This is a genomic window from Acinetobacter halobius, assembly GCF_044130335.1.
Classification (GTDB): domain Bacteria; phylum Pseudomonadota; class Gammaproteobacteria; order Pseudomonadales; family Moraxellaceae; genus Acinetobacter.
This window is the reverse complement of record NZ_JBIQOD010000004.1, coordinates 57,672-115,342: the sequence shown is the minus strand read 5'-3', so window position 1 is coordinate 115,342 and position 57,671 is coordinate 57,672. Positions and strand designations below refer to the sequence as shown.

Below are 57,671 nucleotides of genomic sequence, written 5' to 3'. Positions count from 1 at the left end.
GGATTGGCTATGAAATTGCAAAGCAATTTGGTCACCATGTTTATCCAACTCGCGCAGGTTTAGTACCTTTCACCTTTTCAGATAGTTTTAAAGAAGTGACCACACGCTTAAGTGGCAACGCAGTCGATGCCACTTTATCAAATGACTTAAACGCTTTCACCGAAGCGCTTTTATTTACTCATCGTGGGCTCAGTGGACCAAGCTCGCTACAGCTATCGAATTACTGGGATGTAGGGCAAAGTTTTAAAATTGACTTCCTACCAAGTGCAGATGTGCACGACTACTTAAAGGCCAAGAAACACAGTCAACCCAAAGCCCTACTTCGCACGTTAATGGGTGAACATTTCCCGAAAAGTGTAGTGGTTGAACTGCAAAACCTGATTTGGCCTGAGCTGGCTGAAACAGCGATTGGCCAACTGTCAGATGAAAAACTGGAGCATATTGCAACGCGCATACATGCGTTTGAAGTCAAACCATCAGGAACCGAAGGCTACCGTACCGCTGAGGTGACTTTAGGCGGTGTAGATACCACGGAAGTTTCATCGAAAACCATGGAAAGTAAAAAGCAAAAAGGCCTGTACTTTGTTGGCGAAATATTGGATGTGACAGGACATTTGGGCGGTTTTAACTTCCAATGGGCATGGTCATCTGCACATGCCGCATCAGAATATGTCTAAGCCATCTGCTTAAACGATAAATTATTCTAAATAATCAGTGCGTAAGAGTACGCACTGCTTTTGCTTCTGCTGACGAGCAAGCGCTAAGTCCATTTTTGCAATCGCAATTTGCACATGGCTAAGTTCAGTCACGGTACGGCGCAACATCAATGTCTTTTTTAATATTTTCATCATTGGTTTTTCCTTGTGTATGTACAATTTATCAAAATAAATTGTGAAATATTCATCAATTCATATTTCAAAGTATAGGCATCTAAGTATTTCTAATTTATGAAATATCCATATTTCACATGCATTAAACATACCAAATTAAATGCCATTCAACACTATATACTTTTGTATTATTTTTCATCATCCTTTTCAGTCACTTCTCGCTCAGAAGATTGCGCAGGAAACATCTCTGACGCTGTGGATTGCTTAGCTTCTGCTTTCGGCTTCGCAAAGACAAACTTATAAGCACTCACGAAAAATCCAACGGTAATGCCTGCAATAATAATGGGCGCAAAATATTTATTTGGGGCTTTTTTTGACATCGGTTTACTCCAATAAAAAAAACACCAACCGCCATCAGCGGTTGGTGTTTAGTGTAATTGACTTAGTCTGGATCTTTGGGGTGAACATCAATATCTTGCTCAGCTTCACCCGTTGAGCCAAAAGGCTTATTTAAAGGTTTATGCGCAGGATCAACTTCTGCGGTGGTCGGAATATCATCAGCATGTTGATATTCTTCTGCAACTGTTGGTGCATCCATTTGCTCTTTCAGTGAAGCATGCTCTTCTTTGCCTTGTGCGGACTGCGTGCTATCAGCTTTGGCCTGATACAGTGGATTCGGTTGCGTACCTTCTTTTTTGGCTTTATCTAACAAGTCGGTCAAAACCCGTTCCGCAGGTTGACGACCACCCAGACCAAAAGCCAATGCAAAAGCAATGGCAACTGCGCCAAGCGTTAAACCAAAGGCTAAGTTTACGATCGAATCTGCGATACCCATGGCACGCAAGCCCATTGCCAACACTAAGCCAATAATCAAGACACGAACAATGTTCGCTACCCAACGAGAGCTATTGTATTCACCACGTTCAATCACCTGTGCAACCAAGTTCGCCAGCCAGAAGCCCACGCCCAGAATGACTGCACCCAACAGGATGTTTGCACCAAACTGGATAAACATCGCAATCAAACCACTGATCTGCTCAAAGCCGAGTCGATTTGCTGCTTCAGAAACTGCAAATAACATGGTAAAGAACACGATGAAGTAACCCACAACGCAAGATGCTTTGGTGTTCCCTAAGAAACGTTGTAAGCCAACTTTGCTTGGAATGTCATCTACACCTGTTCCCGACAAGACTTCCACCACAAGGCTTGCGACAAAACGCGACACCACATAGGCCAAAATTAAAATCAATGCCGCCGCAATAATATGCGGAATAGCATTCATGATTTCATACAACATGGCGGTTGCAGGTTGAGAAATGGCATCAATCCCTAAAGCTTCAAAGGCGATAATCAGAGCCGTGATAATGACGATTGCAAAAACAAAAGATCCGAGCACTTTGACCAAATCTGAGTTTTTAAATAACCCAATTTTTTCAACCTGCTGCTGCACATCTAAACTTCGCAATAAGCCCTCAATAATGCCACGTACAATTTTTGCTAGAATATAACCCGCAAAAATAATCACACCCGCAATAAAGATATTCGGCAGATACAATACGGCTTCATTGACCATATTTTGGATAGGGAAAAGCAGCCCTGTGAGACCGAGTATCGACAGTACAATAGGCAAAAACAGCAAGAGAATTAACCAATAAACAATTTCACTGATGTTTTGACTGAGCGTGCTCACACCGACATCTTGACTGAGCTTTTCATCTAACTGGGTGCGATCCAATCCTTTTTGTAAACCCACTTTGACCAGATTGGCCACAATCCAGCCAATAAAACCGACCGCAATAGCAGCAAGCAACTGAGGGATAAACAATAGGAATTGCTGAACCATATTGCTAAATGGCCCACTCACACTGGTGAGATTAAGCACATTGAGTGCGCCAATCACCGCAATAATCAAAATCAGCCAAAACACAACACGGGAAACAATATTTTCAATATTTGAACGATGCCCTGTGGCACTCGATAGTTTTTGATTGGTGCCCAGTTTGGTTAAGACTTTTTTCACAGCACCTGCAATGAGCAAGGCAATAATCCAACCAATGATCAGAATTGCGATTGCAGACAGAATAGGATGAAACTGATCCCAATAATACATCGCATCAAATCGACCTTGATGCCCTACATAATCATTCATCTTGTTCTCCCTCTTGTTATGTCTAGATCTTCGCCAAGTACACCTTCAACATTCAATTGAGTTCTCTAGAGTAGTCTTAGCCAATGTATCAATGAGAAGTGGATTTTATTTTTTGTAATGATTCTTAAAGAAAACCCCTGTTGATGCACAAGGGTTTTCACCACCTTTAACGGTCTGTTGCTGTTGCGGTATTGCTATCTGTTGCTACCGCTTCATCACTCGTGGTCGTTGTGGCAGTATTATTTGAGCTTGCAACTGCTGTCGTTGCATTAGGATGTCCTGGTGGTGCATCAGCCTTATTCGGCTGACGATCTGCAAACATATAAAGTAATAATGCAATGAAAAAGATGCCAACCAACGCCAGCATATACACTGGCACGCGTTTTTTCTTTTGCCGCTCCTCTGGCGTTTGAACATGGGGCGGTTTACTGAAATCATGTGTCATAGCTCCCCCGCATTTCTATTATCAAGTTGTCGAATTTTTATACTAACAAGTGCTTGTGTAGCATTGTGTTTCAAAGCATAGTGAGATAGTAAACAAACAAATCTCAAACTATTAAATATTTGTTTTACAAACATTTAAAAACTATAGACGTATAACTTTTTAAGCTTTCAAAACCAAGGAAATGGCATTTCTATAAAGCATGGGCAAAAAGAGTCTGTCTAAAGGTCTTCTTGGGCTCAATTTGCGCTATAATCACGCACCTTGTTTTAGCTGTTTTGGACTTTATGGCATATCGTCAACAAAGTGTAACGCTTGATTTAGACACTGATGTTACGCACCAATGTCATGTGCATTTCACTCGCGATCAACACCTCATTGGTATAATTGAATTTTCTAAGCCAAGTTACATTCTCAAATGGGGCGATTTAGAGTTTTTCCGTCGTCGCACTGAAGAATTTTCTGTGATGCCGTTTCCTGAATGTATCAATGCCATGATCATTGATATTCGAAATGTGCAAGCCTTTTTAGACAATGAAACGCCGATTATTCCTTGGCGTTTACTCGAAGAAGAATGTCCAATACGTCTTGTTGTACCTCAAGATCGCTTAGATCATTATATCGGGTTATTTGAGCCAACATGGTTGACGACCGATATTGAAACAGCCATTTCTGAAATCCGTGAATATATGGATATGTTTGTTCACTAAAATTCTAACTTCAAACTTTAGCTCAGTGCGATTACTCAACTTAAAATCACCCCATGTAATCGCCTTAGTGACTTGTAATCGTTATCAAAATTTCATACGTGTTTCGCTCATACTGCTTGCAACTTGGTAAAAGCATCTTTTTAAAATTTAAGCTTCTTTTTTTAATTTATCTTTATAAACTCTACTTATCCCATTATATCCCCGCACACTGTGAGATGATAAAAAGCGTGTTGTGAGGCTGCTGAATTATTAGACATTCGCCTAATATGATTTAAAAAAATATTAAAATGGCATGCATTATGCTTAATTTCCTTTGTAATATCAGAGGAATATAACTATGCCCTAATTCAATGCATTATTAACAAAATATTAAAAATCCCACTTGAGCAGTAAAAGCAATCTCGATTAAGATGCAGACTAAGCTGTAAAAAAAACACCATAAAAAGAACATCTTTTGCACAGAATAAAGCTTTATCCCAATTCTGACGTTTTTAATAAAAACAATGCAATTGATGCTGCAAACAAAAGGAGTTTGTACATGACCATGCAACGTAATCTTTCTGCCCTATTTTGTGCAAGTGCACTTGCGCTGAGCCTCAGTGCATGTAGCGATAACAAAGCCCCTGCAACAGATGCCGCTAGCACTGGTGCTGATGCTTCACAGTCAGGCACTTTAGATAAGATTAAAAAATCAGGAACCATTGTTTTAGGTTACCGTGATTCTTCCATTCCATTCTCCTATATCGCAGACAACCCAAACCAACCAGTCGGCTACGCACATGATTTACAGCTCAAAGTGGTTGAAGCTGTTAAACAAAAGCTGAATATGCCTGATTTAAAAGTTCGCTATAACTTAGTCACCAGCCAAAACCGTATTCCTTTGGTTTCAAATGGTACTGTTGACCTTGAGTGTGGTTCAACCACAAACAACAAAGAACGTCAGCAACAAGTAGACTTTTCGGTAGGTTTCTTTGAAGTGGGCTCGCGCTTACTCACTGCGACAAATTCGGGAATCAAAGATTTTGCTGACCTAAAAGGCAAAAAGCTTGTGACCACAGCAGGTACAACATCTGAGCGCTATATCCGCCAACATGAAAAAGAACTCGGGATTGGTGAAGTCATTTCTGCTAAAGACCATGCTGAATCTTTCTTGATGCTTCAAAGTGGTCGTGCTGCTGCGTTTATGATGGATGATATTTTACTTGCGGGTGAAAAATCAAAAGCCAAAGATCCAAACAACTGGCACATTGTCGGTACAGCACCAATTCAAGAAGTCTATGGCTGTATGTTGCGTAAAGGCGACACAGGCTTTAAGCAAGTCGTAGATGATGCCATTAAAGCCACCTATAGTTCTGGTGAAATTAACAAGATGTACAACAAATGGTTTGAACAGCCAATTCCACCGAAAAACATTAACCTGAATTTTGCTATGTCAGACCAACTTAAAGCCTTAATTGCAAACCCACATGACCGTGATCAGTAATAGATAAACGAGAAATTAATGTTCACTCAGGCAAAGTTTCTTTGCCTGACCTATTTTAGGGGATTGTCATGAATTATAGCTGGAACTGGGGCGTCCTTTGGCAATCCACAGGCGTCGGAGATAGCACCTATCTCAGTTGGATTTTGATTGGTTTAGGCTGGCTATTTGTTATTGCTATTGTGGCTTGGAGCATTGCCATGGTGCTTGGAAGCATTCTCGGCATTATGCGAACGCTTCCGAATAAAACTGCTCGTGCCATCGGCACAGCTTATGTCACCATTTTCCGTAATGTACCACTCTTGATCCAATTGTTTATTTGGTTCTATGTAGTTCCAAACTTCCTACCAGGGCCAATCAAATCATGGTGGATCAATGATTTAAGTGCGGGTACAACTGCGCTCATTTCAGCCAGTATCGGTCTTGGACTATTTACTGCAGCACGGGTCTGCGAGCAAGTCCGCACAGGCATTGAAGCCTTACCTACAGGACAGGTCAATGCAGGTTATGCCATGGGTTTTAGTACTGCACAACTATATCGCTATGTCATTTTACCGCAGTCCTTCCGTACGATTTTGCCACCACTGAGTTCAGAGCTGACCAACTGTGTTAAAAATACTTCTGTGGCCTCTTTAGTTGGGGTCTCAGAGATTATTTCGCAGATGAAAACCATCAGCGAATATACGCAAAACACTATCGAAATCTATACCTATGTCACGCTTATTTTCATCGTTATCAACGTGTGCTTAATTACCTTAATGACGCTGCTTGAAAAACGTTTACGTGTCCCAGGTTTAATTGCAGGAGCTAAATAATGGAATGGCTCACCGCATTTACCCATGATTTGCAGTTATCTGCACCTGCCCTATGGCATGGTTTAAGCATCACTTTAAAAGTGGTCATCATCGCCACCATTGGCGGTATTTTCATTGGCACACTGTTGGCACTGATGCGTTTGTCTTCTATTCGCATCTTGAATTTAATTGCCCAAGGTTATGTCAATTTATTCCGCTCGATTCCACTCCTGTTGGTATTGATGTGGTTCTACTTTGCTGTACCGTTCATCTACACCACAGTCACGGGAAATTACCTGACCATTGATACCGCTTTGGTCTCAAGTATTGTGGCGTTCATGTTGTTTGAAGCGGCTTATTTCTCTGAAATTGTCCGTGCAGGGATTCAATCGATTCCTAAAGGACAGTCTGCCGCGGCGTATGCACTAGGTATGACCTATGGTCAGTCCATGCGTTTAATCATTTTGCCGCAAGCATTTCGTAAAATGACACCGCTGCTGTTACAGCAAACCATCATCTTGTTCCAAGACTCAACCATGGTTTACGCCATTGGCCTACTCGACTTCTTCCGTACCAACTACGTGCGGGGCGATTTGATGTCTCTATTAACGCAATATATTTTATTTGCAGGCTTGGTCTATTTCACCATCAGTATGCTAGCCACATATGCAGTAAAACGATTACAAAGGAGGTTAAGCGTATGAGCGACCAAAAAGTAATGATTGACCTCCAAAATGTCAGTAAATGGTATGGCGATTTTCAAGTTTTAACCGATTGCACCACACAAATTTGCCAAGGTGAAGTAGTGGTAGTCTGTGGCCCATCAGGCTCAGGCAAATCAACCCTGATTAAAACAGTGAATGGACTGGAAGCCTTCCAACAAGGTCAGATCACAGTTGACGGTATTCCTATTAACGACCCAAAAACAGACTTAACCAAATTACGTAGTCGCGTGGGTATGGTGTTTCAGCACTTTGAACTGTTTCCACACTTAAGCATTACGGAAAATTTGACCATTGCCCAAATTAAAGTATTGGGCCGCTCTGAAACTGAAGCGAAAAAGAAAGGTTTAGGCTATTTAGAACGTGTCGGGCTGAGTGCACATGCTCATAAATTTCCAGCACAACTTTCAGGTGGACAACAACAACGTGTCGCTATCGCCCGTGCACTTAGTATGGACCCGATTGCCATGCTGTTTGATGAGCCGACATCTGCGCTTGACCCTGAAATGATTAATGAAGTTCTTGATGTGATGGTCGAACTGGCACATGAAGGCATGACCATGATGTGTGTCACCCATGAAATGGGTTTTGCCCGCCAAGTGGCAAATCGTGTGCTGTTTATGGATCAAGGTAAAATTGTCGAAGACTGTAGTAAAGATGAATTCTTTAATACTAAACGTGGAGATCGTGCTCAACAGTTCTTAGACAAGATCTTGCACTAGCATAGAGACGTGTTATCCCACCTTAAAAAAAAGCAGGTCAAACGATCTGCTTTTTTTAAACTTAGATTCTAGTCTAAAACTAAACGTGCATTGATGGCTTGAACAGGACGGTTATTCGGATACCCTATCAGTGCAGCGAATTTTGCGATTTGCTGCGCTGATGCCTGTTGTATATCTTTTAAGACCACTCAACGTACACTCTCAGTACACGGTGGTGTCGTAAGTGAACCATTAAAACGATAGTAGCCATGTGTCGCGGGTAAAAATTCATTCGCTCTCAAACTTAACCCTTTCTTTGATTGTCTTTGTTGCCATAGCCGTTCCAGTGTTAAATTCTTTTTGCCTGCTTCATACATTACCGCAACCACGGCCAACTCACCTTTTTCAGAAACATGAACTAAATGTAATTCTATGGGAAAGCTTTTCCCTTTGATCATATTTTCTGAGGGGCTGAGATGCATTTGCAATAATTGAAATCGTTCACCCTCTAAACTTAAATAACTACCTTGATGAAAATTGATTTGTACCGTATGGGGAAGTTGCACAATATCGCTGGCAGAAGTTTTGTAGTTAAAATGAAGTGCTGCGAGTTCTGCTGAAATCACACGTTCTATATTAATAGGTGATTGATTATATCCCGCACATGCTTGATATTGGGGATTCAACTGACTCCAGTGCTTTTTCTGCTTGATAGCCCCAATCTGATGTTAACTCACTGGCTGACCAACCCACCACACAGGGAAACCCAAACAATGCTGCTATTATTTTATACTTCATATTCCTTCATCAAAAAATAGATCTCAAATGATCCAATATCCTCCATGAATTGACTAGGCTCCAGCAAAACTAAAAATGACATTTCAAACAGATTTTTTCATGTTTTGTTTCAGTGCTTTAAGGATTTAGACAAAACAAAAATACCTCTTTCGATTAAGCTTTTTATTTATTTTTTTAATCTCGAACCTAAAATTGAAATGATCATATATGACAAAAATTACAATTAATAACATTTAGTTATGTGAATTTTCCATCGTTATAAATAAGAAATGAATCTCGATGTAATTCCTAAAACTTTTGGCTTGATTTTAGCCACGCACAATCAAAATGCAGACTTTTTGTTATTTGCGTTCCAAAATAGAACAAATTCAGTTCAAATTGAACCCCATACATTTTTTCCAGACTATTTTTTTGCTCTCAGCTCAAATGCATCCAAATTTTGCAGTAAATATACAATCACATATTTAAAATAAATAAATGTAATATTTTCAGATATTTATAATTAAATCATATTTTCATAAACGCACCAGTAAGATGCGTTAACACCATCATGGTGCATATTAATGCTTTATATCGGGTCTTATTATTTTTAAGCAAAACTTAATCAATATTTCCTTTTTGCTTAGCTCTTCACGAAATGACAAGCATCAGTATACTGAGCTTCTTTTTGCAAAATTTTGCACTCAAATGGAACCTAAACATGCAAAATATTGACTTACTTTTTCTTCTTCTTGGTGCAGTTTTAGTCCTCGCCATGCATGCAGGTTTTGCTTTTTTAGAACTAGGGACAGTTCGACATAAAAACCAAGTGAATGCCTTAAGTAAAATTTTAACGGACTTTTCACTCTCTGCAATTGCCTACTTTTTTGTAGGTTATTACATTTCTTATGGACATCACTTTTTCCATATCGGGGATACTTTAGCAGCGGATCATGGCTATAACCTAATGCGCTGCTTCTTCCTGCTCACTTTTGCAGCCGCAATTCCAGCAATCATCTCAGGTGGCATTGCTGAACGTGCCAAGATGCGTTCTCAAGCCATTGCAACCGTTTTGCTAGTAGCTTTGGTTTATCCTTTTTTTGAAGGTATCGCTTGGAATGGCAACTTTGGCTTACAACAATGGTTGCAAAGCACTTTCGGTGCAAGTTTCCATGATTTCGCAGGTTCTGTGGTTGTGCATGCTATGGGAGGGTGGATTGCCCTTGCTGCAGTTATTTTACTTGGAGCACGTCACGGACGTTATAAAAAGGATGGTCGGGTCAGTGCTCATCCACCCTCTTCTATTCCTTTCCTAGCCTTAGGTTCTTGGATATTAATTGTAGGTTGGTTCGGCTTTAACGTTATGAGTGCACAACGTTTAGATGCAATTTCAGGACTCGTAGCAATTAACTCCCTCATGGCCATGGTCGGTGGAACATTAGCAGCTAACTTTGCTGGAAAAGATGACCCAGGTTTCTTACATAATGGTCCTTTGGCGGGTCTTGTTGCAATTTGTGCAGGTTCTGATGTTGTACACCCTATAGGTGCTTTAATCATTGGTGCTATTGCAGGACTTATGTTTGTTAAACTCTTCACCTATACGCAAAACAAGCTCAAAGTCGATGATGTACTCGGCGTATGGCCTTTACACGGCGTATGTGGCGCATTCGGTGGGCTTGCAGTTGGTGTATTTGGTCAAAAATGGCTTGGTGGCTTAGGTGGGGTAGCTATGATGTCGCAGTTAATTGGTACATTGTTGGCAATTGGCATAGCCATGCTTGGAGGACTTGTTGTTTATGGCACTTTAAAAGCCACGATGGGGATTCGTTTAAGTCAAGAGGATGAATTCCGAGGAGCAGACTTGTCTATTCATAAAATTTCTGCCAACTCTGATGACAGCATGTTCTAAAATCATGTTCCATTTCAACGCGACCCTTATGGGTCGCTTTTTTATTCTCTGATTTAAACGTCAGTCATTGCTGTTAAATGCTTAAAAATCTCAGACAATGCCGTAATCTGTGGGGCATTTATTGTTACCAATGGTTGATGAAAGCCTGATAACCACAGGGCTTGCATTCCTGCCTGCTGTGCACCGTGTACATCATTAATCGGATGATCCCCAACAAATAAGCACTGCTCAACTTCAACATGTAATTGTTGTGCCGTATCAATAAAAATATCTGGTTTTGGTTTAGCTTGTCCAAATAGCCCAGAAGTATTGATCACATCAAAATAATGCGCAAAGCCCAAGCCATTTAATATAGACAAGCGTGTTGCATGACCACCATTTGAAATAATCGCAAGTTTATATCCCGCTTGCTTTAAATGAGTCAGCGTTTGTTCAGCATCGGGCATTGCCACAGCACAGCGACCAAATTGTTCAAACCAAAAATTACTTAAGTCATTCAAATCAGGAGCTGAATTCCAACTAAGCTCCTGTAGCAAAGCATAAGCCACTGAAGCACCAATACTTGTGTGGGTTAAATGTTCTTTTAAGGGATAGCCCCCATTGTCTATACGATTGACGATAGTCTCTATCTGTACAACATTTACACTTTGTAATTGTACGTGATAATAATCCACAAGCTGTTGGCTAAACGCAGCAACACTGCGTCCACGGTGGGTTAAGGTATTATCTAGATCAAATAAAACTGCACGTATCACGCTGTCTTTTCCCAATATTGTTTAGACTCAACCTAACATCGAATTGCTGCACCACTTTAGCCTTAAATGAATAAGTAAATCACTGATTTTGCTAAAAGCGATGAAAGACCAAAACCGTTAAGCCTGCTTTAAGCTAACACTGTTGGAATAGCAGCTTATTTTTATTTTACGGCGTATCTTGTGTCAGATCAGCAACGTTTTTTTATACTTCAGTTTTTTATTTTGACACTTGGTTTTTCCATTTTATGGCTCCTCTTTCCAGTGGCAGGAACATTGGATTTACACCTGATTCAACCCTATATGGATCGGACAGGTCATTTCCCATTAAAACGAGATTGGGCCCTAGCCGAACTCAATCATCGCTATGTCAAAGACATACTCATTGCAGTTTACTTGATTTACTTACTGAAATGGGCTGCATCGTATAAGTGGACTGCCCTAAAACCACAGCGCTGGCAAAGTGGTTATTTCATTGGCTTAGTCCTTATCAGCACCAGTTGCATTGGCATATTAAAATCACAATCTGGTCATGCATGCCCATGGGATATGACACTCGCTACCGTACATGATTTCTTTTGGGACTTTTCAGCAACAGCAGGTCATTGTTTTCCTGGTGGACATGCTGCCACAGGATTTGCTCTATTTGTGGGATATTTTGTCTATCGACTCACTGAGCCAAAACGTGCATGGTTTTATTTGTTTGCTGCCCTGATTTTAGGTTTTGTAATGGGCTGGGCACAAATGATGCGTGGCGCACATTTCCTCAGTCATAATCTTTGGACAGCATGGGTTATCTGGTTAATTAACGTATTGGCTTATGCATTGTTTTATAAACGTTTTCTTGGAACTCAAATAAGCCCTAAACTATAAATTAAACATCACCTGAACTTGTAAGCCGCCCAGAGCTTCACTTTGCCCAAAATTCAATTTTGCCCCGACTTTCTCTGCGGCTTTATCGACAATGGACAACCCTAATCCACTGCCGACCTCTAAATGATGATGAACTCGATAGAACCGTTTTAAAATCTGATCATAAAGCTCGGGGGCAATTCCTGGTCCACTGTCTTCAATTTGGAGAATTGCTCGCTGATCTTGCTTATAAATGGAAACATTAATGACTCCCTGCTCTGGGGTATATTTAATGGCATTATCAAGCAAATTATAAACAATCGAATGCACAGCTGAACTTTGACTCTTAAGCCAAATTTGTTCTTGTTGCTCTAAACCTAAATCAATATTCTTGGCAAGTGCCAACTCCATCAATTGCTCCATACAATCTCCAACCAAATCACTTAAGCACACCTGCTGTACTGACTCTAAAGTAGGGACAGATGCATCCTGTTTGGCCAAATTAAGTAATTGAGAAACTAAATGCTGAATCCGAATTAAACCTAAACTCAGATTTTTTAAAGCCTGATGTTCTGGAAATTCATGCAATAAAATTTTCATTTGTAAATTGAGCGCTGTAATCGGTGTTCTCAGTTCATGTGCAGCATCGGCAATAAACTGTTTCTGTTCTTGCTGGAACAATGAAATCCGTTCAAACAAACGGTTCATTTCGTTGATAGTCGGTAAAATTTCAACAGGATAACCAGCTGGACGAATTGCCGTAAGCTCATGTGGTTCACGCTGTGCGAGTTCAGCTTTAAACTCATCTAAAGGCTTTAAACTACGTCCAATAATCCAATTTAACCCCCATAGCGCCAAAGGCATAAACAATAAATAAGGAATCAACATATTCGCTGCAAGTTCTAAAGCCAGTTTTTGTCGCACGCTCCGTTGTTGACTGACCTGAATCTGATATTTTTCTGTAGGTAGAACATAGGTGTTCCACAAACCTTGTGCGGTATGGTGAGTATAAAAACCTGCTTTTTTTACAGGTTGTATTAGGAGGTCAAACTTATGTTCACGCTGTTCTGGAAATTCATACGACCAGACATCTACAAATAAATCCTCTTCATGATAGTGCCGACTTACTTCAAATTCACTTTTGATCGGAGCGGGGTCATGTTCTGCCACACGTTCAGCCAAATTTCGCATTTGTGCATCAAGTATTTCATTGGTCTCTTCAAGGGCAATCCGATAAGCTGCAATCACCAATAAGCAACCCATTACAATACTGAATAAAGAGGTGTAAGTGACCAGTTGTCGCTTTAAGGAAATTGAGGTTGCTTTTGCCACTTATGATTCAACCTGCCCCAAACGATAGCCCAAACCACGAATCGTTCGAATAAAATCTTTGCCCAATTTAGCGCGTAAATGGTGAATATAAACTTCAATGGTATTGCTGTTAATTTCCGAGTCCAAATCGTATAATTTTTCTTCCAAATTTGCTTTGGAAAAAATTTTATTGGGATGGCTAACCAAAGGAATAAGTATCGCCCATTCACGATTCGATAAATCAATCGTTTGCCCTTTGTATTTAGCTAAGTGTAAATCCTCATCAAGCTCTAGCCCTGAAAAACTCAGCGTTTGTCGCTGATTTTGCTGTTTCAAAGCCCCGCTACGACGTAACAGAGCTTGTATACGGGCAAGTAACTCATCAAATTCATAAGGTTTAATTAAATAATCATCAGCACCTTGGTTTAAACCATCAACACGGTTTTGTAACTGATCTCGTGCAGAAATAATCAATACTGGTAAAGTCGGATACAGTAGTCGAATATTTTTTAAGACTTGCATACCATCCATCATCGGGAGACCCAAATCGAGTAATACCACATCAAATGCATGTTGTTGTAACTGTTTTAAACCATCAAAACCATTATTTACCCACACCACATCAAACTGCTGATAGCGCAAAAGGGTTTGCGTGGACTCAGCAATCATAAAATCATCTTCAATAATCAATATTTTTGACATGAATTAAGCTCTCGCCTTGGTCGAGGTACACTGTTCTAGCATATTATTTTTCGAATCAATCACTTCACTTTTCACCTCAAGTAAACTGAGTAAACTTGGGAATAAATGATCTTGACTCAATTCTTGGCTTTTTTGCTGAGCTAAGCAAGTCATTTGTTGTGGATTTTGCTTTTTCCATGTTTCAGAAAACCACATCAGCATCGGCACATGAGTCTGTTGGCTCGGTGCGATAGCATAAGGTGAACCATGTAAATACAGGCCGTGCTCACCAGTCGACTCACCATGATCGGATAAATACCAAAAACCCGTCTCAAAGTTTTGATTTTGCTTTAATACGCCAATCAGCTGGCTTAATATATGATCTGTATAAACAATTGAATTATCATAACTATTTTTTAGTTGTTCCGAGCTACAGCCTTGAATAGCATTGGTCTCACACATTGGTTTAAATGGTTGAAAACCCACTTGTGAACGTTTGTAATAAGCAGGCCCATGGCTACCCATTTGATGCAATACAATTAAACGTGGGGTTTTATCATCACTCGCGATACTGGCAATATAAGCTTTGAAGCTATCCACCAAAATTCCATCCGCACACTCACCATCTGCGGAACACCACTTTTTCTGTATAGGCTCAGGAATCTTAAACTGCTCCACGCGATCACACACGCCTTTGCAACCTGAATTATTATCAATCCACGTCACTTTATAGCCTGCACGTTGTGCTAAATCTAATAAGCCTTCACGATGTTTAGCCAGTTGTGCATCATAATTTTCACGTGTCATCCCAGAAAACATACAAGGTACTGACACAGCCGTTGCTGTACCACATGAACTTACTTGGCTAAAGTTAATAACGTTGAGTTTTTCAAGTTCAGGATTGGTTTTTTTTGCATACCCATTTAAAGAAAAGCTTTCTGCACGCGCAGTTTCACCGACAACCAAAACCATGAGCTTCGGCAATTTTTTCTGTCCAACTTGTTCCACTAAATGCGCATCTTCACCATACTTCACGAGTGGTAAATGCTGCTGCGGTCTATTCTTTTTATAATACGACAGTGTTGAGCTAATCGCATTTTGCGGTGAAATCATCCCTTTAAGATCGCGATGCTCACGGAAAATAGAAGCATAATCCACAAAGAAAACAAACAGCAGGCTGGCAATCACTGCAACAGAAATGGCACTACCCAATAGCTTATGTAACAAAACGGCCTTAAGCGGATCACGACGAATCTTTATCTTAAAGAGAACGACCAATGGCAAGATCACCATCGTCCCAATCCAGAATAAAAGATGCCAAGACAATAAATCACGTACTTCATTACCATCGGTTTGCATCATGTTTTGAATTTGATCAGGCGTGATTGCAACTCCTAAACTATTGACAAAATAGGCACTCATGCCACCAATCAAGATTAAAATAGCGGCAACAGATTTAGCGATTGGGCGCCACTGTATAATTTGAAACACCAGATTATATAATGCCAATATCACCAATACGGTCGCAGCAATGAATGCATAAGCTTTCAAGCCTTGGTATGGTGTGAGTAACTGAATTTGCTTATAAAACATAAAGTTTAATGCCACAGCTAACCACACAGCCAAATACGCATTAAAGCGTAAAAGCGATATTTCTTTGAAGACAGACTGCAAATTGAACATCTTAAATTATGTCTTTGTGATCGGATGTCCCAATGTAGTTTTCTAAACTTAAAACTCGCTTAAATAGAAAAGAGCGCTGTCGCTTTGTGTCAATTCATAACGGTAAATTAAACTATCGGATGAGATTTTTAAGACCCAACGTATGATTTGATATGTGGAATACCCTTGCACAACCAGAGCATGAATAGAAGTATGGCTTTTATGTGCAGGGTATGTCGAAGTGGCAACTTTAAAGTGAGCTGCCTTTCAAAAGCCCCCTTTAAATGCTGCAAGTCGAAGGATTTTATGGTGGTGTATATTGAGCCACTAGATGTTTTTGTTTTCGGCTAAACGAGAGAATAAACAAGCTCTGTACTGAATGTCAGATATTAAGATTTCATCTTTTTGGGCAAAAATTAAGGCGTTTCATAAAACGCCTTAATTAGATCGGCTTTAGTCTGTGTATGCCTGAGCCTGTTCTACAGCTTAAAATTTGTATTCGATCCCAGTGCCGACTACAGGTTGCTTGGTTTCAAAAGATGCTTGTTCAAGTGTCAAAATTCCTGCATAACCATAAGCTTTGACTTGCTTGGTAAAGGCATAATCAGCACCTGCAATAAACTGCTGCGCATCAAAGTCGTCTTTAGCCGTTTTGAAGCTGGTTGAGTTTTGACTGTATTGTGCTTTCACTGTCCAAGCTTTGGCAGTCGGTAAGTTATATTCAGCACCAATTAGCCAACCTTGTGCGTCGTCTATCGTAGCTGCGGCAGCATCATTGCCTTGTACATCCGCCACTTCAGAAGTTTGATATAAAGCTTTCAACGCCAAACCATTATTGAGATTGACTCGACCAATGGCACGTAAGGTATCTGCTGCTGCAAAAGCACTGCCTACCACCCCGCCTGTCACCTCAGGCGCTGATGCATTCAAAATACCACGTCCTGCAAAGGTTGATGGAATGGCCTTATCATAACCAATCCCGGCAACAAACTTTTTACTGTCATAAACCACTGACGCTGACCATGCATCGCCCAGACCACGTCCTGCAACTTTTGCTCCGCCTTTGGATTTTTCAATACCCCCTGCTTCACCAGTGGCTAACAGTGCAGTAGCTTTCAGTTTTCCTGTGCCAAGACCCCAAGCTGGCGTTTCATAGACCACAACATTATCTATACGGTTTTCACCAGTGAAAATCCCTGCCACATCAGCTTTGTTGGCCACATAGTTATTAAAGGTATCTACCACTGAAGACAGTTGTTTAACGGGAGTATCAATTTTGCCGACTTTCAATGTCCCTAATTTTGGGTCTTGTAAGCCAACAAGTAAATTACGTGGAACAAAAGTATCTGTGCTACCCCCATTGTCCACATAGAAGGTAAATTCTGCTTGATATAGTGCATTTAAACGATCTGTGAGTTTTTCTTCGCCTTTTAAGCCTAAAAAGGAGTTATTAGAGTTCAATTCAACGACATCACGGTCTTTATTTGGAGAGGCATTATCTTCAGGTAAATAATCGGCCGTGACATCAATTTCACCATAAAAAGTAGGTGCTGCGAATGTTACCCCTGCCACTAGGCTTAAAGCGATTGCGACTGCAATTTGTGTTTTCATTATCAAAATATCCTACGGTAAATTTGTTACAAATATTACCGTTCAGACATATATGACAGAACGATTAAAAAAATATTTAGTTATATTTTTTAATAATTTACCTCACTATTTAGCATTTTTTATGATTTGTTTATGAAAGCATTATGAAAAATCTGAATGCGTTGCAATGGCACGCCATTTAAAAATAAACCACAAACTCAACATCGCAATGACCACAATAATACATAAATAATGGAAATAGCCGAGCCAGTCGCCCAATATCCCGCTGATACTATATAATCCACCACTGACGGTGGCCATCAATGCCACTTGAAAGGTAAAATCAGTGCCTGCCATCTGTTTACGACTATATTGCATCACTAGGGTGAGCATGACCACCAACAACATAGATGAAGTCATATCTTCAAAAGCATTAATCAGATAAATTAACCACGGCTGAATGCCATACTTAATTTCATACTGAAAAGCCAACCATGCATAAGCTACCAAACTGAAGATTTTAAGCAGCGAGTACGCTACTAAAGCAGTGGAACGCCGAATAAATTTCAAACTGTAGCCCGCAAGTCCAGCACCCATTAAAGCGGCACAGGCCCCCAGCATGGTCACATATAGACCAATCTGGGAAAAACTTAAGCCTAAATCAACCATTAAAGGCTTCAATAGTGGCCCTGCTAAACCATCCGCTATTTTAAAGCTCAAAAGCACTGCTAACCATGCTGCGAGTACAGGACTCTGGATAAAATAAGCTAAATAGTTTTTGATCTGTTGAAAATTAAAAGATAGGGTTTGCGTTTCTGAAACCTTTCTATGCTGTGGCTCTGAGTAAACTAAAATCGGCACTGTATTTATAAAAACAATTGCCGCCAAAATCAAAAAAGTAGATTGCCAACTCAGCCAATCCAGTGCCCACAAGATTGCCCCGCCACCGACAATAAAACCAAGACGCGATCCAATCACCTGAAAGGTATTACCCCAGTGCTGTTGCTCCCCTTTTAAAATATTGACCGCCAACCCATCAGTTGCAATATCTTGCGTTGCCCCGAGCAAATTCATACTGAGTAGGCCCACAAAGAAAGCCCATAAATAAATAGGTTGATTTAATCCATCAATCGGGAGGAAAGACAGCCCAATCAACACCAGTACAGTCAAGAGTTGTAAAGGAATAATCCAACTACGATAGTGACCAAAACGGGTGATCCCAAAACGATCTAACAACGGCGCCCAAAACACTTTAATCGACCACGGTAACATCAGCAGTCCAAAACCTCCAATCTGTGCCAGTGAAACCCCCTGTGCTCTCAAAATCACGGGCAAAGCATGGGTCATAAACCCCACAGGTAAACCTTGTGCCCAATACAGCGAAAATAGCAAAATATATACATTTCGGGTCTGTAACATGGTCGTCCTAAATTCATCAATTGGGCAAAGTGTTCATTTTGGCTCGGTAGGCATTCACTATTTTGCCAATGAATTCAAACCGATCAATGCCTATTATTGAAATCATATTCATCTTGATCGTTTGAGTAAAATAATAATGAGTCCATCTTTTCCAGAACTACCAGATCAAGTGCCTCATCGTAATTCGTCTGCATTCACTCGCACTATGTTTAAGCAGATTTTTTTAGTGCAAGGTTGGCGCTTTGTTGGTGAGTTTCCAAATCTCCCCAAAGCCGTTGCGATTATTTCACCACACACTTCCAATATCGACGCATGGCACGGTTTCACCGCCTTGCTAGGTTTAGGCATTCAAATTACCATTTTTGGTAAGAATAGTTTGTTTCATACCCCGTTGAAACCATTGTTGGAATGGATTGGGGTGATTCCTGTGAATCGCACCCATGCCCAAGGCTTAACCCAAGACATTATCGCGATTATCAACAGCAAAGAAAAAATTTGGGTCGGTATGGCGCCTGAAGGCACCCGTAAACACGCCGAATCTATTCGTAGCGGTTTTTATCGTATTGCTCACGGTGCACAAGTTCCGATTGTGATGTTCTCTTTTGACTATACACAAAAGACCATTCACTGCTTGGGCGTGTTTCATCCTACTGGGCATTTTGAGCAAGACCTTGAGAAAATTTTAGATTTTTATGTTGGTAAATTTTCAGCCAAGAACCCAAAATGGTTGGCCAAGCCTTTACAAAAACGCTTAAAAAATAGCTAGTAAATCAAGGTCGAATCTGCTGAGATGTGCAGCATTATTTGTTTTGCGTTTTAGTACTTTTGACCATGAATTTTGCTCGTTTATCTCTGATTGGTGCACTCACACTGACTATGGCAGGATGTGATCTTGCATCAAAGAAAACACCAACAACTACTCCCGTTCAAGCCCGTGAACCTGTGGTTGCCATTGCCCTCGGCGGTGGCGGCGCCAAAGGCTTTGCACATATTGGTGTACTGAAAGTTTTGGAGTCACATGGCATCAAACCCAAAATTGTCACGGGAACCAGTGCTGGCAGTTTTGTGGGTAGTATCTATGCCAGTGGTAAAACACCTTATCAACTTCAACAAATTGCGCTGACTTTAAAAGAATCGGACATTCGAGACTTAACCCTCAATTCACAAGGTTTTGTGCAAGGACAAAAACTGCAAGACTATGTCAACAAACATGTCGGCAATAAACCGATTCAACAGTTCCCTATCCGCTTCGCTGCAGTCGCTACCCGTCTGGATACAGGACGAAAAGCCGACTTTATTAAAGGCAATGCGGGTCAAGCTGTTCGAGCATCCTGTAGTATTCCGAACGTTTTTGTCCCTGCGGTGATTGGTGGAACCAAATATGTCGATGGTGGCCTTGTTAGCCCAATTCCAGTGAAAACTGCCAAAGATATGGGCGCGGATATTGTAATTGCAGTTGATATTTCAGCCCGTCCCGTTGGAAACAAGCCACTGAATATGTGGGGTTTGCTCGATCAAACCATTAACATCATGGGGCAGCAAAGCATCAATCAAGAGCTAAGCCAAGCAACTGTAGTGATTCAACCCAAAGTTGGCCACCTAGGTACTTTAGACTTAACAGCGAGCAATCAATCTATTTTAGAAGGTGAAAAGGCAGCACAACTCAAAATTAAGTCAATTGAAAAAGCCATAGGTGACTTTAAAAAGTCACCAGCAGCCTTTAAACCTGCACCTAAAGCCAAATTCTAAAAAGTTTGATTTTTAATATTCAAAGACTTATTCATCTGCTAAATTGATATAGATGCTGCTGCATCTATATCCCTATAACGAATATATGAGTAGATGTATGGAATTTGCTTTTGAGCCTTGGCACTGGTTTGTATTGGGCGTTCTGTTAATGTTATCAGAGCTGATTCTGCCTGCTTTTGCCGCATTGTGGTTCGGTATTGCGGCCATTATGGTCGGTATTCTGTACTGGATGTTCCCAATGATGGGCGTTACCACGCAATTTGTAACGTGGATTATTTTGTCGATTTTATGCACTTTACTTTGGTTTAAGTTTATTAAACCACTTTCGACTGACAAAACCAAAGCAGGACTGTCTCGCGAAGCAACCATCGGTCAAATTGGCATGGTCATTCAAGCCAGTCCTGAAAATGAACACATACGCGTTCGCTTTCCCATTCCAGTTCTCGGTTCAGATGAATGGAACTGTCGCACTTTAGATAAAGTCCAAGTCGGTGACCGAGTGCGTGTCGTTGAAATACTGGGCAATGATTTAATGGTCAAAGCACATCTCTCAAGCAACGAAAATACTTAAAAGTGAGTTAAGACTATGTCTGGTGGATTTATTATTGTTTTAGCAATTTTGGCTTTTGCCGCTGTCACCATTTTTAAAGGTGTCCGCATTGTACCGCAAGGTTATAAATGGATTGTGCAACGTCTGGGTAAATACCATACTACATTGAGCCCAGGTCTCAACTTTGTGATTCCTTATGTCGATGAGGTGGCTTATAAAGTCACGACCAAAGACATTGTATTAGACATTCCCTCTCAAGAAGTGATTACCCGAGATAATGCGGTTTTGCTCATGAATGCCGTGGCGTATATCAACATCACCACGCCTGTAAATGCAGTCTACGGCATTGAAAACTATACATGGGCCATTCAAAACTTAGTACAAACATCACTACGTTCTATCGTGGGTGAAATGGATCTCGATGATGCACTCTCATCTCGTGACCATATTAAAGCCAAATTGAAAGCGGCTATTTCGGATGATATCTCAGACTGGGGCATTACCCTAAAAACCGTTGAAATCCAAGATATTCAACCTTCTTCAACCATGCAAGCTGCAATGGAAGCACAAGCTGCCGCAGAGCGTCAACGTCGTGCAACCGTGACCAAAGCAGACGGTGAAAAACAAGCCGCGATTTTAGAGGCAGACGGTCGTTTAGAAGCATCACGTCGTGACGCAGAAGCACAAGTCGTCTTAGCAGAGTCTTCTCAGCGTGCCATTGAAATGGTCACTTCGGCTGTAGGCGACAAGGAAATTCCTGTTGCTTACTTATTGGGTGAACAATATGTCAAAGCGATGCAAGACATGTCTAAATCAAACAATGCCAAAACAGTGGTTTTACCAGCCGATATTTTAAGTACCATCCGTGGTGTTATGGGACGTAAAGATATTTAACTGACTCCTGCGTTTAGCCAAAAAGGACAGCTTTCGAGCTGTCCTTTTTGTTCTACCTGCGAAAACAATAAAAGCCTGCTAAATTACGCATCATTTTTAATATTGTAAAATTCTTCCAGCTTTTTTGAGCATTTGAATTTTAATCTCTCTGCCATCTTAATATGGACATCGTATGAGCTCCCTCAATCCTACCCTCATTACTTTTCTTTTTTATATTGTCGCCATGGTCATTATTGGTCTGGTTGCCTACCGTGCGACCACCAATTTCTCTGACTATATTTTAGGCGGCCGTCGCTTAGGAAGCTTTGTCACCGCATTATCTGCGGGAGCATCCGACATGAGTGGTTGGTTACTCATGGGACTACCAGGCGCAATTTATCTCTCTGGTTTATCTGAAGTTTGGATTGCAATTGGCTTGATCATCGGAGCTTGGCTAAACTGGTTATTGGTCGCAGGACGCCTGCGTGTACATACCGAAGTGCAGTTCAATGCGCTCACCTTACCAGACTATTTTTCCAATCGCTTTGATGACCAAAAGAAAGTCTTGCGCATTGTCTCAGCCTTGGTCATTTTGATTTTCTTTGCAATTTACTGTGCCTCAGGCATGGTGGCAGGTGCACGCTTATTTGAAAGTATGTTTGCCATTCCCTACAGCACTGCACTTTGGATCAGTGCAATTGCAACTATTAGTTATGTCTTTATTGGTGGGTTCTTAGCAGTCAGCTGGACTGATACCATCCAAGCAGGTTTAATGATTTTTGCCCTATTGCTCACGCCTATTGTAGTTCTTCTGAGTTTCTCCGACTTAAACCATATGACTACAGTCCTTGAAGCAGCACGCCCACAAGCTTTTGATGTACTTGGTAATTTAAACCTTGTTGCCATCATTTCTCTATTGGCTTGGGGCTTAGGCTATTTTGGTCAACCTCATATTTTAGTGCGCTTCATGGCTGCCGATTCTGTTAAATCTATTCCCAATGCACGTCGTATCGGTATGACTTGGATGACACTCTGCTTAGGCGGTGCCGTAACGGCGGGCTTTTTTGGGATTGCCTATTTTGCAGAACACCCTGAGCTAGCTGCTGTGGTTAATGCCAACCCTGAAACCGTGTTTATGGAGCTTACTAAAATTCTTTTCAATCCGTGGATTGCTGGAATTGTTTTAGCTGCAATTTTAGCGGCGGTCATGAGCACTTTGAGCTGCCAACTTTTAGTATGCTCAAGTACCTTGACCGAAGATTTTTATAAATCGTTCTTACGTAAAAATGCCTCACAAACCGAACTGGTTTGGATCGGTCGTTTAATGGTGCTACTGATCGCCCTGCTTGCAATTTGGATGGCAGGTAATCCTGAATCTAAAGTTTTAGGCCTGGTAGCTTATGCATGGGCAGGTTTTGGCGCTGCATTTGGTCCACTCATCATTCTGTCTTTGTTCTGGAAACGCATGACTTTAAACGGTGCACTCTCGGGTATGATTGTCGGTGCGGTTGTGGTCATTCTTTGGAAAAACCTTTTTGCAGCTACAGGCCTTTACGAGATTATTCCCGGCTTTATCTGTTCACTCATCACGATCGTTGTTATCAGTCTTTTGGGTAAAGCACCAACGCAAGACATTACAGATCGTTTTGAAGAAGCAGATCGTGTATATAAAGCATCTCAATAAACCGCTACACATAAAAAAGAGGACATCAGCTGTCCTAAAATATTAGAAGAAGAGCCTCAACTGAGGCTCTTTCTAATTTTTCAAGGTTATTTATCAAAGAAAAAATAAGTTTTAAAGCTTCTTTTCAAATCAATTCACATGAACATTTGTTGCACATCTAATCTTCTTGTGCCAAATGTCTTGCGAAGCTCACAAGTAGATGGCAATGACTTGGCTCTTAAACAAACCGAATATCGCTTCAATCATCGCCACGCTAATTTATACGCGATTCACTGAAACTACTCCATAACAGTCCACTTTTACGTCCTAACCCCAAAAAGTTTCAATATAAATCAAACTTCGAGCACTTAAGAATAAGTTTGACCAAATAAATTATCCGTCCTGCATCGGTTTATATTGTTATTTCTAGTTTGGGCCAATCCAAAATTTGATATGGGGTAAGTTGAGGGGTAAAAGCACAGATAAAAAATAAGCCCTTGTTTTTACAAGGGCTTATTTAGATATTTGGCGGAAGCGGTGAGATTCGAACTCACGGAGGACTCACACCCTCGTCGGTTTTCAAGACCGGTGCATTAAACCGCTCTGCCACGCTTCCATGGGCGACATAATATAAACATTCGATCTACTTGGCAAATACTTTTCTTTAAAAACCACACTAAGTGGCTAAAATTAAAACAAAATCATTTAGTTCTCTAAATTTTCACTGTTTTCATAACGAATCGCATTCACATACCAAAGTTTTTTGCCCGTTGGTGTCACGACTTCAACCTCATCATCAACTTGCTTGGATAGTAAAGCTCGTGCCATAGGCGAATCGATTGAAATATGCTGTGGGTGATGATCATAAATTTCATCTACCCCCACAATCCGTAAAGTTTTTTGCTCACCTGCTTCATTTTCAATATCTACCCAAGCCCCAAAATAAATCTTGCCCGCTTGCTCTTCTGAAAAATCAATAATTCGCAACTCTTCAAGCCGTTTCCCTAAGTAACGAACACGTCGATCAATCTTTCGTAACAGCTGTTTGTTGTACTGATAATCTGCGTTCTCGCTACGGTCTCCGAGGCTTGCTGCCCAGTTTACTTTCTTGGTAATTTCAGGCCGTTCTTCATGCCAAAGGTGCTTTAATTCTGCCACTAATTTGTCGTGACCAACACGTGTAATTAAGTTTGATTTCATGATGAATGTCGTCTAAATCAGCTGGTTTATTTACAACAAAGATTTATTTTATCCCTTATTTCTTCACAACAGAAGTTTATAAAATAAATTCCCTAATTAAATTAAATCGTTATGTTACATTTCTTAAAAAAATATTGCACAAAATTTGACACTTTAGAATTTGCCCGATATTATGCGCACATCTTAAATTAGCTGCTTATTTTTTAATCTATGTAGTTTTTCTACATAATTCCTTTAATCCCATGTCATTTTGAATGACGTCATGAATGCCCAACCCCTTATTGAATTTAGCAAACTTGAACTCGTTTTAAGGCATGGTTTTGCCTTTGCGTTCTGGGGCATAAATTACTTGTAGCGGAGACAACATGCACAGTAGTTCAACTTCTGGATCGAGGCTTTGCCTTAATTCATTAACTTTCTCTCTCCCGTTGAAAGCCCTTGCTTTAAGTACTCTGTTAATTCCTTTTCATAGTATTAATGCAAGTAAGACTTACCAATATGATAATGTCGTCAATCATAATAAATTGACTGTCGTTTCAGTGGAAAATCCAACGACCGTTTTTAAAGATGGTCAACATTTGCATGGTTTTGGTTATGACCTTGCACGTAACTATGCAGATAGCTTAAATGTAAAGCTAGACTTCAAAACGGTTCCTGATAATGCCACGGCACTCAAATGGGTCGCTCAAGGCAAAGCAAATTTTGCAATGACAACCGCCAGCGTTCAAACGATTGAACAAAAGCATTTGTCTACTTTTTCTGCAACTTGTGGTGATTTGAACGTTTTGCGTAAAAATGGCCTCAATACTGAGCTGAATTGGGTGTTTAAACATGCGAATGATCCACTCACCCAAACAGCCAGCGGATTCGTATGTCAAAGTAAACAATCAGGTTCAATTGGTCAATTGGCCTCTTTTTACAACCGCAATGTCGTGAAGCCTGAAAACTGGAATACGATTCAACGTGATTTGCGTCAACGTATGCCGATCTATAAGGCCAGTTTTAAAAGCACAGCGCAAAAATACGACTTAGATTGGCACTTGTTAGCGGCCATTGGTTATCAAGAATCTTATCTTAAACCGAACTCTGTTTCTCCTACAGGTGTTCGTGGTTTGATGATGTTGACCAATAGCACGGCCAAAGCAATGGGTGTGAATAACCGTACCGACCCTGCACAAAGCATTCAAGGCGGTGCTAAGTACTACGACCAGATGCTGAGCCGCTATACCGATATTCCGTTCCCTGACCGCAACTGGTATGCACTGGTTGCCTACAATATGGGGCCAGGTGCGGTGAGCCAGATTCAAAAACGCATTCAAGCGCAAGGTAAAGACCCAAATAACTGGCTCAATCTTTATGCTTATTTAGAGCATAACCAAGCCAAAAATGGTCGCTACCGACAAGCGCTTCAGTATGTGACACGTATCCGTGCCTATCTTGAGCACATTAAAACCTCGCCACAGTTGGTCAATATCTAAACTTTGCATACCCAGAATTGATCATCATCGCAAAAAAAAGCTTACCTTTTGAGGTAAGCTTTTTTTTGTTTCAGAATACTTAAGCTGTTAGCTCAAGTACTTTCTTAAATAAATCTTTTTGCTCTTGGCTTGGCTTTGCCGTTTGCAATGCCATTAATTGTGACATATCACCCTGAACTTTTATTTTTCCTGTCATGAATGCTTGCATTGCTGCTGCCATATCAAACTCAAGGAAGACTTTACGTAAAGTTTCAGCGTCCATGTTCAAGGTTGTTTTCGCATTTGAAGACAAGCCTTTTTTAATTGCGCCACCATCTAAAGATAATTCGGTATTACCCGCATTGTCAGCAACAACTAAGTTAATTGCAAGATTTGCAAGTGCAGGTGGAAGGTTTAGATTCCCCGCTTGAGCAGTTAATGTTTCTACGGTTGAAAACCAATCATCAGTTAAAAAAGCAGGCATGATGTTTCCTCAATTCTTTGTTCGTTGTGTGCTGCCTATCCAGACGGCATCATTGTGAAGCTAAATACGCTTGCAGATTGTTATAGCATGTATATCTTATATGTGCCTAAAGTTTTTTGTACGTACCGTTCATATTTTATATTTCTTATACAAAGTTTATCAAAATCATTCACATAAAAAAAACACCAATCAATGATTGGTGTTTTGCATTGGCTGAAATGACAAAATTAATCTGCCACAAAGCCAAGATTGACCATGTTAATCCGTTTGCTTTCAGGTTCATCTTCCGTTGAACAACTTTCACCCTTAAAGTCGAACTCTCGTTCACTGTCTAAGGCTTCAAAGTCAAACAACTCACGATCGGCCAATTGTGATGGGGACACATTTTGCAAGGCACCAAAAATACTGTGTAGGCGTTTTGGATGGGCCTTATCCCACTCTCGCAGCATGTCATTCAACATAGCGCGTTGCAGATTTTCCTGAGAACCACACAAGTTGCACGGAATAATTGGAAACTGACGCATTTCGGCATATTTGATGATGTCTTTTTCTTCCACATAAGCCAGTGGACGAATCAAGATATTCTTTTTATCAGAAGACAACAACTTGGGTGGCATCGCTTTCAAACTGCCACCATGGAACAAGTTTAAGAAGAACGTCGCCAAGATATCATCACGGTGATGTCCCAATGCTACTTTGGTTGCCCCTATTTCTTGTGCAAAGCCATATAGAGAACCACGGCGTAAACGTGAACATACTGCACAATAGGTCTTGCCCTCAGGCGTCAAGCGTTTGGTAATGCTATAGGTGTCTTTTTCTAAGATATAATAAGGAATATTATTTTCTTCTAAATAGCGCGGCAATACATCTTCTGGGAAACCAGGCTGCTTCTGGTCCAAATTCACCGCCACCACATCAAAATTGATCGGTGCAATGCGTTTAAACTGCAACATAATATCGAGTAAGGTGTAACTGTCCTTACCACCTGAAATGCAGACCATCACTTTATCGCCTTCTTCGATCATTTTAAAATCACGAATGGCATGACCCACCTGACGGCGTAGCTTTTTCAACAAACGATAATACGCAGAGCTAGTGGGTAGTTCTGGTTTAAAATTAAATCCCTGATCGGACTCAACTGGCGAGAACATAGACGAGTTAAACCTTAAAAAAAATACCGCGCAATTTTATCCGATTCGTCATCATCTCGCACCTAAAGAATGTAAATTCTCATGAATTGTCATTGCTGTCATATTCATGTATTAAAATCGGTTTAACTTTGAACGATTGCGTTCATTTTCTGGCTGAACTGCTTATCTTTTGGACTTTCCCACATTTTTCCACAAAAGCTGTGGATAACTTTGTGGATTCTAGCAGGCTTGACAAGGTGTTCATCCCATACTTTAAGGCTTCTATTTAAATTGATCATTTTTTGATCAATTTATTTTTTGTTTAATTTCAATACCTTATCTTAGTCAAGCAATCCTCATTAAAAATAAATTAATTATTTTTTTTGATTACTCTCTCAGCAATTGGACTTGATTTTTACAAAGTCATAGATTTTTTGAACTTAAAAATAGTTTCAGGCTGTTATTTTTTTGCTAAACTCAATTCTAGTCACTGAAAACGATTTTTTACGATTAATAATAGATAATGAAAAATAAGCTGCTTTTGACTCATTTTTATGTTTTGGGGTGTATGACGATTTCGTTCATGGCACTGAATTGTCACGCAGGTCAAACCATCTATCAACTCAAAGATTCGAACGGCACGACTTTGTTGACCAATAAACAAAGTCGTTATAGCAATTTAAAAGTTGAAAAGAAAACCTATTATCCAGACAGCAACATCCACAGCTATAGCAATTGGGGAGCATCTGAATCCTCGGTATTACCCAGTTATAGTCGCAACAAAAATGCTTTTGACCACATTATTCGCCAAGCAGCGCAAACCCATGGTGTTTCAGAAGGCTTAATCAAAGCCGTGATGCATACAGAATCAGGCTTTAATGTGAATGCCCGCTCTCCTGTTGGTGCACAAGGCCTAATGCAACTGATGCCAGCAACTGCTCGTCGCTTCAATGTCTCAAATGCATACGATCCACAACAAAACATTAACGCTGGTGCGAAATACCTTGCGTGGTTGATGAAACGCTTTAATGGTAATACCAGCCTTGCCCTTGCAGGCTATAATGCGGGCGAAGGCAATGTGCAAAAGTATGGTGGCATTCCACCGTTTCGTGAAACACAAGACTACGTGAGACGTGTCAGCAGTCGATATAGCAATTTATATTCAGGCAGCTTAAATATCAGTTCAAATAGTCCAGCAAGCAATACTCAAGTCATTGCGCAATCTGCTAACTATAATGAAGACTCAGCCCCAAGCACACAGTTGAGCGTGAGTCGCACTGCGCCTGCACGCCAAATCATTCTAGCCTCTGATGGCAGTTATACTGATGCCCCAGGTTCCTATGCCACCACAAATGCAACCGCCTCCGCCCGTATTCATATTTCTGAATAATTTTTATAGCAGTTTTATTATTTTTTCTTGAATTTTGAAGAATTTCACCTCATATTGAGATCAATGATTTTTGATTTATAAATCAGATTATTTTTTTATTATAAGAGGATTTTCTCAATGATGCGGATTGGTTTGTTCTTGCTAACCAACCTCGCGGTACTGGTTGTAGCTGGCATTATCTTGTCACTCTTCGGTGTCGGTAGTTACCATGGCGCGGGTGGCTTAAATCTAGGTAACCTTTTGGTTATCTGTTTTGTCTTTGGTATGGTTGGCTCAATGATTTCTCTATTCATGTCAAAATGGATGGCGAAGAAAACAACTGGTACAGAGTTAATTGACCCCAATGCCCCACGTAACCAAGCTGAAGCATGGTTGCTACAAGAAGTCGCTCAATTGGCGCAACGTTCTGGTATTAAAATGCCAGAAGTCGGTATTTTCCCCTCTTACCAATCGAATGCCTTTGCTACAGGTTGGAACAAGAACGATGCATTAGTTGCCGTTTCTACTGGCTTACTTGAGCGTATGAATAAAGACGAGCTTCGCGCAGTCTTGGCTCACGAAATTGGTCACGTGGCCAATGGTGACATGGTGACTTTGGCGCTCGTTCAAGGTGTCGTGAACGCCTTCGTGATGTTCTTTGCACGTGTTGCAGGTGATTTCATTGATCGTAATGTCTTTGGACGTGAAGACGGAGAAGCACCTGGTTTAGCTTATTTTGCCATTACTATTGTGCTTGATATTGTCTTTGGTGTTTTAGCTTCTGCAATCGTGATGTGGTTCTCCCGCTACCGCGAATATCGTGCAGATGAAGCAGGTGCCCGTCTTGCAGGCAAACAAGCGATGATTTCAGCCTTGTTGCGTTTACAAGCAGAATCACAACTTCCAGATGCTATGCCTAAAGAAATGAAAGCGTTTGCGATCGCGGCAGGTCAAGAACAAGGCTTTAGTTTAGCCGCTTTGTTCCAAACCCACCCGACGATTGAACAACGTGTTGCTGCTTTACAACAGCTCGATTGTCCATAAAAAACTCGTTCACTAGATTTTAAAAAGCCTCCTCTTGGAGGCTTTTTTGTGACTCTGCATCACAGATGCATCTTCATTCAATCGTCACTTCGATACAGCGTAATAAACTACCATTTGGGTCAATGATACAAAACTGGCGGATCTCATCAAAATCCTGAATATCAGTCATACGGGCAGTTTCCCACAACGCCCAATTCACTTTAGACCAATATTCATAATAGGGGTGAATCTTCGCTACGCGAATACAGGCACTATGCCATGAACTGTTTGGATCTAAATGTGGATGATGGAAAAATTCCAGTGTCATCGCACCTAAACGCAGAATCATCCACTCTGCGGATTGATAGATCAAATCAAAGCCCAAGCTTTGGTAAAATGAAGCAGTGCATACCAAATCAATCGCTGGCAAATTCGCCGTAATCTGACCTTCAAATTTCATCAGCAGCTATCCTAGGTTTAGTCCTTGTAACCAATGCCACATCACACTGCCACCCCACCATAATAAGCCAATAAAACAGACCAAGAAGATCAGGCCAAACAAATCGGGGATGTGTAGCCAAAGCCATGCAATTACTGGATTTCGCCAAAATGCGGACTGTTGCTGTTTCTTTTCCAATTTTTCATGAAGAAAGGGATGAGTCACATGATGCTCTGAATGAATTTGGTATTCTTCCCGAATATGGTCATGAACCACATCCAGTGCTTTACGACTCGGACGGATAAAAATATCAAACAATGTCCCTAATACAGGGATAAAACCAACGACGGCATCAATCATAGCCAGCTTCAACACTGGACTTAATTTCTCTTGCGGCACGCCAATTTGTTTGGCTTTATAAATGGCATAACAAGTCAAGGCAAAACCCGCGATATCCCCAGCGATGGGAACAGTACTCAGCGCTGCATCGGCACCTACACCCTGCTTGGTGAACGGAATACGCACCACCGAATCCATCATATTGGCATATTTGGCCAAATCACGCTCTAAACGAATGACATCTTGCTGGCTCATTTTTTTTTGTTCTAAGGGTTCAGGCATGTTGGTACTGACCTCCATTATTTCAACCACATTAACATCATAAAACCACTGAATTATGCTGGTTTTTATCACTTTTTTCTGTGCTAACTTTGTGCTGAAACAAGTGCTTATAGGCTTAGGACAAGCTTAAAATTTGCGATGCAATCAGCAGATATACCACCACGCCTGATGCATCACAAATTGAAGTGACCAAAGGTGCAGATGCACTGGCTGGGTCGAGTTTCATGCGGTTTAAGATAAACGGCAGACTCATACCAATCAGACACCCCATCAACACAATACCCATCATACTTAGCGCCAAAACCACGGCGACCAAAATATCCCCACGGAAATAGCCCAAAATAGAGACTGCCGTTGCCATGGTTCCACCTAAACACAGCGCAACCAGACTTTCACGTCCGAGCAAATAAAACCAGTCTTTAAAATGTACATCACCCGTTGCTAGTGCGCGTACCATTAAAGTTGCGGACTGAGACCCTGCATTTCCGCCACTTCCCACCAGTAAAGGGAGGAAAAATACCAAAACGATATGTGCTGCAATCAAGTCTTCAAAATGCGCAATTCCCAGCCCCGAGAGTAAACTGCCAAAAACCAGAAATACCAACCAAAACACCCGCTTCTGATACAGCAAGAGGATTGGAGCCGTTTTAATACTCATTTGCGGACTGGCCGCAACCGCACTACTTTTTAGAATATCTTCTGTGGTTTCTTGTTGTACCACATCCATTGCATCGTCATAAGTCACAATCCCCAATAGACGCTGCTGCTCATCGACAATTGGCAAAGCCATAAAATCATAATGGGCCAGTTTCTGTGCAATACTTTCCTGATCCTCACTGACTAAACCCGTGATGACATGGCTCGTCATAACTTGTCCAATGGATTGCTCAGGTGGAGACTGGATAATTTGCCGCAATGAAATCACACCGTGTAAATAACGCGAGGCATCAGTCACATAGATTAGATATAAAGTTTCACTTTCCGCTGCATGTTGTCGAATATGTTGAATCGCCTGTTGCATGGTCATTTCGGCATGTACCGTAATGACTTCAGTGGTCATGATGGCGCCTGCGGACTCAGCAGGATAATCCATCAACGTCTTCAGTTGGACTTGAATCTGCGCATCTAATTTAGAAAAAAGTTGAGTTTGAAGCGCGAGAGGCAAGCTTTGAAATAAATCGGTGCGATCATCCGAATGCATGTGAGCCAGTAAGCTCAGCAGCAAAGCCTGAGGCAATTGCGCTGCTAGCTGCTGCTGCTCGGTCAACGCTAAAAACTCAAAAACATAACTGGCTTGAGGTAATTGTTCCAATAGCTGAATTTGCGCATGTATAGGCAGACCCATTAAAATATCAGCCAAATCCGCAGTGCTGTACTGTTTCAGACTTTGGATAAAAGCATGATTATCGGGCTGATTTAATTGATCTTCGAAATCTTGCTGTGAAAATGACGGATTTGGCATACACCACTCAAATATTGTTCTTCTTTATTTGTCCGAGTATAGCAAAGGATCTTTAAATATCTGGAGCTTCCTGTGGCTACAGTTTAAAGATCCGCCATGCGTATTAAACTCTATACATGTTTCGGCTTGGACTTAGACTTCATCCTGCTGAGTTCGCCCATGAAACACATGACGAACCAGAACATACATTAAAGGTATAAACAACAATACCAGCACGGTTCCAAAAATCACTCCACCGAGTACACTTACTCCAATTTCCTGACGACTTGCCGCCCCTGCACCAAAGGCAAAAACCAAAGGAGTCACACCGGCCCCAAAAGCCAAAGATGTCATTAAAATCGGACGTAGACGTAGGCTGGCCCCTTCTAATGCAGCTTGAATTGCTGTTTGGCCTTTTTGCTGTGCCAATGAGGCGAATTCCACAATTAAAATCGCATTTTTGCAGGATAAACCAATCGTGGTGAGTAATGCGATCTGGAAATAAATATCATTTGGAAAGCCCGTCAGATAACTAAACAAAATATTACCACCAATCCCTAATGGAATCGCACTCATCACTGCCGTTGGGATACTCCAACTCTCATACAGTGCTGCTAAACATAAAAAAATAAAGCCGATGGAGACCAAATACAGGAGCAATGCTTGGTTATTAGACTTATTTTCTTCATAAGATAAACCACTCCAAGACAGATCAATCCCCTCATGTGCTTGTAGCATTTTCTGGACATCTTGCATGGCTTGACCCGAACTGACGTTTCTGGCGGTATCTGCTTCCATTTCTAGGGCAGTATAACCCATAAAACGATTTACCACTTCAGGACCGCCACTCCAAGATACTTGGGAAAAATTGCTAAATGGAATCATTTGGTTCAGATCATTGCGCACCGTCCAAGCCTGAAGATCTTCAGGTTTAGAACGGAACGCGGCATCAGCCTGCATAATCACCCGCTTAATCCGACCACGGTCAATGAAATCATTGATGTAAGTTCCACCCCATGCACTCGACAAGGTATTGTTAATCGCAGTTTGACTAAGCCCATTGGCTAATGCCTGCTGTTGGTTAATATCAACCTTGAGTTCAGCTTTATCGGGGTTAGAACGTTTATCTAAATTGCTAAAACTAGAGTACTGCTTGGATGCTTCCTGCAAAGCCTTGAACTGTGCTTCTAAATAAGCACGACCTTCACCATTAATGTCTCGGATCCAGAACTCCATACCATCGGTTTGCCCCAAACCATTCACCGATGACGGCAAATTAATATTAATTTGTGCATTTCGATGTGCATTAAAATGAGCAATTGCACGCTCTCGAATCGCTTGCGCTGAGTTGTCCTTCCCCTTACGCTCATCCCAATGTTTGAGTGCAATAAAGCCTTGACCCAAGTTTTGTCCTGTCCCCGAGAAGTTACGCCCATAACGGATCATTACCAAATTGATATTGGCCTGTTCTTGGTCTAAGAAATATTGGCGAATCTCTTCTCCAACGACACGACTTTGACTCAGTGGTGCACCATCAGCCAATTTAAATTGCACACTTAAAATACCTTGATCTTCACTTGGAATAAAACTGGTCGGCAAAGCCCGGTAAAACAACGCAAACACGGTAATGAGTGCCACAAAGATGAGTAACATGATTTTACTGTGTTGAATCGTCTGAGTACTTAATCGTAAATAATGCTGTTTTAACTGATCTAGCTTTAAGTTGAACCACGTTGCCCAACGGGCAGATTTATCATTCGGTTTTAAAATGAGAGCACATAAGGCAGGAGTAAGCACCAATGCCACCAATAAAGACAGTGCCATGGCCGCCACTAAAGTGATGGAAAACTGACGATAAATCACTCCCGTTGAACCACCAAAAAATGCCATGGGAATAAATACAGCAGTTAACACCAAAGTAATCCCGATCAATGCTCCGCTGATTTCCTGCATAGATGTAATAGAGGCCTGCTCTGCACTCATATTCTGTTCATGCATCAACCGTTCAACGTTTTCCACTACCACAATCGCATCATCCACCAAAAGACCAATCGCTAAGACCAATGCAAATAGTGTTAAGGTATTAATACTCATCCCAAGTACGTATAAAATAGCAAGTGTGCCTAAAATCACGACAGGTACTGTAATGGTCGGAATCAGTGTTGCACGCCAGTTTTGTAAAAATACAAACATGACCACAATCACCAGAAGCACCGCTTCAAATAGTGTTTTGACGACTTCCTTAATCGACTCTTGCACAAAAGGTGTGTTATCACGCGGATAAACAATTTGATAACCTTCAGGCAGTTTAGAAGACAAGCGGGCAACTTCTTGTTTAATCAATGCAGACGTTGCTAAGGCATTGGCACCTGAGGACAGAGAAATCCCAATCCCAGCTGAAGGAAACCCATTAATGGTATTAAACGACTGGTAATTTTCCGCGCCCAGTTCAATCCGAGCCACGTCTTTTAAATAGATAAAACCGCCATCACGGTTCGATTTCACAATAATGTTTTCAAATTCTTCAACAGTTTTTAACCGTGTGCCAGATGTCACTTTAGCATTCAAATATTGATCTGACAGGGTTGGCAAATCGCCGATTGCCCCTGCCGCAACTTGGGTATTTTGCGCTTCAACCGCTGCACGAATATCACTGGGCATCAGTCCATATTGGCGTAGTTTATGTGGATTGAGCCATATACGCATAGCATACTGAGAACCAAAAACATCAACCTCTCCAACGCCATCAATACGGGCTAAGTCTTGCTCTAAGTGGGTCATCATATAATCTGACAACTCAATATTATTGCTTTTTCCTGTTTGGTCATATAGACCAATCACCATATGCGTATCGCCCAAAGACTTATAAACATTGACGCCTTGACGTTGTACATCTTCAGGTAAACGGTTAATCACACCATTGACCGCATTTTGTACTTGAACCTGAGCAGTTTCAGGATCGGTACCATTTTCAAAGCTAATGCTGATTCGACTACGACCATTTGAATCGCTACTGGAGCTAAAATAAAGTAAATGATCAATCCCTTTTATTTGTTGTTCTAAGACCTGAGTGACACTTTCTTCTACAGTCTCAGCCGATGCCCCTGTGTATGTTGCACCTACCGTAATTCTAGGCGGCGCAATATCTGGATAACGTTCCACAGGCAACTGAAAGGTGGCAAACAAACCAAATGCCATGACAATAATTGCGAGTACACCTGCAAAGATTGGCCGATGAATAAAAAACTTAGAGAGCATGGAATGGTGTTACTCTAGGGTTAGGGTCTGAATCTAAAAACTTCATGTAACTACATGCATGATCTTCCATGACGAATCATTAAAAAACAAGACCTAACAACATGAAAGAGAACATTAAAGCGAAATATGAAGAAACTATGAAGAAATATTTTTGACCATTTGATGACAACCACTAATTTTCTGTAGTTAGACATGAATTTGACATGTTTAATCTAAATACTAGCGGCACAACACTAACTAAACTTTGAGGGCAAAAGGCTAAAAATGCGCTATCGCTTACAAGGCCTCTAGGCTTAGCTGACAATCAGCAGGATAATAAAAACGGTACAGTCGTAGCTACAATACCCCATCAATAATGAATACATTCAGGCTGTATAACTGATTATCGGGCATCGAGAGCAAAAAATAGGTACGACCTAACCAGACTTAAATCGAATCCAACATACAACAAGCAACTCCATCCGATTTTATGGTCATGTGCATGCCATAAGGCTAATAGCCCATCTTTATATCCTTCTCGCTGAAAACGATTCCCCCCTTTTAGACTGGTGTGCAATCTCGGTTATAAATAAGAGAAAGATACACTGGCAACGTTTTAAACATTTATTAAAGCAAGTTTAGATTGTATTTTCACTAATTACACAGCTCTCGGTCATAAAGCAATTCACAGCTTTTAGAAGCAAAGAAGCTCGTTATTTACATTCCCGAAGCAATCAGATTACGTTTTCTGCTCAGCGCGCCTTGCTTCGTTTTTCAATGGTATTCGGTAAAAAATAAAAATATGAGTATATGGTTCTGCCCTCTTTATCTAGCTTTATCTAAAAGCACAACGGCATTCATCACATCTTTAAGCGACTTTTAATATAACTTGGGTATTGTGTTTAAAATTTTAAAATAATGGCAGCTATGACTCTATATTCCCCATTTAAAGGTAGCTCTGGCGTTAAACGCATTTTAAATGCAACGCAATATTCTCTTTCTGGTTTCAAAGCCGCTTTTGCCCATGAAGCTGCTTTTCGTCAAGTTCTTTGGATTAATCTTATTCTTATTCCTGTAAGCTTTTTATGTGATGTGAGCCGTTTTGAACAAGCTTTAATGGTTGCAGTCTGTTTACTGGCGCTCATTGTTGAACTATTCAACTCGGCAATTGAAGCCGTGGTGGATCGAATCTCTCTTGAACGTCATGCACTTTCAAAAAATGCCAAAGATATGGGCAGTGCTGCACAATTCGTTTCTTTGAGTATGATCTTTATTGTATGGCTATTTATATTAATCCCTTAAGATTTCAAATCTGATCGCTCAGTTGATATCTAATCACAATTAAAATCACCAACCATAAAAAAACCCTGCTTTCGCAGGGTTTTTTTGAATCAAGTCAAAACTTAGTGAGCTGAGAATTGGTTCATTGTGTTTTTAGCATCATCGTGCGCTTTAAGAGCGTTGTCACCAGAGAAGATTTCTTTGTGATCATCACCGATGTCAGAACCAGCCATTGCTTGGTGTTTAACACAAGCGATACCACCACGGATTTCTTTACGTTGTACGCCAGCAACATAAGCCAACATACCTTCAGAACCGAAGTAACCTTGTGCAAGCTCATGAGTAGAAAGAGCAGCAGTGTGGTAAGTAGGAAGTGTGATCAAGTGATGGAACACACCCGCTTCACGAGAAGCATCAGCTTGGAATGTACGTACTTTCTCATCAGCATCAGCAGCTAATTCAGTTGCATCGTACTCAGCGCTCATTAATTTAGCACGGTCGTAAGCAGAAACGTCTTTACCTTCAGCAACCCAACGGTCGTAAGCTTGTTGACGGAAGTTTAAAGTCCAGTTGAATGATGGGCTGTTGTTGTAAACAAGCTTAGCATTTGGAACTGTTTCACGTACACGGTTAACCATGTGAGCGATTTCTTCAACGTTTGGAGTTGCAGTTTCGATCCAAAGAAGATCCGCACCATTTTGAAGGCTAGATACACAGTCAAGTACAACACGGTCAATTTGAGTGTCAGCACGGAACTGGTATAAACCAGAAGCTAAACGCTTAGGACGGTGTAATTTACCATCACGTTTGATCAAGATTTCATCTTCTTGAGCATCAGCGATGTCAATTTCAGTTGTGTCTAAGTAGCTGATGTATTGAGAAGCAATGTCACCTGGCTCTTTAACCACTGGGATTTTTTGAGTCAAGTCAGCGCCTTCAGAGTCAGTACGCGCAACGATGATACCGTCATCAAGACCCATTTCTAAGAATGCATAACGTAATGCATGGATTTTAGCGATGAAGTCTTCGTGTGGAACTGTTACTTTACCAGCTTGGTGACCACATTGTTTCGCGTCAGATACTTGGTTTTCGATTTGAAGTGCACAAGCACCAGCTTCGATCATTTTACGAGCAAGTAAGTAAGTTGCTTCTTCGTTACCGAAACCAGCGTCGATGTCCGCAATAATTGGCACAACGTGAGTTTGGAAACCGTCGATTTGAGCAGTGATTTCAGCAGCTTTAGCAGTATCACCCGCTTCGTTTGCTTTTTTAAGCGCACGGAATAAATCGTTAAGTTCTTTCGCATCAGCTTGACGTAAGAAAGTGTAGATTTCTTCGATCAAAGCAGGTACTGAAGTTTTTTCGTGCATAGATTGGTCAGGAAGTGGACCAAATTCTGAACGAAGTGCAGCAACCATCCAACCAGAAAGGTAGATATAACGACGTTCAGTTGTACCGAAGTATTTTTTGTTCGCAATCATTTTTTGTTGTGCGATGAAACCGTGCCAGCAACCCAAAGATTGAGTGTATTTGCTAGAATCAGCATCATAAGCAGCCATATCACGACGCATAATCGCAGCTGTGTATTTAGCAATGTCTAAACCAGTTTTAAAACGGTTTTGTAATTGCATACGCGCAGCATCTTCAGGACTGATGTCTGCCCAAGTGCTACCGAATTTTGCTTTTAATTCGCGGATTGCATCAATCGCTGTTTGGTATGTAGTCATGATATTTCCTGTAATAATATTAGGATTTTCTTCAACGAATGGCTAAAATCAGACCCTCGAGCTTTTGCTTAGATTTAGAGCACTTCGTTGCGATGAATACAGATTAGATTGGCAGAAAAAATTAATCCAATATTCTGCATTAATTTTCGGTATTTATTTAAAAAATGGGTAGATAAAAGTCGAATTATATTTTACTAATTTCAATTCAAGTATATGTTATTTATGATTTTATATAAAATATAAAATGCTTTAAATTTAAACATTAAGTTCAATATTTCTTCATTAGACTTAAGTCTCGGCAGTTCAAAAAAACAGTTTAAACTAGAAATCAATGTTTCATTTAGCTCAAATGACAAAAACCATTTGCTTGGGTTAAAGTATATTTTTCACACGTTTATTCCACTAATAATAGTAATTTCAAACCAATTTTTTTGCCTAAATTACCATCAACCATCGTGCCTTTCCAATCTAAATATTGACCCAAATTCCAATAGATTTTCAGATTAAAAACATTCTATTTAGCGCACCTTTTAAGAAGAATTCCGAATACACTTTGATGCTTTTTTTTTCATCAGTTTCTCACACAAGCCCGATGGCTTATGGCATAATGCAAACAATTTCATGATTTTATTCTCGGTATTTTTTTTATGAATCTGGAGCGGGTTGATCTAAACCTATTAATTTACTTGGACGTACTCTTACGTGAAAAAAATGTAACCCGAGCTGCTGAACAATTGGGTGTCACCCAACCAGCTATGAGTAATATCCTACGTCGCCTTCGTAACTTATTTAACGACCCTCTCCTGATTCGCTCTTCCGAAGGGATGACTCCCACAGAACGTGCTTTAGAATTACAACCGCGCATTCGCGACGCACTTTCCGATCTTTCCATGATTTTGGAACCTCGTACCGAGTTCCGTCCTTATACCTCAAATCGCGTATTCCGTATTATGACTTCGGACTATGCTGAAGCAACTTTGGTTCCTCGTCTCGTGAAAGCGCTTCGCTCTGAAGCACCCAACGTCGTTTTAGACTTTTTAACCCCAAGTGACGTGTCCTATCGCGACATGGAACAAGGGAAAGTCGATTTAGCCATCAACCGCTTCAATGAAATTCCACAAAGCTTCCACCAAGTTCTTGTTTGGCGTGACAGTTTCTCTTGCCTACTTAACAGTAAACACCCTGCCGCTGGCAATTTGAACTTAAAAAGCTATTTAGATGCTCAACACATTTGGGTCTCTAAAACTGGTATGGGCGTTGGTTTCGGCGTCAACCCTGAAAAACAAGCTGGACTCGGCTGGATTGACCAAGCTTTGGAACGGATTGGGCAAAAGCGTAAAATTTCGGTCTTTACTCGCCACTACCAAATGCCTGCTCTACTGGCATCTAATGTCGACTTAGTTGCAACCTTACCAACACGTATTGCACGCTTACAAGCCAAGAGCCAAAGCCTACTCATCAAAGACCCTCCGTTTTACATTCCAGAGTTTGAGCTCAAGATGGCATGGTGTCCTCTACTCCATCATCATCCTGCGCACCGTTGGCTCAGACAACTCATTTTATATGTGGCACGTCAAATGATTGAGGAAGAAAATCGTGAGTTTCTGGGCAATAACTCACAATTCTCACATTATTAAGCATTCAAGTTCTAAATAATTCATTTTCATACCAATACTCAGGTATGATAGAAGGCAGTAATTTATTACTGCCTTCATTTTTTGTGTTAAAAATATTCATAATAACGATGAATCACAGGTGGATTCCGTGAGCCTTTTTCAAAACATAGTTATCATTCTAGTCCTAATTGCTGGGGCGGGTTTCTTGTCTCTGACAGAAATAGCACTAGCAGGAGCACGTAAAGTCAAGCTAAAAATCTTGGCTGAGTCTGGCGATGATCGAGCACAGAAAGTTTTGAATTTACAAGAAAATTCTGCCGACTTCTTTGCTGCTTCGCAGATTGGCTTAAATGCAGTGGCGATCTTGGGCGGTATTTTAGGTGAGGGGGCTTTTCGTCCTTATTTCATGACCTTTGTTTCTCGTTTTTATACAGGACCATGGGCGGAAACCATTAGCTTTGCATTGTCATTTACCTTAGTCACCTCCCTGTTCATTTTGTTTGCAGACCTCATGCCAAAACGTTTGGCTATGATTGCACCTGAGAAAATTTCGATTGCGGTGATTAATCCCATTCAGGTTTTTATTAAGGTCTGCAAACCTTTGGCTTGGATTATTAACGCAGTGGCCAATTTGCTGTTCCGCCTGTTTAAGGTCAACACGACACGGGATGATAACATTACCTTTGATGATATTTCTGCGGTGATGGATGCTGGTGCGCAAGCGGGAGTCCTACAAAAGCAAGAACACCATTTCATTGAAAACGTATTTGAGCTAGAAGAACGAAATGTTCCATCTAGTATGACCACTCGTGAAAATGTCATTTACTTTACGTTGAATGAACCTGAAGAAAGTATTCGCCAAAAATTAGCTCAATATCCTTATTCTAAATTTCTTGTTTGCAGCGAAAATATTGACGATGTGATTGGCTATGTCGATGCCAAAGACATTCTAGTCCGTATTCTAAATAATCAATCTTTACTGCAACTCAACGAAAGTACCATTCGTAATGTACTCACCATTCCAGACACATTAACCTTATCTGAGTTATTAGACCGTTTCCGCTCCACCAAAGAAAAATTTGCAGTCGTGATTAACGAATACGCTTTGGTTGTAGGTGTGATTACCCTCTCAGACATTATGATTACCGTTATGGGTGACTGGGTTACACCGATTGAGGCTGAGCAACAAATTATTAAACGCGATAATAATTCATGGTTGATTGATGGCAGTACACCCATTGAAGACATTAAGCACGCACTTGAAATTGATGAAATGCCAGATGAAGAGAATTATGAAACGCTTGCAGGTTTTATGATGTACCGTCTGCGAAAAATTCCACGTCCTGCCGACACTGTTGAATATGCAGGCTTTAAGTTTGAAGTCGTGGATGTCGATCATTTTAAAATTGACCAACTCTTAGTCACACGCTTACTTGAAGAAATCAAAACATCTGAAAGTAAAAGTGATGAAGAATAAGCTACTCTTCTTTTAATAAAAAACCTTGCCTCCAGTGCAAGGTTTTTTTTTGAAATACTCAAAGCATCTTTTGAGTTATACAAATTAAGTATCTCTACCATACTTTATAGATATATATTATTTTTTAGAAAAATAGAATGGAAAACCACATTTGTTTAAGAGCATTTAAAAATTCTGTTGAATTGCATACTATCGCTATCACTTGATTAATAAACAGACTTAACACGTTCAAAGGATTGATTCATGCTGACCATATTAGGTTTAGGCATGATTATGTGCTTCATGTACTTAATCATGTCTAAACGTCTGAGCGCCCTCGTTGCCCTAACTCTAATCCCTATCATTTTCGCTTTACTTACTTATGTTTTAAGTCTCTTTGTTGATAATTTAGCTGGATTTAATATTGCCGAACTTGGCGATATGATGATGGAAGGCATTAAAAAACTTGCACCGACTGGTGTGATGTTACTTTTCGCTATCCTGTATTTTGCCATCATGATCGACACAGGGCTTTTCGATCCTTCAGTAAAATGGATTCTAAAGCAGGTTAAAGGCGATCCTTTAAAAGTGACCCTCGGTACCATTACCCTAACTTTAATTGTGTCTTTAGATGGTGATGGTTCAACCACTTACATGATCTGTGTCGCTGCAATGCTACCACTGTATAAGCGTATTGGTATGAGCCCTTTAATCATGGCTTGTTTAATGATGCTTGCGAGCGGCATCATGAACTTAACGCCATGGGGTGGACCAACAGCGCGGGCAGCAACCGCATTACACGTCGATCCAAATGATGTCTTTGTTCCTATGATTTTGCCAATGCTCGTTGCTATTGGATGGCTATACTTCCTCGGCTTTATGTATGGTCGTATGGAACGTAAGCGTATTGGTATTGTGGAATTAGACATTAGCCATGGTGACAGTATTCAAATTTCACAAGAACCTGAAGCCAACCGCGCGCACTTAAGATGGTTCAATGCACTATTGACCTTAGTACTTATGGTCTGCCTAGTGATGGGGCTATTGCCTGCAGCAATTCTATTCATGGTTGCACTGTGTATTGCATTAGTGGTGAACTATCCTGATCTGGATATGCAAAAGCGTTTGGTGGGTAACCACTCTGCCAGTGCCTTAGCTGTAGTCGGGATTATCTTTGCAGCAGGTATTTTTACCGGCATTCTATCTGGTACAGGTATGGTTGAAGCCATGTCTCAAGAACTGGTTGCAATTATTCCTGAAAGTATGGGACCGTATTTAGCGCCAATCACAGCTGTGATTAGTATGCCACTGACTTTCTTTATGTCGAATGATGCCTTCTATTTTGGTGTACTGCCTGTGCTCTCTGAAGCCGCTGGACACTATGGTATCAGTCCTGTGGAAATGGCGCGGGCTTCGATTGTTGGTCAACCCGTACACTTACTTTCACCTTTGGTGCCATCGACTTATTTACTCTGTGGATTAGCCGGTATTAACTTTGGTGAACACCAAGAATTTACCATCAAATGGGCAATCATTACGTGTTTAGTGATGCTCGTCACTGCAGTGATCTTTGGTATTTTCCCACTCTATTCAACTCTCGGCTAAATAAACAGCATGCAATGATTCAAAGCACACCATTTTGAATCATCTTCACACATAAATACCCGATGGATCACATCGGGTATTTTTTCATTTATAATACGTTGAAATAACTATACAAATAGAGTCAAACTCATGTCTTTTTCATTGCCTGCTGTGCTGGCATGTACCTTTTTTTATTCTGCACTGTATTTAATTTATTACTATTTTTTCCAGTACAGTCACACCTTACTGATTGTTGCTGCTGTTGTTTTACTGATTTTGGCATGGCGTATCACACCTTATGCTTATGAACGTGGACAACGAAGCTTTAACGATACTCTATCTTTTGGACAATATTTTTGGAATCCACTCATCACATGGTGGCGACTTTTTATTTGGCCTATCAGCCTACTATTGGCGTGGATTTTCAACTCCTAAATACTAGTCGATAAAAAAGCACCCGAAGGTGCTTTTAATCCTGCGATCTTAACGACCATATAATTCAAGTAATTGATCTAAAGTCGCTTGATAATGAATGGTAATATCTTCAGCTAAGATTTTATAGGCACTGTCAAACTGAACCATTGGCCAGCCTTCTTTCCAAAATGGGAAGATGTTGTGTAAATCATGGGTCACGGTTGCATCTTCACGTACAATCGCCTGCGCAACTTGTGACAAGACTTGTGCTGTTTCCGCGCCATCAATTGCCATGTAGTCGATACCACGCACTTTTAAAATGCGAATACGGTCTTTCTTGTAGCGAATTTTTTTGGCTTGGGCATCATTAAGACCCAATGCCAAAGCCACAGCCTCAACAAACTTACTTTCAAAAGATTGGTTCAAAGCCACAATCGCAAGTTTATGTGCTTCTTGACGACCAGCTTTCCCCCCTTTACGGATCTCTTCTTTTGCCTCTGTATCAAGCACATCGTCTTTCATAGACTGCAAAATGTCTAAAATTTCGATATCACTTAAAGATTCAGGAGATTGATCAGTCATGAACTGCCCTTAGACAAAAAAATTGAATCGTCTATTTTCGCATAATTTGGCATGAAAAAATTAAATTCTTCATCATTTCATACTGAATATTCTGATTATCGTATTTTTTTGCACGATAACGACGCAAATCCTCTATAGTAAAGGCTATTTTTTCATACGCTCTTTTTTTGACGATGCAATCTAAACAAGTCCAACTGTTACTGCAACAATTAGAGACCCTTTACCCTGCTGCATTTAAGCGCAATTTTTTATTGTATAGCCAAATCAAAACACGTGGTATTTTGGATGACTGGCGAGAACTCGTTCCTTGGGTCTTGGCGGTGATGATTTTTATTCCGATCAGCCTTATTTTACAAAATTTTTTCTCAAATCATCTGGAAAAGTTGGATGCATTTCAAAGTCAGAGCTATGCCATTATTAGTATTTTATTGGTACTAATGTGGGTGCTACCCTTTGTCATTAAACAAATTAAACACTCATCGCACTCGCTCTATCAACTGCAACGCCATGCGCCCTTCAAACTTGCTGCAGTGATTCTTTTAAATGGACTAAATCTAATGTTCCTTGAAAGCAGTTTACTGATGTGGATCTTGTTTTATTTTGGCGTTAACTTTGGTTTTGTCCGCTTCTATAAAGAGAATTTATTTCGTGACCATAGCCAGTCGCTTGAGCATTATCAACTACAACAACTTAGACGCATCTGCTTTTGGGCCTACAAGCAAACGGTCAAATCGCGCCTTAAATTACGTCTAATTTCGAGTCAATCTAGCCATTACCAAGCCAGAAAAATACAATTGGGACATGAAGCAGATTTATATGTAAAACTTCTCAAGTATGAACAGGCTTATTGCAAACAGATCAAATATCTCGATCTGGATAGTTATATTGATGAAAAATTATAAAAAAACCGAGCAATGATGCTCGGTTTTTTATGGACAGCATTTATGCCGTTTGCTTTAAACTGCTGACGGGCAATAAGCTTGGATCCAGTATCACTTGATATAATCGTGTTTCATCTACGCTGTATTCTTTTTGCTTAATGGTATCAACAAATATCCAATCTGCCTGTACTTGCTCAGCAGTAAAACTGACTTTCAAATAGCCACGCTGATTTAAATTGCAATAATTCAGCTCATCAATCAAGGTTGTAAAAGCAAACTCAAACTCTTTGAGTTGTTGCATCGGAATAGACAAATACTTTTCCATACCGGGCGAGGAAACTGAGCTTGTCGCCAACTCCACGCCTACAAACTGCCCTGTTAAATCATGTAAGTCCGATGCCCATGCATTATGTGTATCACCAGCCAAGACCACAACTTTTTTATTCAAATACTGCAGTGTGCCGTACAGCGTCTCGCGTTCAACTGCATAACCATCCCACGCATCTAAATTGTAAGGAACCACAGTCTTAATACGAGACAACTGCTCTACCGTTAAAGAAGGGTCATTATTTAAGTAACGCAGTTTTATTTCGACCAATTCTTTAATCAGTTGATTCACCTGCACCAAAACTTCTGGAGTTACCGCGCCACTACTGATTGCACTGAGTACTTGTAACATTTCGGCTGGAACGAGCATTTTGCTCATCAACACCTGCTGACCCAAAACTTGCCATGTGGCTTTTGAGCTCGCAAGTTGCTGTGTTAACCATGCGCGTTGATTCAACCCGAGTAACGTTCGATTTGGGTCTTGCATATCTGTAGTAAAGCGTACAGCATCCAAACCCGATGCGGTTAAATAGTCCGCATAATCTAACTGTTTACTTCGCGCCAAGATGCGCGTATCCAACATATTCAACTGCACCAAATTACCAAAGTTAAACTGGCGATAAATATTTAAATGATCTTTTTCAGAAAGCGGACGGATTGGCATCCATTCAAAATACGCAGCCAGCGCGGCAAATTTACGTTCTGCAAAATCACCTTCTGTGTCTGACTGATGGTTCTCAGCACCATCTTTCCATGTATCATTGGCTAACTCATGGTCATCCCATACCACAATAAACGGATGGCGTTGATGTGCAGCTTGTAAGTCTAGATCTAAGCGATATAAGGCATAACGTTTACGATAGTCATCTAAGTGAATAATTTCTAAGTTGTTATCATCCGCCAGCGCACGTCCCATCGCTACTGCTTCTTCTGTTGCGTAGCCCCCCATACCATACTCATAGATGTAATCTCCCAAATGAATGACAACATCCACATCCTGTTTTGACATTTCTTTATAAATATGGAAATAACCCGCTGGATAGTTTGAACATGAACAAACTGCAAATTGAACGGCTTGCACCTCATCTGCTAAAGTCTTGGTTTGTCCGATCATCGAATAATTTGAAGCATATTTAAAACGATAGAAATAACTTTGCCCTGCAACTAAGCCAGTGGCATCGACTTTCACGGTAAAATCCTGCGTGGCAGTGGTCAGTACCTTCCCAGTTGCTACAATTTGTTTAAAGTCCGTGTCCTTTGCTACTTCCCACTGTACTTCTAAACGTGCACTAGTATCGCTAGGCGTCAAACGAGTCCAAATGATGACCTGCGTTTGCAAGGGGTCTCCACTTGCCACCCCATGTAAAAACTGTGCTTGAGTTGTCGGCTGTGTGTCGGAGTCTGAACCATCTCCTCCACATGCAGTCAGTGAAATCGGTAAAGATAACGCTCCAAATCCAGCCAAAGTTTTTTGAATCAGTTCTCGGCGGTTCATTTTTTTTGTCATGTGGATAGCCTAAAGACGATATGGACTTGAAATTTATGCGAAAAAGATGACATGTATATCTCAAGTCGATGACATTTTTATGAAGCCTGAACGAGTGCAGTACAGATGATTGTGCTAGTTTTTAAACATAAACTGCTGAATTGATTGAAAAGAAAGCAAATAAGCACAAATAGACTTGCCAATATTTATTTCCTCCTCTATTATTGCGCTCATGCCCGAGTGGTGAAATCGGTAGACACAGGGGATTTAAAATCCCCCGCCCACAAAGCGTGCCAGTTCGAGTCTGGCCTCGGGCACCATTCTTAAAACAATTAAGATGGTGCAATAAAAGAACCCAGCATAATGCTGGTTTTTTTATACCTATAATTTATAAATCAAAATCACTAAACCACAACAATATGAAAAAAATTCTAAGCTTTATTACTTTAATCCTGAGCCTTTCAAACATCACTCACGCAGAAACAAAGACTTCAGAGATAAATACTGAAAAATTTTATGATCTGTTCGCAGGGACCATCATTGAAAAAGACCAACAGCTTTACTTACATGCGTGTAAATCTGTAGATGCAGAGTTTAAATTAAGTTTTAACCATACACGTGATGAACAACACATACGCACACTCATAAAAACTTATCCAAAGTTTTGGCTGAATCTCAGTGCAAATGCTGAAATGATTAAAGATCAATATGTGATGACGGTTGATGCAATTGAAAATGAACACCTAAATCAAAGCTGTCATCTAAGTGACCTTTTAGATGAACTTTAAACCTTTCGTTCATCCAGTCTATCTCACGAACATAAAAATAGAGAGTGATTCACCACTCTCTATTGACCACCAACTCTTCCATTTCAATATCCATATAACCTGCACCTTGCACCACCATCATCATGGCTTCTGCAATAAAGTCTGCAGCAGTATCATCCAAAGATGAATCCAGATCTTCAAAATGGGGCTTCATTTCATTTATTTCAGCGACAGTTGCATTGGCATATTGATAAATATCATCTTCAGACTTTGCTTTTACAATTTTTTTAGCAAAAGACTCAACATGCTGCTTCACTTCGGCAACAAGAATATCTGGATAGTATTCATCATCAAACATAGGGAGAAGTAAATCTGCAAACATACAGGCACTCAAAACGAGAAACTTAAAAAACGAGTCTGTATAACATAAACCTTACAAATCGACAAATAAAAAAGCAGAACCCCACGATCCTGCTTGTTTAAATAAATGCTTCAGGTCAACTGCGCTAATAGCTCAAGCTATCATTACTGCATTTTCCGCTAAGCTAAGTTCATTGCATTCCAAACTTTAATCGCATCGCTCATCGCTTTCACATCATGGGCACGTACCATAGACGCACCTTGTTGAATACTCATTAAATGTCCTGCTACAGAACCCACAGCTCGTTGCCTTGCATCAGCCCCACCTAAAGCTTCACCTATAAAGCGTTTTCGTGACAATGCGGACAAAATAGGATAACCCAGTTGGTTCAGTTGATGAAATTCTTTTAAAAGTTTAAGGTTCTGCTTTGCGTTTTTAGCAAAGCCAAAACCGGGATCAATCATAATATTTTCTGGCCGCACCCCTGCTTTTAAGGCATCATCCACACGCAGGGAAAGCTCTGTTATTACATCTTGAGTAACATTATCATAGTGATCTAAGCCATTCATGGTGGTCGGCTCACCACGCATATGCATAATAATTACAGGAATATTCAGTTCAGCAGCAGTCTCTAATGCCTTCGGGCGTGTCAAAGCTCGGACATCGTTCCAAATGTGCGCACCAGCGGCAACAGCAGCTCGAATCACCTCAGGTTGAGAAGTATCAATCGAAATAACCACATCAAGTTCAGCCAAGGCTTCCACCACCGGAACAACACGACGAATTTCTTCCTCGACCTCAACCACAGATGCACCTGGACGTGTGGACTCGCCCCCTACATCAATCACCGTTGCTCCATCTGCAATCATTTGCTTCGCATGTGCAATCGCCTGCAATTTACCATTATGTTGTCCACCATCACTAAACGAATCTGGCGTCACATTCAGAATACCCATCACCTGCGGTACCGACAAATCGAGTGATAGCTCACCACAATGTAGGATTTTCTTTGGTAAAGCCATCAATTGCATCTAATTTACTCCAGTTCAACTGGGATTATCTTAACGCGTGTAGCAGAGCTGTGTGCTTATTTTTCTTTAAAACATCAAAAATATGCACAATAAAAAACCACCCGAAGGTGGTCCTTTATTTCAAGAGTTAAATCTTAAGTTGCTGATGGCAACGGTGGTGGTGTGCTTGGACCATCTGTTGGTGTTACATCAATCACAGGATTTTCTGCAACATACACTTTCGGTGGTTGTGGCTCACGGCCTTCCATAATGTCACGAATTTGCTCGCGATCAATCGTTTCCCATTCCATCAAGGCTTTCACCATCGCATGCGCGATATCTTTGTTATTTTCCAAGATGTCACGTGCAACACGGTATTGCTCATCAATGATACGGCGGACTTCAGCATCAACCTGCTGTTGAGTTGCTTCAGAAATGGTACGGCTACCAATACTACCCATGAATGATTGCTGAGAATCATCTTCATACACCATTACACCAAGTTTGTCAGACATACCGTACTTAGTGACCATCGCACGTGCCATTTTAGTTGCACGTTCAAAGTCGTTTGAAGCACCTGTCGACATTTGGTTGATAAAGATTTCTTCGGCAATACGACCACCAAATAAAATTGAAAGTTCATTCAACATTTTGTCTTTATAGTGGCTGGTTTGATCATGTTCAGGCAACTGCCATGTTACACCCAACGCCCAACCACGTGGCATAATGGTCACTTTATGCACAGGATCTGTGCCCGGTAGAATTTCAGCTACAATCGCATGACCCGCTTCATGGTACGCTGTTGCACGACGTTCTTCTTCACGAATCACCATCGACTTACGTTCAGGACCCATATACAACTTGTCTTTTGCATCTTCAAAATCATGCATATCGACAGTGTTCTTGTTACGACGTGCAGCAAAAAGTGCAGCTTCGTTCACAAGGTTTGCCAATTGCGCACCTGAGAAGCCCGGTGTACCACGTGCCAGTACTTGTACATCGACACCAGTCACTGAAGGCAATTTCTTCATGTGAACATTTAAGATTTGCTCACGACCCTTAATGTCTGGTAGACCGACCATAACTTGACGGTCAAAACGACCTGGACGAAGTAGAGCTTTATCTAGTACGTCTGCACGGTTTGTTGCAGCAATGACGATAATCCCTTCATTGCCTTCAAAGCCATCCATTTCAACCAACATTTGGTTCAAGGTTTGCTCACGCTCATCGTGACCACCACCTGTACCTGAACCACGGTGACGACCCACAGCATCAATCTCATCAATAAAGATGATACAAGGCGCATGGCGCTTCGCTTGTTCAAACATGTCACGAACACGAGACGCACCCACACCCACGAACATTTCAACAAAGTCAGAACCTGAAATACTAAAGAATGGCACTTTCGCTTCGCCTGCAATTGCTTTTGCAAGTAAAGTTTTACCTGTACCCGGTGGACCCACCATCAATACGCCCTTAGGAATTGTTGCACCTAAACGTTTAAATTTTGATGGATCTTTTAAGAAATCAACAATTTCAACAACTTCTTGTTTTGCTTCGTCACAACCAGCCACATCGGTAAATGTGACTTTAATTTGGTCTTCTGCCAACATTTTAGCTTTCGACTTACCAAAACTCATTGGACCGTTTTTACCACCAGCTCCGCCACCCATGTTGCGCATAAAGAACATGAATAACAAAATGATTAAAAGTACTGGGAAGCTTGCGATCAAAAGTTGCATCAATAAACCTTGGCGTTGTGGTGCTGTACCTTCAACGACAACGTTGTTTTTAATCAGATTAGGCATAAGCTCTGGGTCTTGAACCGCAGGACGAATACTTTCAAACTCTGAACCATTTGATTTTTGGCCATGAATTCGTTCGCCATCAATTGTCACTTGCTTAATTTGACCAGCATTCACCGCAGCAACAAACTCTGAATAATTCATTGCTGTCGGCTTTTCATTGCTACTGACGTTACTGAAAATAAGGATCAGTACACCCAGTATCACTAGCCACAATATGGCATTCTTGAAGAGATCGCTCAAAGCTTTATTCCCATATCAATCTAATTTGATCATGCCCTAGCGGGTGACCTTAAAGTTTCTGCTGAAGATCAGCTTCGCAAAATATAAAAAGGTACAAAATGCACAATTTTTAACGACTTGGCAAGTAAACTTTATTTGAAAGCCTTCTTACGGCCTTGTCCGACTAAGAATACTTCCTTCGATCGGGCACGTGATGCAGCAGGTTTTGCTGTTTTTAACACATCAAAGTTATCGACTACTTGCTTACGGAATTCGTCAAAGCCTGTACCTTGGAATACCTTTACAACAAATTGACCATTTGGACCGAGCACTTTCGTTGCAAAATCGATAGCTAGCTCACATAGGTAAATTTGGCGCGGTTGATCAACAGCCTTATTACCTGATGTATTGGGGGCCATATCTGAAATTACAACGTCTACTTTACGTCCATCTAAAATATTTAACAATTTATCGAATACTTCTTGTTCGCGAAAGTCACCTTGTAAGAAGGTCACATCTGGCAGAGCATCCATTTCCAAAATATCTGATGCAACCACCAATCCTTTATCACCGACCAATCTCCCTGCAATTTGAGACCAACTTCCAGGTGCTGCACCCAAATCAACCACGGTCATGCCCGGACGAATAATGTTATATTTTTCTTGAATTTCAAGTAACTTATAAGCTGCACGCGCACGATAACCTTCCTTTTGCGCTTTTTTCACAAAATGGTCATCGAGATGCTCTCTCATCCACGCACGGCTACTTTTGGATAACTTTTGGTTGGTAATGCGTGTTGCCATATCTCTCTAAAACATTAAAATTTCTTAAAGTTAATTGTACGTTAAATTCTCTAGGCTTGCAGTATACATCTGTATCCAAATCTTGGGTTTTAGATGTTTTTTTCTATTATCTAAATCGATTATTTCCACAGAATATAAAGCGTTTAATTGCGCAGTTTGTTATACTAAGCCGTTTTTAAAATTAGGTTATCTTTATGGCGACTTTATCCATTCAGGAACGCAAGCGTTTGCGTCAAATCGGACATGCTTTAAACCCTGTAGTTATGCTCGGCGGTTCAGGTCTGACTGAAAATGTCGTTGAAGAAATTTTACGCGCTTTAAATGACCACGAATTGATTAAAGTCAAAATCGCGGGCGAAGACCGTGAAGAACGCGCTGCAATCATTGCAGAAATTGCATCTACTACGGGTGCAGAAGTAGTACAAACAATTGGTAAAATTGCATTACTTTACAAAAAAGCGGCGAAACAAAATGCCAAATTGTCTAACTTAGTTCGTTTCGCGCACGCAGCAAAATAGTTGTAATTTTTTATGGCAAGTTACGAACTCAGTGCATTTGATCGTCGTTTTCAAGCAATTTCACTTGTCGGTGCGATCGAACAACAAAGCCCGTATACCCTCAATATCGGCTTTTGGCTACGCGACCCTAATGTGTACATGCACTGGCCCGAAGTCGTGAATTCAAATCCTCGTCAAGACTTTTTATGGGAAAACACCTGTTTTGAAGTCTTTATTGGGGTAAAAGGCGAAGACTACTATCGCGAGATTAATCTCTCCCCTTCTCAAGCTTGGCAAGCCTATCAGTTTGAGGAATATCGTTATCCTGAAGATATGCCGCCACAGGTCGCTTACGATATTGAACTCAATCAATTGAAGCGCACCCACTATGGCTTAAATGTCAGTATTGATCTGACTGAGTTTATGTTGCAACACAAACTGAAATGGGCTGACCTATATCTAGGCTTATCTGCAGTGTTGAATACCTCACAAGGTGAACAGTTCTATGCCATGCAGCATAGCGGTCAACAAGCCGACTTTCACAACAAACGTGATTGGCTACATCAGTTCTAAGCTATACACAAACTAAGCATATAAAAAAGTGAGGCATTGACCTCACTTTTTTATGGATATATTTCAATTCAAGTCAGCACAAAGACCATTATTTACTTGAAACTTTATTCCAAGCCTCAAGCGTATGTTCTTTAGAGCGCTTAAAGGTTTCTGTTAACTGATCTTTATGCTTCACCGAAATTTCACTGACATCACCTTTTAGCTCTTTGCCCAGTTTAGTTAAATCATCTAAAACTGCAGTAAACTCAGTTTTTACAAACTCTTTTAGTTCTGAGATATCTTTTTGAGAATTTGCCAACTGCCCTTTAATGGTTTCTAAACGCTGCAACAAATCTTGTTTAAACTGACGCAATTGTTCTTGCACACTGGCATTCAACTGCTTTGCTTCTGCCTCAAGCTTTTCTTTACTCTCAACTACAGCTTCAGTGACTTGCTCTGATGCTTCTTTCGCAACTTGCTCTAGCTTTTCAGTGCTTTCTGCGACGACTTCTTTCAGCGCAGGCTTTGGTTTAGCTACTCTTTTTGGTTCAGCTTTTGGTTCAGTCATGATTTTATTCCTGTTGTTATATAGACAGTGACAGCTTAACGTGATTTGATAAAATTTAGATTTTGATTTGTCAGACAATTATTTGTTGTTACATTTTCCTCACAAAACTTTAAAAACAGCTTTCGCCTCAAAATACAAGTCTTTTATATTATTTATTCCTTGTTATTGGCATGGACTTTAATAGTACGGTTGCGTATAATGCCGTGTTAAGTTCAAGCGAGCAGACATAGGGAGGGTAGGTTTTTAGATAGCCTTCCTTTTTTTTCGTCTACTCGCTTTTTTACAGCCTAAATTTCAGGAGCTTTGGTTTGAGCACCCCAGCAATTTTAGCCCTTGCCGATGGTACGATCTTTAAAGGAACGTCTATTGGTGCATCGGGTAGTACGACTGGTGAAGTCGTTTTCAACACTGCCATGACTGGCTATCAAGAAATTTTGACTGACCCAAGTTATGCACAACAACTTGTGACTCTAACTTACCCACACATCGGTAACACAGGTTGTAATGATGAAGACGCTGAGTCAGGTCGAATTCATAAAGTATGGGCCAATGGATTGATCATTCGTGACCTACCTTTATTGCATAGCAACTTCCGATCAACGCAATCTTTAGGCGAATACTTAAAAGAACATAATGTCGTTGCGATTGCGGATATTGATACGCGCAAATTGACTCGTATTCTACGTGACAAAGGCGCACAAAATGGTTGCATCCTTGCTGGTGAAAATATTACTGAAGAGCAAGCTTTAGAAAAAGCTCGTGCCTTTGGTGGTTTAAATGGTTTAGACCTAGCGAAAGAATGCTGTGACCCAACAGGCTTCGAATGGACCGAAGGTTCTTGGGTTTTAGGCAAAGGCTTTACACAACCTGAACTTAAATTCCATGTTGTTGCATACGACTACGGTGTCAAAACCAACATCTTACGTATGCTTGCTGACCGCGGTTGTAAACTCACTGTGGTGCCTGCACAAACTCCTGCTGCTGACGTACTTGCGTTGAATCCAGATGGCGTGTTCTTATCGAACGGCCCTGGCGATCCAGCTGCATGTGACTACGCAATTGAAGCTGTAAAAACAATTGTAGAAGACGCTCGCAACTTACCTATCTTTGGTATTTGCTTAGGTCACCAAATTCTTGCACTCGCTTCTGGCGCTAAAACGGTGAAAATGCCGCATGGTCACCACGGTGCTAACCATCCAGTACAGAACATCGAAGATGGTACGGTGATGATTACTTCTCAAAACCATGGCTTCGCAGTGGATGCAGAAACACTTCCTGCAAACTTAAAAGCTACGCACAAGTCTTTGTTCGATCAAACTCTTCAAGGGATTCATCGTACAGACAAGCCAGCGTTCAGCTTCCAAGGTCACCCTGAAGCAAGCCCTGGTCCGCATGACTGCGCACCATTGTTCGATCATTTCATCGAACTTATCGAAGCATCTAAGAAGTAATTAAGGAAGCGATCATGGCTAAACGTACAGACATTAAAAGCATCTTAATTATTGGTGCAGGTCCGATTGTCATCGGACAGGCATGTGAGTTTGACTACTCAGGTGCGCAAGCGTGTAAAGCCCTTCGTGAAGAAGGTTACCGTGTTATTTTGGTGAACTCTAACCCAGCGACCATTATGACTGACCCTACAATGGCAGACGCAACGTATATCGAGCCAATCACTTGGCAGACTGTTGCGCAAATCATTGAAAAAGAGCGTCCAGATGCTGTCCTTCCAACAATGGGTGGTCAAACAGCATTAAACTGTGCGCTTGCACTTGATGCCAACGGTATTTTAGAAAAATACAATGTTGAATTGATTGGCGCGACCAAAGAAGCGATTGAAAAAGCTGAAGACCGTAAACTGTTTGATGAAGCAATGCGTAAAATTGGTCTTGAATGTCCAAAAGCTGCGATTGCTGAAAACATGGAAGAAGCTTTAGAGATTCAAGCGCGCTTCGGCTTCCCTGTGATTATCCGTCCGTCATTCACGATGGGTGGTTCAGGCGGTGGTATCGCATATAACCGTGAAGAATTCCTTGAAATCTGTGAACGCGGTTTCGACCTTTCACCAACTAAACAATTATTGATTGATGAATCTTTAATTGGTTGGAAAGAATACGAGATGGAAGTTGTTCGTGACAAAAACGACAACTGTATCATCGTTTGTTCAATTGAAAACTTTGACCCAATGGGCGTGCATACAGGTGACTCAATCACTGTTGCACCTGCGCAAACATTGACAGATAAAGAATATCAATTGATGCGTAATGCATCTTTAGCAGTTCTTCGTGAAATTGGTGTGGAAACGGGTGGTTCTAACGTTCAGTTCGGTATTTGCCCGAATACTGGCCGTATGGTGATCATCGAGATGAACCCACGTGTATCACGTTCATCTGCTCTTGCATCAAAAGCAACAGGTTTCCCGATTGCAAAAATCGCTGCGAAGCTGGCTGTTGGTTATACCCTTGATGAATTGAAAAATGACATCACAGGTGGTACTACTCCTGCGTCATTCGAACCTGCAATTGACTACGTGGTAACTAAAGTTCCACGTTTCAACTTTGAAAAATTCCCGCAAGCAGACGCGACTTTAACGACACAGATGAAATCTGTGGGTGAAGTCATGGCAATTGGTCGTAACTTCCAAGAGTCTGTAAACAAAGCGCTTCGTGGTCTTGAAGTGGGTGTTTCTGGTTTTGACGAAAAAATCGAAGTGGGTGCTGAAGGCGCACGCGAAAAGATTCTTCAAGAGCTTAAAGTTCCGGGTCCTGAGCGTATTTGGTATGTAGCTGATGCTTTCCGTCACGGTTTTAGCTTAGACGATGTTTTTGAAGCAACCAAAATTGACCGTTGGTTCTTAATCCAAATCGAAGACATCATCAAAACTGAAAATGAAATCAAAACCCTAGGTTTTGGTGATTTGAATGCGAATAACATTCGTTCGTTCAAACGCAAAGGTTTATCTGACCTTCGCATCGCGAACTTAATGGGTATTTCACAAAAACAATTCCGTAAGCACCGTTGGAACTTGGGCGTGACTCCAGTTTACAAACGTGTGGATACTTGTGCAGCAGAGTTTGAATCTGACACTGCATACATGTATTCAACTTACGATGAAGAATGTGAATCAAACCCATCTGACAAAGATAAGATCATGGTGATCGGTGGTGGTCCTAACCGTATTGGTCAAGGTATCGAATTCGATTACTGCTGTGTACACGCAGCGCTTGCAATGCGTGAAGATGGCTACGAGACCATCATGGTGAACTGTAACCCTGAAACAGTTTCAACGGATTACGACACATCTGATCGTTTGTACTTCGAACCAATTACTTTGGAAGATGTACTTGAAATCGTACGTACTGAAAAGCCAAAAGGCATTATCGTTCAGTATGGTGGCCAGACTCCGCTTAAATTGGCTCGTGCTTTAGAAGAAGCGGGTGCGCCAATTATCGGTACATCACCAGATGCGATTGACCGTGCAGAAGACCGTGAACGTTTCCAACAAATGATTCAACGTCTTCAACTTCGTCAACCAAACAACAGCATCGTAAAATCTGCTGAAGAAGGTATGGCTGAAGCATCGAAAGTAGGCTACCCACTTGTGGTACGTCCTTCTTATGTACTCGGTGGTCGTGCGATGGAAATCGTATACAACGACGAAGAGCTTAAGCGCTACTTACGTGATGCAGTTCAAGCATCAAATGAAGCGCCTGTTCTT

General features: G+C 40.9%; 52 protein-coding genes, 2 tRNA genes and 2 pseudogenes (2 of these 56 cut by a window edge). 29 read left to right on the top strand and 27 right to left on the bottom strand.

Features of this window, described 5'->3' with window-relative positions:
• Positions 1-677, top strand: partial view of a BaiN/RdsA family NAD(P)/FAD-dependent oxidoreductase gene (locus tag ACE01U_RS05730; protein WP_395578918.1) — the 3' portion only. 523 nt of this gene lie to the left of the window's left edge; only the last 677 of its 1,200 coding nucleotides appear in the window; the start codon falls outside the window, past its left edge; its stop codon occupies positions 675-677.
• A gap of 21 nt (positions 678-698) precedes the next feature.
• Here the strand turns inward: ACE01U_RS05730 and ACE01U_RS05725 are convergent, their stop codons facing one another.
• The 4 genes from ACE01U_RS05725 to ACE01U_RS05710 form a co-directional block, all read right to left on the bottom strand.
• Positions 699-851 carry a hypothetical protein gene (locus tag ACE01U_RS05725; RefSeq protein ID WP_171494572.1) on the bottom strand — a complete coding sequence of 51 codons (153 nt, stop codon included), beginning with the start codon at positions 849-851 and terminating at the stop codon, positions 699-701.
• A gap of 167 nt (positions 852-1,018) precedes the next feature.
• Positions 1,019-1,210, bottom strand: coding sequence for a hypothetical protein (locus tag ACE01U_RS05720; RefSeq protein ID WP_395578917.1), 192 nt, complete (start codon positions 1,208-1,210; stop codon positions 1,019-1,021).
• A 62-nt stretch (positions 1,211-1,272) separates the two neighbouring features.
• The gene (locus ACE01U_RS05715; RefSeq protein WP_395578916.1) at positions 1,273-2,979 is read right to left on the bottom strand and encodes a mechanosensitive ion channel; all 1,707 of its coding nucleotides are present in this window, start codon (positions 2,977-2,979) and stop codon (positions 1,273-1,275) included.
• 166 nt (positions 2,980-3,145) lie between these two features.
• Complete coding sequence (locus ACE01U_RS05710) at positions 3,146-3,424, bottom strand: hypothetical protein (RefSeq protein ID WP_086208541.1); 279 nt, start codon at positions 3,422-3,424, stop codon at positions 3,146-3,148.
• Positions 3,425-3,708: 284 nt separating this feature from the next.
• On the opposite strand from ACE01U_RS05710, the gene ACE01U_RS05705 reads away from it, so the two are divergent.
• The 5 genes from ACE01U_RS05705 to ACE01U_RS05685 all read left to right on the top strand — a co-directional run bounded on the left by ACE01U_RS05705 (position 3,709) and on the right by ACE01U_RS05685 (position 7,849).
• Positions 3,709-4,131 carry a hypothetical protein gene (locus tag ACE01U_RS05705; protein ID WP_086208542.1) on the top strand — a complete coding sequence of 141 codons (423 nt, stop codon included), beginning with the start codon at positions 3,709-3,711 and terminating at the stop codon, positions 4,129-4,131.
• Between the two features lie 538 nt (positions 4,132-4,669).
• The gene (locus ACE01U_RS05700; protein ID WP_086208543.1) at positions 4,670-5,614 is read left to right on the top strand and encodes a transporter substrate-binding domain-containing protein; all 945 of its coding nucleotides are present in this window, start codon (positions 4,670-4,672) and stop codon (positions 5,612-5,614) included.
• Between the two features lie 68 nt (positions 5,615-5,682).
• Positions 5,683-6,426 (top strand): amino acid ABC transporter permease, encoded by a 744-nt coding sequence (locus tag ACE01U_RS05695; protein WP_086208544.1) that lies wholly within the window; start codon positions 5,683-5,685, stop codon positions 6,424-6,426.
• The gene (locus tag ACE01U_RS05690) at positions 6,426-7,109 is read left to right on the top strand and encodes an ABC transporter permease subunit (protein WP_005399959.1); all 684 of its coding nucleotides are present in this window, start codon (positions 6,426-6,428) and stop codon (positions 7,107-7,109) included. The genes ACE01U_RS05695 and ACE01U_RS05690 overlap by 1 nt, the downstream gene beginning before the upstream one ends.
• Positions 7,110-7,123: 14 nt before the next feature.
• Positions 7,124-7,849, top strand: a complete 726-nt coding sequence (locus ACE01U_RS05685) for an amino acid ABC transporter ATP-binding protein (protein ID WP_171264431.1) — start codon at positions 7,124-7,126, stop codon at positions 7,847-7,849.
• A gap of 68 nt (positions 7,850-7,917) precedes the next feature.
• On the opposite strand, the pseudogene ACE01U_RS05680 reads toward ACE01U_RS05685, so the two are convergent.
• Positions 7,918-8,626 (bottom strand): annotated as a pseudogene (locus ACE01U_RS05680) (carbonic anhydrase).
• A gap of 700 nt (positions 8,627-9,326) precedes the next feature.
• Here ACE01U_RS05680 and ACE01U_RS05675 point away from each other — a divergent pair.
• Positions 9,327-10,514 (top strand): ammonium transporter, encoded by a 1,188-nt coding sequence (locus ACE01U_RS05675; protein WP_086208548.1) that lies wholly within the window; start codon positions 9,327-9,329, stop codon positions 10,512-10,514.
• 53 nt (positions 10,515-10,567) lie between these two features.
• Here ACE01U_RS05675 and ACE01U_RS05670 read toward each other — a convergent pair whose 3' ends face one another.
• On the bottom strand, positions 10,568-11,269 hold the full coding sequence (locus tag ACE01U_RS05670) for an HAD family hydrolase (protein WP_395578915.1): 702 nt from the start codon (positions 11,267-11,269) through the stop codon (positions 10,568-10,570).
• A gap of 180 nt (positions 11,270-11,449) precedes the next feature.
• Between ACE01U_RS05670 and ACE01U_RS05665 the strand changes: the two genes are divergently transcribed.
• On the top strand, positions 11,450-12,139 hold the full coding sequence (locus tag ACE01U_RS05665; RefSeq protein ID WP_395578914.1) for a phosphatase PAP2 family protein: 690 nt from the start codon (positions 11,450-11,452) through the stop codon (positions 12,137-12,139).
• Here ACE01U_RS05665 and ACE01U_RS05660 read toward each other — a convergent pair.
• The 5 genes from ACE01U_RS05660 to ACE01U_RS05640 all read right to left on the bottom strand — a co-directional run bounded on the left by ACE01U_RS05660 (position 12,134) and on the right by ACE01U_RS05640 (position 18,781).
• Positions 12,134-13,450, bottom strand: coding sequence for an ATP-binding protein (locus ACE01U_RS05660; RefSeq protein WP_086208551.1), 1,317 nt, complete (start codon positions 13,448-13,450; stop codon positions 12,134-12,136). The two genes, ACE01U_RS05665 and ACE01U_RS05660, sit on opposite strands and share 6 nt — an antisense overlap.
• Positions 13,451-14,131, bottom strand: coding sequence for a response regulator transcription factor (locus ACE01U_RS05655; protein WP_110974329.1), 681 nt, complete (start codon positions 14,129-14,131; stop codon positions 13,451-13,453).
• Positions 14,132-14,134: 3 nt separating this feature from the next.
• Entirely contained in the window at positions 14,135-15,793 is a 1,659-nt protein-coding gene (locus tag ACE01U_RS05650) for a phosphoethanolamine transferase (RefSeq protein ID WP_110974330.1), read from the bottom strand.
• 465 nt (positions 15,794-16,258) lie between these two features.
• Positions 16,259-17,383, bottom strand: coding sequence for a porin (locus ACE01U_RS05645; RefSeq protein ID WP_395578913.1), 1,125 nt, complete (start codon positions 17,381-17,383; stop codon positions 16,259-16,261).
• A 141-nt stretch (positions 17,384-17,524) separates the two neighbouring features.
• Positions 17,525-18,781, bottom strand: coding sequence for an MFS transporter (locus ACE01U_RS05640; RefSeq protein WP_395578912.1), 1,257 nt, complete (start codon positions 18,779-18,781; stop codon positions 17,525-17,527).
• A 136-nt stretch (positions 18,782-18,917) separates the two neighbouring features.
• Here ACE01U_RS05640 and ACE01U_RS05635 point away from each other — a divergent pair, with 136 nt between their 5' ends.
• The 6 genes and pseudogenes from ACE01U_RS05635 to ACE01U_RS05610 form a co-directional block, all read left to right on the top strand.
• Positions 18,918-19,547 carry a 1-acyl-sn-glycerol-3-phosphate acyltransferase gene (locus ACE01U_RS05635; protein ID WP_395578911.1) on the top strand — a complete coding sequence of 210 codons (630 nt, stop codon included), beginning with the start codon at positions 18,918-18,920 and terminating at the stop codon, positions 19,545-19,547.
• Between the two features lie 65 nt (positions 19,548-19,612).
• Positions 19,613-20,530, top strand: coding sequence for a patatin-like phospholipase family protein (locus tag ACE01U_RS05630; protein ID WP_395578910.1), 918 nt, complete (start codon positions 19,613-19,615; stop codon positions 20,528-20,530).
• A gap of 97 nt (positions 20,531-20,627) precedes the next feature.
• Positions 20,628-21,101: an NfeD family protein gene (locus ACE01U_RS05625; RefSeq protein WP_086208558.1), complete on the top strand. Its 474-nt coding sequence runs from the start codon at positions 20,628-20,630 to the stop codon at positions 21,099-21,101.
• Between the two features lie 15 nt (positions 21,102-21,116).
• Positions 21,117-21,974, top strand: a complete 858-nt coding sequence (locus ACE01U_RS05620; protein ID WP_086208559.1) for an SPFH domain-containing protein — start codon at positions 21,117-21,119, stop codon at positions 21,972-21,974.
• Positions 21,975-22,146: 172 nt separating this feature from the next.
• On the top strand, positions 22,147-23,637 hold the full coding sequence (putP, locus tag ACE01U_RS05615) for a sodium/proline symporter PutP (RefSeq protein WP_110974335.1): 1,491 nt from the start codon (positions 22,147-22,149) through the stop codon (positions 23,635-23,637).
• Between the two features lie 210 nt (positions 23,638-23,847).
• Positions 23,848-23,936 (top strand): annotated as a pseudogene (locus ACE01U_RS05610) (IS1595 family transposase); the annotation flags it as partial.
• 206 nt (positions 23,937-24,142) lie between these two features.
• Here the strand turns inward: ACE01U_RS05610 and ACE01U_RS05605 are convergent.
• Both ACE01U_RS05605 and greB read right to left on the bottom strand, forming a co-directional pair.
• A tRNA-Ser gene (locus ACE01U_RS05605) sits at positions 24,143-24,232 on the bottom strand.
• An 89-nt stretch (positions 24,233-24,321) separates the two neighbouring features.
• The gene (greB, locus tag ACE01U_RS05600) at positions 24,322-24,816 is read right to left on the bottom strand and encodes a transcription elongation factor GreB (RefSeq protein WP_086208030.1); all 495 of its coding nucleotides are present in this window, start codon (positions 24,814-24,816) and stop codon (positions 24,322-24,324) included.
• A gap of 365 nt (positions 24,817-25,181) precedes the next feature.
• Between greB and ACE01U_RS05595 the strand changes: the two genes are divergently transcribed.
• Positions 25,182-26,294, top strand: a complete 1,113-nt coding sequence (locus ACE01U_RS05595) for an MltF family protein (RefSeq protein ID WP_395578909.1) — start codon at positions 25,182-25,184, stop codon at positions 26,292-26,294.
• 79 nt (positions 26,295-26,373) lie between these two features.
• Here the strand turns inward: ACE01U_RS05595 and ACE01U_RS05590 are convergent, their stop codons facing one another.
• Both ACE01U_RS05590 and ttcA read right to left on the bottom strand, forming a co-directional pair.
• Positions 26,374-26,757 carry an SCP2 sterol-binding domain-containing protein gene (locus ACE01U_RS05590; protein ID WP_086208032.1) on the bottom strand — a complete coding sequence of 128 codons (384 nt, stop codon included), beginning with the start codon at positions 26,755-26,757 and terminating at the stop codon, positions 26,374-26,376.
• 227 nt (positions 26,758-26,984) lie between these two features.
• Positions 26,985-27,908, bottom strand: coding sequence for a tRNA 2-thiocytidine(32) synthetase TtcA (gene ttcA / locus ACE01U_RS05585; RefSeq protein WP_086208033.1), 924 nt, complete (start codon positions 27,906-27,908; stop codon positions 26,985-26,987).
• A 502-nt stretch (positions 27,909-28,410) separates the two neighbouring features.
• On the opposite strand from ttcA, the gene ACE01U_RS05580 reads away from it, so the two are divergent.
• A complete protein-coding gene (locus ACE01U_RS05580) occupies positions 28,411-29,277 on the top strand; it encodes a lytic transglycosylase domain-containing protein (protein ID WP_086208034.1) in 867 nt (288 codons plus the stop codon).
• A 117-nt stretch (positions 29,278-29,394) separates the two neighbouring features.
• Positions 29,395-30,300: a protease HtpX gene (gene htpX, locus ACE01U_RS05575; protein ID WP_058870051.1), complete on the top strand. Its 906-nt coding sequence runs from the start codon at positions 29,395-29,397 to the stop codon at positions 30,298-30,300.
• Positions 30,301-30,373: 73 nt separating this feature from the next.
• Here the strand turns inward: htpX and ACE01U_RS05570 are convergent, their stop codons facing one another.
• The 4 genes from ACE01U_RS05570 to ACE01U_RS05555 all read right to left on the bottom strand — a co-directional run bounded on the left by ACE01U_RS05570 (position 30,374) and on the right by ACE01U_RS05555 (position 36,038).
• Positions 30,374-30,739, bottom strand: a complete 366-nt coding sequence (locus ACE01U_RS05570; protein WP_395578908.1) for a bleomycin resistance protein — start codon at positions 30,737-30,739, stop codon at positions 30,374-30,376.
• Between the two features lie 6 nt (positions 30,740-30,745).
• Positions 30,746-31,339, bottom strand: a complete 594-nt coding sequence (locus tag ACE01U_RS05565) for a DUF4112 domain-containing protein (RefSeq protein ID WP_086208035.1) — start codon at positions 31,337-31,339, stop codon at positions 30,746-30,748.
• A gap of 115 nt (positions 31,340-31,454) precedes the next feature.
• A complete protein-coding gene (gene mgtE / locus ACE01U_RS05560; protein ID WP_395578907.1) occupies positions 31,455-32,801 on the bottom strand; it encodes a magnesium transporter in 1,347 nt (448 codons plus the stop codon).
• A 132-nt stretch (positions 32,802-32,933) separates the two neighbouring features.
• Positions 32,934-36,038 carry a multidrug efflux RND transporter permease subunit gene (locus tag ACE01U_RS05555; protein ID WP_395578906.1) on the bottom strand — a complete coding sequence of 1,035 codons (3,105 nt, stop codon included), beginning with the start codon at positions 36,036-36,038 and terminating at the stop codon, positions 32,934-32,936.
• Positions 36,039-36,944: 906 nt separating this feature from the next.
• Between ACE01U_RS05555 and ACE01U_RS05550 the strand changes: the two genes are divergently transcribed.
• Positions 36,945-37,319, top strand: coding sequence for a diacylglycerol kinase (locus ACE01U_RS05550; protein ID WP_395578905.1), 375 nt, complete (start codon positions 36,945-36,947; stop codon positions 37,317-37,319).
• 101 nt (positions 37,320-37,420) lie between these two features.
• On the opposite strand, the gene ACE01U_RS05545 is transcribed toward ACE01U_RS05550, so the two are convergent.
• On the bottom strand, positions 37,421-39,025 hold the full coding sequence (locus ACE01U_RS05545; RefSeq protein WP_086208038.1) for an isocitrate lyase: 1,605 nt from the start codon (positions 39,023-39,025) through the stop codon (positions 37,421-37,423).
• A 647-nt stretch (positions 39,026-39,672) separates the two neighbouring features.
• Here ACE01U_RS05545 and ACE01U_RS05540 point away from each other — a divergent pair.
• The 4 genes from ACE01U_RS05540 to ACE01U_RS05525 all read left to right on the top strand — a co-directional run bounded on the left by ACE01U_RS05540 (position 39,673) and on the right by ACE01U_RS05525 (position 44,116).
• Positions 39,673-40,662, top strand: a complete 990-nt coding sequence (locus ACE01U_RS05540) for a LysR family transcriptional regulator (protein ID WP_086208039.1) — start codon at positions 39,673-39,675, stop codon at positions 40,660-40,662.
• Between the two features lie 127 nt (positions 40,663-40,789).
• A complete protein-coding gene (gene paeA, locus ACE01U_RS05535) occupies positions 40,790-42,118 on the top strand; it encodes a polyamine export protein PaeA (protein ID WP_086208040.1) in 1,329 nt (442 codons plus the stop codon).
• 243 nt (positions 42,119-42,361) lie between these two features.
• Positions 42,362-43,702, top strand: coding sequence for a CitMHS family transporter (locus tag ACE01U_RS05530; RefSeq protein ID WP_086208041.1), 1,341 nt, complete (start codon positions 42,362-42,364; stop codon positions 43,700-43,702).
• Positions 43,703-43,831: 129 nt separating this feature from the next.
• Complete coding sequence (locus tag ACE01U_RS05525; RefSeq protein ID WP_086208042.1) at positions 43,832-44,116, top strand: hypothetical protein; 285 nt, start codon at positions 43,832-43,834, stop codon at positions 44,114-44,116.
• Between the two features lie 48 nt (positions 44,117-44,164).
• Here ACE01U_RS05525 and ACE01U_RS05520 read toward each other — a convergent pair whose 3' ends face one another.
• Entirely contained in the window at positions 44,165-44,677 is a 513-nt protein-coding gene (locus tag ACE01U_RS05520; RefSeq protein ID WP_086208043.1) for a hypothetical protein, read from the bottom strand.
• A 173-nt stretch (positions 44,678-44,850) separates the two neighbouring features.
• On the opposite strand from ACE01U_RS05520, the gene ACE01U_RS05515 reads away from it, so the two are divergent.
• On the top strand, positions 44,851-45,579 hold the full coding sequence (locus ACE01U_RS05515; protein WP_395578904.1) for a hypothetical protein: 729 nt from the start codon (positions 44,851-44,853) through the stop codon (positions 45,577-45,579).
• A gap of 40 nt (positions 45,580-45,619) precedes the next feature.
• Here ACE01U_RS05515 and ACE01U_RS05510 read toward each other — a convergent pair whose 3' ends face one another.
• Complete coding sequence (locus ACE01U_RS05510; protein ID WP_395578903.1) at positions 45,620-47,392, bottom strand: alkaline phosphatase D family protein; 1,773 nt, start codon at positions 47,390-47,392, stop codon at positions 45,620-45,622.
• A 213-nt stretch (positions 47,393-47,605) separates the two neighbouring features.
• Here ACE01U_RS05510 and ACE01U_RS05505 point away from each other — a divergent pair.
• Both ACE01U_RS05505 and ACE01U_RS05500 read left to right on the top strand, forming a co-directional pair.
• Positions 47,606-47,691 (top strand) — tRNA-Leu (locus tag ACE01U_RS05505).
• Positions 47,692-47,790: 99 nt separating this feature from the next.
• On the top strand, positions 47,791-48,159 hold the full coding sequence (locus tag ACE01U_RS05500) for a hypothetical protein (protein WP_151707382.1): 369 nt from the start codon (positions 47,791-47,793) through the stop codon (positions 48,157-48,159).
• 49 nt (positions 48,160-48,208) lie between these two features.
• Here ACE01U_RS05500 and ACE01U_RS05495 read toward each other — a convergent pair whose 3' ends face one another.
• The 4 genes from ACE01U_RS05495 to rlmE form a co-directional block, all read right to left on the bottom strand.
• Entirely contained in the window at positions 48,209-48,520 is a 312-nt protein-coding gene (locus ACE01U_RS05495; RefSeq protein ID WP_395578902.1) for a DUF5713 family protein, read from the bottom strand.
• Between the two features lie 158 nt (positions 48,521-48,678).
• Positions 48,679-49,530 (bottom strand): dihydropteroate synthase, encoded by an 852-nt coding sequence (gene folP / locus ACE01U_RS05490; RefSeq protein WP_395578901.1) that lies wholly within the window; start codon positions 49,528-49,530, stop codon positions 48,679-48,681.
• A 134-nt stretch (positions 49,531-49,664) separates the two neighbouring features.
• Positions 49,665-51,557 (bottom strand): ATP-dependent zinc metalloprotease FtsH, encoded by a 1,893-nt coding sequence (ftsH, locus tag ACE01U_RS05485; protein ID WP_086208049.1) that lies wholly within the window; start codon positions 51,555-51,557, stop codon positions 49,665-49,667.
• A 131-nt stretch (positions 51,558-51,688) separates the two neighbouring features.
• On the bottom strand, positions 51,689-52,339 hold the full coding sequence (gene rlmE, locus ACE01U_RS05480; protein WP_086208050.1) for a 23S rRNA (uridine(2552)-2'-O)-methyltransferase RlmE: 651 nt from the start codon (positions 52,337-52,339) through the stop codon (positions 51,689-51,691).
• A gap of 194 nt (positions 52,340-52,533) precedes the next feature.
• On the opposite strand from rlmE, the gene yhbY reads away from it, so the two are divergent.
• Positions 52,534-52,857 (top strand): ribosome assembly RNA-binding protein YhbY, encoded by a 324-nt coding sequence (gene yhbY, locus ACE01U_RS05475; RefSeq protein WP_086208051.1) that lies wholly within the window; start codon positions 52,534-52,536, stop codon positions 52,855-52,857.
• Between the two features lie 12 nt (positions 52,858-52,869).
• The gene (locus ACE01U_RS05470) at positions 52,870-53,409 is read left to right on the top strand and encodes a DOMON-like domain-containing protein (RefSeq protein ID WP_086208052.1); all 540 of its coding nucleotides are present in this window, start codon (positions 52,870-52,872) and stop codon (positions 53,407-53,409) included.
• 88 nt (positions 53,410-53,497) lie between these two features.
• Here ACE01U_RS05470 and ACE01U_RS05465 read toward each other — a convergent pair whose 3' ends face one another.
• Entirely contained in the window at positions 53,498-53,956 is a 459-nt protein-coding gene (locus tag ACE01U_RS05465) for a hypothetical protein (protein WP_119063137.1), read from the bottom strand.
• Positions 53,957-54,264: 308 nt separating this feature from the next.
• Between ACE01U_RS05465 and carA the strand changes: the two genes are divergently transcribed.
• Entirely contained in the window at positions 54,265-55,407 is a 1,143-nt protein-coding gene (carA, locus tag ACE01U_RS05460) for a glutamine-hydrolyzing carbamoyl-phosphate synthase small subunit (protein WP_395578900.1), read from the top strand.
• 14 nt (positions 55,408-55,421) lie between these two features.
• Positions 55,422-57,671: the 5' portion of a carbamoyl-phosphate synthase large subunit gene (carB, locus tag ACE01U_RS05455; RefSeq protein ID WP_291373561.1), read on the top strand. It continues 984 nt past the right edge of the window; only the first 2,250 of its 3,234 coding nucleotides appear in the window; its start codon is at positions 55,422-55,424; its stop codon lies off the right edge, out of view.

What these genes read in the sequence shown, in the direction of transcription:
- ACE01U_RS05725 (WP_171494572.1), bottom strand. Translation starts at nt 851, where the DNA reads ATGATGAAAATATTAAAAAAGACATTGATGTTGCGCCGTACCGTGACT.
- ACE01U_RS05720 (WP_395578917.1), bottom strand. Translation starts at nt 1,210, where the DNA reads ATGTCAAAAAAAGCCCCAAATAAATATTTTGCGCCCATTATTATTGCA.
- ACE01U_RS05715 (WP_395578916.1), bottom strand. Translation starts at nt 2,979, where the DNA reads ATGAATGATTATGTAGGGCATCAAGGTCGATTTGATGCGATGTATTAT.
- ACE01U_RS05710 (WP_086208541.1), bottom strand. Translation starts at nt 3,424, where the DNA reads ATGACACATGATTTCAGTAAACCGCCCCATGTTCAAACGCCAGAGGAG.
- ACE01U_RS05705 (WP_086208542.1), top strand. Translation starts at nt 3,709, where the DNA reads ATGGCATATCGTCAACAAAGTGTAACGCTTGATTTAGACACTGATGTT.
- ACE01U_RS05700 (WP_086208543.1), top strand. Translation starts at nt 4,670, where the DNA reads ATGACCATGCAACGTAATCTTTCTGCCCTATTTTGTGCAAGTGCACTT.
- ACE01U_RS05695 (WP_086208544.1), top strand. Translation starts at nt 5,683, where the DNA reads ATGAATTATAGCTGGAACTGGGGCGTCCTTTGGCAATCCACAGGCGTC.
- ACE01U_RS05690 (WP_005399959.1), top strand. Translation starts at nt 6,426, where the DNA reads ATGGAATGGCTCACCGCATTTACCCATGATTTGCAGTTATCTGCACCT.
- ACE01U_RS05685 (WP_171264431.1), top strand. Translation starts at nt 7,124, where the DNA reads ATGATTGACCTCCAAAATGTCAGTAAATGGTATGGCGATTTTCAAGTT.
- ACE01U_RS05675 (WP_086208548.1), top strand. Translation starts at nt 9,327, where the DNA reads ATGCAAAATATTGACTTACTTTTTCTTCTTCTTGGTGCAGTTTTAGTC.
- ACE01U_RS05655 (WP_110974329.1), bottom strand. Translation starts at nt 14,131, where the DNA reads ATGTCAAAAATATTGATTATTGAAGATGATTTTATGATTGCTGAGTCC.
- ACE01U_RS05650 (WP_110974330.1), bottom strand. Translation starts at nt 15,793, where the DNA reads ATGTTCAATTTGCAGTCTGTCTTCAAAGAAATATCGCTTTTACGCTTT.
- ACE01U_RS05645 (WP_395578913.1), bottom strand. Translation starts at nt 17,383, where the DNA reads ATGAAAACACAAATTGCAGTCGCAATCGCTTTAAGCCTAGTGGCAGGG.
- ACE01U_RS05640 (WP_395578912.1), bottom strand. Translation starts at nt 18,781, where the DNA reads ATGTTACAGACCCGAAATGTATATATTTTGCTATTTTCGCTGTATTGG.
- ACE01U_RS05635 (WP_395578911.1), top strand. Translation starts at nt 18,918, where the DNA reads ATGAGTCCATCTTTTCCAGAACTACCAGATCAAGTGCCTCATCGTAAT.
- ACE01U_RS05630 (WP_395578910.1), top strand. Translation starts at nt 19,613, where the DNA reads ATGAATTTTGCTCGTTTATCTCTGATTGGTGCACTCACACTGACTATG.
- ACE01U_RS05625 (WP_086208558.1), top strand. Translation starts at nt 20,628, where the DNA reads ATGGAATTTGCTTTTGAGCCTTGGCACTGGTTTGTATTGGGCGTTCTG.
- ACE01U_RS05620 (WP_086208559.1), top strand. Translation starts at nt 21,117, where the DNA reads ATGTCTGGTGGATTTATTATTGTTTTAGCAATTTTGGCTTTTGCCGCT.
- putP (WP_110974335.1), top strand. Translation starts at nt 22,147, where the DNA reads ATGAGCTCCCTCAATCCTACCCTCATTACTTTTCTTTTTTATATTGTC.
- greB (WP_086208030.1), bottom strand. Translation starts at nt 24,816, where the DNA reads ATGAAATCAAACTTAATTACACGTGTTGGTCACGACAAATTAGTGGCA.
- ACE01U_RS05595 (WP_395578909.1), top strand. Translation starts at nt 25,182, where the DNA reads ATGCACAGTAGTTCAACTTCTGGATCGAGGCTTTGCCTTAATTCATTA.
- ACE01U_RS05590 (WP_086208032.1), bottom strand. Translation starts at nt 26,757, where the DNA reads ATGCCTGCTTTTTTAACTGATGATTGGTTTTCAACCGTAGAAACATTA.
- ttcA (WP_086208033.1), bottom strand. Translation starts at nt 27,908, where the DNA reads ATGTTCTCGCCAGTTGAGTCCGATCAGGGATTTAATTTTAAACCAGAA.
- ACE01U_RS05580 (WP_086208034.1), top strand. Translation starts at nt 28,411, where the DNA reads ATGAAAAATAAGCTGCTTTTGACTCATTTTTATGTTTTGGGGTGTATG.
- htpX (WP_058870051.1), top strand. Translation starts at nt 29,395, where the DNA reads ATGATGCGGATTGGTTTGTTCTTGCTAACCAACCTCGCGGTACTGGTT.
- ACE01U_RS05570 (WP_395578908.1), bottom strand. Translation starts at nt 30,739, where the DNA reads ATGAAATTTGAAGGTCAGATTACGGCGAATTTGCCAGCGATTGATTTG.
- ACE01U_RS05565 (WP_086208035.1), bottom strand. Translation starts at nt 31,339, where the DNA reads ATGCCTGAACCCTTAGAACAAAAAAAAATGAGCCAGCAAGATGTCATT.
- mgtE (WP_395578907.1), bottom strand. Translation starts at nt 32,801, where the DNA reads ATGCCAAATCCGTCATTTTCACAGCAAGATTTCGAAGATCAATTAAAT.
- ACE01U_RS05555 (WP_395578906.1), bottom strand. Translation starts at nt 36,038, where the DNA reads ATGCTCTCTAAGTTTTTTATTCATCGGCCAATCTTTGCAGGTGTACTC.
- ACE01U_RS05550 (WP_395578905.1), top strand. Translation starts at nt 36,945, where the DNA reads ATGACTCTATATTCCCCATTTAAAGGTAGCTCTGGCGTTAAACGCATT.
- ACE01U_RS05545 (WP_086208038.1), bottom strand. Translation starts at nt 39,025, where the DNA reads ATGACTACATACCAAACAGCGATTGATGCAATCCGCGAATTAAAAGCA.
- ACE01U_RS05540 (WP_086208039.1), top strand. Translation starts at nt 39,673, where the DNA reads ATGAATCTGGAGCGGGTTGATCTAAACCTATTAATTTACTTGGACGTA.
- ACE01U_RS05530 (WP_086208041.1), top strand. Translation starts at nt 42,362, where the DNA reads ATGCTGACCATATTAGGTTTAGGCATGATTATGTGCTTCATGTACTTA.
- ACE01U_RS05525 (WP_086208042.1), top strand. Translation starts at nt 43,832, where the DNA reads ATGTCTTTTTCATTGCCTGCTGTGCTGGCATGTACCTTTTTTTATTCT.
- ACE01U_RS05520 (WP_086208043.1), bottom strand. Translation starts at nt 44,677, where the DNA reads ATGACTGATCAATCTCCTGAATCTTTAAGTGATATCGAAATTTTAGAC.
- ACE01U_RS05515 (WP_395578904.1), top strand. Translation starts at nt 44,851, where the DNA reads ATGCAATCTAAACAAGTCCAACTGTTACTGCAACAATTAGAGACCCTT.
- ACE01U_RS05510 (WP_395578903.1), bottom strand. Translation starts at nt 47,392, where the DNA reads ATGACAAAAAAAATGAACCGCCGAGAACTGATTCAAAAAACTTTGGCT.
- ACE01U_RS05500 (WP_151707382.1), top strand. Translation starts at nt 47,791, where the DNA reads ATGAAAAAAATTCTAAGCTTTATTACTTTAATCCTGAGCCTTTCAAAC.
- ACE01U_RS05495 (WP_395578902.1), bottom strand. Translation starts at nt 48,520, where the DNA reads ATGTTTGCAGATTTACTTCTCCCTATGTTTGATGATGAATACTATCCA.
- folP (WP_395578901.1), bottom strand. Translation starts at nt 49,530, where the DNA reads ATGCAATTGATGGCTTTACCAAAGAAAATCCTACATTGTGGTGAGCTA.
- rlmE (WP_086208050.1), bottom strand. Translation starts at nt 52,339, where the DNA reads ATGGCAACACGCATTACCAACCAAAAGTTATCCAAAAGTAGCCGTGCG.
- yhbY (WP_086208051.1), top strand. Translation starts at nt 52,534, where the DNA reads ATGGCGACTTTATCCATTCAGGAACGCAAGCGTTTGCGTCAAATCGGA.
- ACE01U_RS05470 (WP_086208052.1), top strand. Translation starts at nt 52,870, where the DNA reads ATGGCAAGTTACGAACTCAGTGCATTTGATCGTCGTTTTCAAGCAATT.
- ACE01U_RS05465 (WP_119063137.1), bottom strand. Translation starts at nt 53,956, where the DNA reads ATGACTGAACCAAAAGCTGAACCAAAAAGAGTAGCTAAACCAAAGCCT.